This is a genomic window from Thioclava nitratireducens, assembly GCF_001940525.2.
In the GTDB taxonomy this organism is placed as follows: domain Bacteria; phylum Pseudomonadota; class Alphaproteobacteria; order Rhodobacterales; family Rhodobacteraceae; genus Thioclava; species Thioclava nitratireducens.
The window spans coordinates 3,446,425-3,501,224 of record NZ_CP019437.1 but is presented as its reverse complement, the minus strand read 5'-3'; the positions used below and the strand labels follow the sequence as shown (position 1 = coordinate 3,501,224).

56 protein-coding genes and 1 tRNA gene (2 of these 57 only partly in view) are annotated in these 54,800 nt (G+C 64.6%); 40 read left to right on the top strand and 17 right to left on the bottom strand.

The genetic code is table 11. The features are described from left to right. The 4 genes in view from BMG03_RS16705 to BMG03_RS16690 are tightly spaced (each overlapping or abutting the next) and all read left to right on the top strand, a layout consistent with a single transcriptional unit that may run on beyond the window. Window positions 1-900 carry the 3' portion of an aldo/keto reductase gene (locus BMG03_RS16705; protein WP_075774038.1) on the top strand. The gene continues 147 nt to the left of window position 1, outside the view, so 900 of the gene's 1,047 nt are visible here — the last part of the coding sequence; its start codon lies beyond the left edge, outside the window; its stop codon occupies window positions 898-900. Beyond that, a complete protein-coding gene (locus BMG03_RS16700) occupies window positions 900-1,250 on the top strand; it encodes a hypothetical protein (RefSeq protein ID WP_075774039.1) in 351 nt (116 codons plus the stop codon). Before BMG03_RS16705 ends, BMG03_RS16700 begins: the two co-directional genes overlap by 1 nt. Beyond that, window positions 1,238-1,753 (top strand): lipocalin family protein, encoded by a 516-nt coding sequence (locus tag BMG03_RS16695; protein ID WP_157771604.1) that lies wholly within the window; start codon window positions 1,238-1,240, stop codon window positions 1,751-1,753. Before BMG03_RS16700 ends, BMG03_RS16695 begins: the two co-directional genes overlap by 13 nt. Beyond that, a complete protein-coding gene (locus BMG03_RS16690; protein WP_244270963.1) occupies window positions 1,750-2,652 on the top strand; it encodes a DMT family transporter in 903 nt (300 codons plus the stop codon). Before BMG03_RS16695 ends, BMG03_RS16690 begins: the two co-directional genes overlap by 4 nt. Here BMG03_RS16690 and BMG03_RS16685 read toward each other — a convergent pair. After that, on the bottom strand, window positions 2,649-3,356 hold the full coding sequence (locus tag BMG03_RS16685) for an NUDIX hydrolase (RefSeq protein WP_075774040.1): 708 nt from the start codon (window positions 3,354-3,356) through the stop codon (window positions 2,649-2,651). The two genes, BMG03_RS16690 and BMG03_RS16685, sit on opposite strands and share 4 nt — an antisense overlap. Continuing rightward, entirely contained in the window at window positions 3,349-3,750 is a 402-nt protein-coding gene (locus BMG03_RS16680; protein ID WP_075774041.1) for a DUF983 domain-containing protein, read from the bottom strand. Before BMG03_RS16680 ends, BMG03_RS16685 begins: the two co-directional genes overlap by 8 nt. A 197-nt stretch (window positions 3,751-3,947) precedes the next feature. On the opposite strand from BMG03_RS16680, the gene BMG03_RS16675 reads away from it, so the two are divergent. The 4 genes from BMG03_RS16675 to BMG03_RS16660 all read left to right on the top strand — a co-directional run bounded on the left by BMG03_RS16675 (window position 3,948) and on the right by BMG03_RS16660 (window position 6,426). Then, window positions 3,948-4,826: an EF-hand domain-containing protein gene (locus tag BMG03_RS16675; RefSeq protein ID WP_167733400.1), complete on the top strand. Its 879-nt coding sequence runs from the start codon at window positions 3,948-3,950 to the stop codon at window positions 4,824-4,826. A 94-nt stretch (window positions 4,827-4,920) separates the two neighbouring features. Further along, window positions 4,921-5,505 (top strand): RNA polymerase sigma factor, encoded by a 585-nt coding sequence (locus BMG03_RS16670; RefSeq protein WP_075774043.1) that lies wholly within the window; start codon window positions 4,921-4,923, stop codon window positions 5,503-5,505. Further along, complete coding sequence (locus BMG03_RS16665; RefSeq protein ID WP_077701307.1) at window positions 5,498-5,920, top strand: hypothetical protein; 423 nt, start codon at window positions 5,498-5,500, stop codon at window positions 5,918-5,920. Before BMG03_RS16670 ends, BMG03_RS16665 begins: the two co-directional genes overlap by 8 nt. Beyond that, entirely contained in the window at window positions 5,920-6,426 is a 507-nt protein-coding gene (locus tag BMG03_RS16660) for a periplasmic heavy metal sensor (RefSeq protein ID WP_075774045.1), read from the top strand. Before BMG03_RS16665 ends, BMG03_RS16660 begins: the two co-directional genes overlap by 1 nt. 103 nt (window positions 6,427-6,529) lie before the next feature. Here the strand turns inward: BMG03_RS16660 and BMG03_RS16655 are convergent, their stop codons facing one another. Beyond that, window positions 6,530-7,924 carry a diguanylate cyclase gene (locus BMG03_RS16655; RefSeq protein ID WP_075774046.1) on the bottom strand — a complete coding sequence of 465 codons (1,395 nt, stop codon included), beginning with the start codon at window positions 7,922-7,924 and terminating at the stop codon, window positions 6,530-6,532. Between the two features lie 143 nt (window positions 7,925-8,067). Between BMG03_RS16655 and BMG03_RS16650 the strand changes: the two genes are divergently transcribed. From BMG03_RS16650 to dacB, 7 genes are read left to right on the top strand one after another with little or no spacing between them, the layout of a single operon-like run. Then, window positions 8,068-8,346 (top strand): DUF3572 domain-containing protein, encoded by a 279-nt coding sequence (locus tag BMG03_RS16650; RefSeq protein WP_075774047.1) that lies wholly within the window; start codon window positions 8,068-8,070, stop codon window positions 8,344-8,346. Between the two features lie 46 nt (window positions 8,347-8,392). Next, window positions 8,393-9,097 (top strand): HAD family hydrolase, encoded by a 705-nt coding sequence (locus BMG03_RS16645; RefSeq protein ID WP_075774048.1) that lies wholly within the window; start codon window positions 8,393-8,395, stop codon window positions 9,095-9,097. Window positions 9,098-9,150: 53 nt separating this feature from the next. Continuing rightward, window positions 9,151-10,884: a DUF4153 domain-containing protein gene (locus tag BMG03_RS16640; RefSeq protein ID WP_075774049.1), complete on the top strand. Its 1,734-nt coding sequence runs from the start codon at window positions 9,151-9,153 to the stop codon at window positions 10,882-10,884. 60 nt (window positions 10,885-10,944) lie between these two features. Continuing rightward, window positions 10,945-11,556 (top strand): heme NO-binding domain-containing protein, encoded by a 612-nt coding sequence (locus tag BMG03_RS16635; protein WP_075774050.1) that lies wholly within the window; start codon window positions 10,945-10,947, stop codon window positions 11,554-11,556. Then, the gene (locus tag BMG03_RS16630; RefSeq protein WP_075774051.1) at window positions 11,556-12,785 is read left to right on the top strand and encodes a GGDEF domain-containing protein; all 1,230 of its coding nucleotides are present in this window, start codon (window positions 11,556-11,558) and stop codon (window positions 12,783-12,785) included. Before BMG03_RS16635 ends, BMG03_RS16630 begins: the two co-directional genes overlap by 1 nt. A gap of 27 nt (window positions 12,786-12,812) precedes the next feature. Next, window positions 12,813-13,430 carry a nicotinate-nucleotide adenylyltransferase gene (locus tag BMG03_RS16625; RefSeq protein ID WP_075774052.1) on the top strand — a complete coding sequence of 206 codons (618 nt, stop codon included), beginning with the start codon at window positions 12,813-12,815 and terminating at the stop codon, window positions 13,428-13,430. A gap of 50 nt (window positions 13,431-13,480) precedes the next feature. After that, entirely contained in the window at window positions 13,481-14,908 is a 1,428-nt protein-coding gene (dacB, locus tag BMG03_RS16620) for a D-alanyl-D-alanine carboxypeptidase/D-alanyl-D-alanine endopeptidase (protein ID WP_075774053.1), read from the top strand. Between the two features lie 54 nt (window positions 14,909-14,962). Here the strand turns inward: dacB and BMG03_RS16615 are convergent, their stop codons facing one another. Continuing rightward, window positions 14,963-15,385 carry a tellurite resistance TerB family protein gene (locus tag BMG03_RS16615; RefSeq protein ID WP_075774054.1) on the bottom strand — a complete coding sequence of 141 codons (423 nt, stop codon included), beginning with the start codon at window positions 15,383-15,385 and terminating at the stop codon, window positions 14,963-14,965. 105 nt (window positions 15,386-15,490) lie between these two features. On the opposite strand from BMG03_RS16615, the gene BMG03_RS16610 reads away from it, so the two are divergent. Beyond that, a complete protein-coding gene (locus BMG03_RS16610; RefSeq protein WP_075774055.1) occupies window positions 15,491-17,137 on the top strand; it encodes a lysine--tRNA ligase in 1,647 nt (548 codons plus the stop codon). Here the strand turns inward: BMG03_RS16610 and BMG03_RS16605 are convergent. Next, window positions 17,134-17,988, bottom strand: a complete 855-nt coding sequence (locus tag BMG03_RS16605; RefSeq protein WP_075774056.1) for a CHAD domain-containing protein — start codon at window positions 17,986-17,988, stop codon at window positions 17,134-17,136. The two genes, BMG03_RS16610 and BMG03_RS16605, sit on opposite strands and share 4 nt — an antisense overlap. A gap of 230 nt (window positions 17,989-18,218) precedes the next feature. On the opposite strand from BMG03_RS16605, the gene BMG03_RS16600 reads away from it, so the two are divergent. Continuing rightward, window positions 18,219-20,510, top strand: a complete 2,292-nt coding sequence (locus tag BMG03_RS16600) for a glycosyl hydrolase family 28-related protein (protein WP_075774057.1) — start codon at window positions 18,219-18,221, stop codon at window positions 20,508-20,510. Between the two features lie 84 nt (window positions 20,511-20,594). Here the strand turns inward: BMG03_RS16600 and BMG03_RS16595 are convergent, their stop codons facing one another. Next, window positions 20,595-21,092, bottom strand: coding sequence for a HugZ family pyridoxamine 5'-phosphate oxidase (locus BMG03_RS16595; RefSeq protein ID WP_075774058.1), 498 nt, complete (start codon window positions 21,090-21,092; stop codon window positions 20,595-20,597). A 424-nt stretch (window positions 21,093-21,516) separates the two neighbouring features. On the opposite strand from BMG03_RS16595, the gene acs reads away from it, so the two are divergent. The 8 genes from acs to BMG03_RS16555 all read left to right on the top strand — a co-directional run bounded on the left by acs (window position 21,517) and on the right by BMG03_RS16555 (window position 31,218). After that, entirely contained in the window at window positions 21,517-23,484 is a 1,968-nt protein-coding gene (gene acs / locus BMG03_RS16590) for an acetate--CoA ligase (RefSeq protein ID WP_077701305.1), read from the top strand. Next, window positions 23,484-24,176, top strand: coding sequence for an adenylate kinase (locus tag BMG03_RS16585; protein ID WP_075774059.1), 693 nt, complete (start codon window positions 23,484-23,486; stop codon window positions 24,174-24,176). The genes acs and BMG03_RS16585 overlap by 1 nt, the downstream gene beginning before the upstream one ends. 63 nt (window positions 24,177-24,239) lie before the next feature. Further along, window positions 24,240-24,497 carry a DUF4212 domain-containing protein gene (locus BMG03_RS16580; protein WP_075774060.1) on the top strand — a complete coding sequence of 86 codons (258 nt, stop codon included), beginning with the start codon at window positions 24,240-24,242 and terminating at the stop codon, window positions 24,495-24,497. Between the two features lie 21 nt (window positions 24,498-24,518). Continuing rightward, the gene (locus BMG03_RS16575; RefSeq protein WP_075774061.1) at window positions 24,519-26,258 is read left to right on the top strand and encodes a sodium:solute symporter family protein; all 1,740 of its coding nucleotides are present in this window, start codon (window positions 24,519-24,521) and stop codon (window positions 26,256-26,258) included. Window positions 26,259-26,352: 94 nt separating this feature from the next. After that, entirely contained in the window at window positions 26,353-28,182 is a 1,830-nt protein-coding gene (locus BMG03_RS16570) for a DUF294 nucleotidyltransferase-like domain-containing protein (RefSeq protein WP_075774062.1), read from the top strand. 9 nt (window positions 28,183-28,191) lie between these two features. Further along, on the top strand, window positions 28,192-28,728 hold the full coding sequence (locus BMG03_RS16565; protein ID WP_075774063.1) for a hypothetical protein: 537 nt from the start codon (window positions 28,192-28,194) through the stop codon (window positions 28,726-28,728). Window positions 28,729-28,732: 4 nt separating this feature from the next. After that, window positions 28,733-29,122, top strand: a complete 390-nt coding sequence (locus BMG03_RS16560; protein ID WP_075774064.1) for a response regulator transcription factor — start codon at window positions 28,733-28,735, stop codon at window positions 29,120-29,122. Further along, complete coding sequence (locus BMG03_RS16555) at window positions 29,122-31,218, top strand: 3'-5' exonuclease (protein WP_075774065.1); 2,097 nt, start codon at window positions 29,122-29,124, stop codon at window positions 31,216-31,218. The genes BMG03_RS16560 and BMG03_RS16555 overlap by 1 nt, the downstream gene beginning before the upstream one ends. 76 nt (window positions 31,219-31,294) lie before the next feature. On the opposite strand, the gene arsC is transcribed toward BMG03_RS16555, so the two are convergent. The 3 genes from arsC to BMG03_RS16540 are packed head-to-tail and all read right to left on the bottom strand — an operon-like array spanning window position 31,295 to window position 33,011. Then, the gene (gene arsC, locus BMG03_RS16550) at window positions 31,295-31,624 is read right to left on the bottom strand and encodes an arsenate reductase (glutaredoxin) (protein ID WP_075774066.1); all 330 of its coding nucleotides are present in this window, start codon (window positions 31,622-31,624) and stop codon (window positions 31,295-31,297) included. Then, window positions 31,615-32,667, bottom strand: coding sequence for a quinone-dependent dihydroorotate dehydrogenase (locus BMG03_RS16545; protein WP_075774326.1), 1,053 nt, complete (start codon window positions 32,665-32,667; stop codon window positions 31,615-31,617). Before BMG03_RS16545 ends, arsC begins: the two co-directional genes overlap by 10 nt. A 5-nt stretch (window positions 32,668-32,672) precedes the next feature. Continuing rightward, window positions 32,673-33,011 carry a DUF952 domain-containing protein gene (locus tag BMG03_RS16540; RefSeq protein ID WP_075774067.1) on the bottom strand — a complete coding sequence of 113 codons (339 nt, stop codon included), beginning with the start codon at window positions 33,009-33,011 and terminating at the stop codon, window positions 32,673-32,675. A gap of 79 nt (window positions 33,012-33,090) precedes the next feature. Here BMG03_RS16540 and BMG03_RS16535 point away from each other — a divergent pair, with 79 nt between their 5' ends. Beyond that, on the top strand, window positions 33,091-33,759 hold the full coding sequence (locus BMG03_RS16535) for an SOS response-associated peptidase (RefSeq protein WP_075774068.1): 669 nt from the start codon (window positions 33,091-33,093) through the stop codon (window positions 33,757-33,759). A gap of 36 nt (window positions 33,760-33,795) precedes the next feature. Next, window positions 33,796-33,869 (top strand) — tRNA-Gly (locus BMG03_RS16530). 108 nt (window positions 33,870-33,977) lie between these two features. Here BMG03_RS16530 and hemP read toward each other — a convergent pair. From hemP to BMG03_RS16520, 3 genes are all read right to left on the bottom strand, one after another. Further along, entirely contained in the window at window positions 33,978-34,127 is a 150-nt protein-coding gene (gene hemP, locus BMG03_RS16525; protein WP_075774069.1) for a hemin uptake protein HemP, read from the bottom strand. Then, window positions 34,124-34,291 carry a hypothetical protein gene (locus BMG03_RS20805; protein WP_157771603.1) on the bottom strand — a complete coding sequence of 56 codons (168 nt, stop codon included), beginning with the start codon at window positions 34,289-34,291 and terminating at the stop codon, window positions 34,124-34,126. The genes hemP and BMG03_RS20805 overlap by 4 nt, the downstream gene beginning before the upstream one ends. Before the next feature lie 176 nt (window positions 34,292-34,467). Continuing rightward, window positions 34,468-35,352, bottom strand: a complete 885-nt coding sequence (locus BMG03_RS16520; protein WP_075774070.1) for a glycosyltransferase family 2 protein — start codon at window positions 35,350-35,352, stop codon at window positions 34,468-34,470. A gap of 151 nt (window positions 35,353-35,503) precedes the next feature. On the opposite strand from BMG03_RS16520, the gene miaB reads away from it, so the two are divergent. Beyond that, entirely contained in the window at window positions 35,504-36,826 is a 1,323-nt protein-coding gene (gene miaB / locus BMG03_RS16515) for a tRNA (N6-isopentenyl adenosine(37)-C2)-methylthiotransferase MiaB (protein WP_075774071.1), read from the top strand. Between the two features lie 75 nt (window positions 36,827-36,901). On the opposite strand, the gene BMG03_RS16510 is transcribed toward miaB, so the two are convergent. Continuing rightward, on the bottom strand, window positions 36,902-37,270 hold the full coding sequence (locus BMG03_RS16510; protein WP_075774072.1) for a hypothetical protein: 369 nt from the start codon (window positions 37,268-37,270) through the stop codon (window positions 36,902-36,904). 509 nt (window positions 37,271-37,779) lie between these two features. Here BMG03_RS16510 and BMG03_RS16505 point away from each other — a divergent pair. After that, window positions 37,780-38,790, top strand: coding sequence for a PhoH family protein (locus BMG03_RS16505; RefSeq protein ID WP_075774073.1), 1,011 nt, complete (start codon window positions 37,780-37,782; stop codon window positions 38,788-38,790). Between the two features lie 285 nt (window positions 38,791-39,075). Here the strand turns inward: BMG03_RS16505 and BMG03_RS16500 are convergent, their stop codons facing one another. Then, window positions 39,076-39,324: an accessory factor UbiK family protein gene (locus BMG03_RS16500; protein WP_075774074.1), complete on the bottom strand. Its 249-nt coding sequence runs from the start codon at window positions 39,322-39,324 to the stop codon at window positions 39,076-39,078. A 126-nt stretch (window positions 39,325-39,450) separates the two neighbouring features. Between BMG03_RS16500 and lgt the strand changes: the two genes are divergently transcribed. The 4 genes from lgt to BMG03_RS16480 all read left to right on the top strand — a co-directional run bounded on the left by lgt (window position 39,451) and on the right by BMG03_RS16480 (window position 43,664). After that, entirely contained in the window at window positions 39,451-40,353 is a 903-nt protein-coding gene (lgt, locus tag BMG03_RS16495; protein ID WP_425275170.1) for a prolipoprotein diacylglyceryl transferase, read from the top strand. After that, window positions 40,350-41,432, top strand: a complete 1,083-nt coding sequence (locus BMG03_RS16490) for a class I SAM-dependent methyltransferase (protein WP_075774076.1) — start codon at window positions 40,350-40,352, stop codon at window positions 41,430-41,432. Before lgt ends, BMG03_RS16490 begins: the two co-directional genes overlap by 4 nt. Window positions 41,433-41,457: 25 nt before the next feature. After that, entirely contained in the window at window positions 41,458-42,210 is a 753-nt protein-coding gene (gene pgeF / locus BMG03_RS16485) for a peptidoglycan editing factor PgeF (RefSeq protein ID WP_075774327.1), read from the top strand. 659 nt (window positions 42,211-42,869) lie between these two features. Continuing rightward, window positions 42,870-43,664, top strand: coding sequence for a Hint domain-containing protein (locus BMG03_RS16480; protein ID WP_077701304.1), 795 nt, complete (start codon window positions 42,870-42,872; stop codon window positions 43,662-43,664). A gap of 174 nt (window positions 43,665-43,838) precedes the next feature. Here BMG03_RS16480 and BMG03_RS16475 read toward each other — a convergent pair whose 3' ends face one another. After that, window positions 43,839-45,659 (bottom strand): M3 family oligoendopeptidase, encoded by a 1,821-nt coding sequence (locus BMG03_RS16475; protein WP_075774077.1) that lies wholly within the window; start codon window positions 45,657-45,659, stop codon window positions 43,839-43,841. A 233-nt stretch (window positions 45,660-45,892) separates the two neighbouring features. Between BMG03_RS16475 and BMG03_RS16470 the strand changes: the two genes are divergently transcribed. Genes BMG03_RS16470 through BMG03_RS16455 form a run of 4 tightly spaced genes read left to right on the top strand, consistent with a single transcriptional unit; the run spans window position 45,893 to window position 49,839 of the window. Next, a complete protein-coding gene (locus tag BMG03_RS16470; protein ID WP_075774078.1) occupies window positions 45,893-47,305 on the top strand; it encodes a circularly permuted type 2 ATP-grasp protein in 1,413 nt (470 codons plus the stop codon). Window positions 47,306-47,309: 4 nt separating this feature from the next. Further along, window positions 47,310-48,272: an alpha-E domain-containing protein gene (locus BMG03_RS16465; RefSeq protein WP_075774079.1), complete on the top strand. Its 963-nt coding sequence runs from the start codon at window positions 47,310-47,312 to the stop codon at window positions 48,270-48,272. Continuing rightward, on the top strand, window positions 48,269-49,081 hold the full coding sequence (locus BMG03_RS16460; protein WP_075774080.1) for a transglutaminase family protein: 813 nt from the start codon (window positions 48,269-48,271) through the stop codon (window positions 49,079-49,081). Before BMG03_RS16465 ends, BMG03_RS16460 begins: the two co-directional genes overlap by 4 nt. Window positions 49,082-49,113: 32 nt before the next feature. Continuing rightward, window positions 49,114-49,839: a proteasome-type protease gene (locus tag BMG03_RS16455; protein WP_075774081.1), complete on the top strand. Its 726-nt coding sequence runs from the start codon at window positions 49,114-49,116 to the stop codon at window positions 49,837-49,839. Here the strand turns inward: BMG03_RS16455 and BMG03_RS16450 are convergent. Together BMG03_RS16450 and BMG03_RS16445 are read right to left on the bottom strand one after the other, a co-directional pair. Then, window positions 49,820-50,803: an alpha/beta hydrolase gene (locus BMG03_RS16450; RefSeq protein ID WP_075774082.1), complete on the bottom strand. Its 984-nt coding sequence runs from the start codon at window positions 50,801-50,803 to the stop codon at window positions 49,820-49,822. The genes BMG03_RS16455 and BMG03_RS16450 overlap by 20 nt on opposite strands. After that, complete coding sequence (locus tag BMG03_RS16445) at window positions 50,803-51,090, bottom strand: SCP2 sterol-binding domain-containing protein (RefSeq protein ID WP_075774083.1); 288 nt, start codon at window positions 51,088-51,090, stop codon at window positions 50,803-50,805. Before BMG03_RS16445 ends, BMG03_RS16450 begins: the two co-directional genes overlap by 1 nt. Before the next feature lie 134 nt (window positions 51,091-51,224). Between BMG03_RS16445 and BMG03_RS16440 the strand changes: the two genes are divergently transcribed. The 3 genes in view from BMG03_RS16440 to BMG03_RS16430 are tightly spaced (at most 19 nt apart) and all read left to right on the top strand, a layout consistent with a single transcriptional unit that may run on beyond the window. Continuing rightward, window positions 51,225-51,728 carry a tetratricopeptide repeat protein gene (locus BMG03_RS16440; protein ID WP_233242988.1) on the top strand — a complete coding sequence of 168 codons (504 nt, stop codon included), beginning with the start codon at window positions 51,225-51,227 and terminating at the stop codon, window positions 51,726-51,728. A gap of 19 nt (window positions 51,729-51,747) precedes the next feature. Continuing rightward, window positions 51,748-54,588: a helicase-related protein gene (locus tag BMG03_RS16435; RefSeq protein ID WP_075774085.1), complete on the top strand. Its 2,841-nt coding sequence runs from the start codon at window positions 51,748-51,750 to the stop codon at window positions 54,586-54,588. Between the two features lie 9 nt (window positions 54,589-54,597). After that, on the top strand, window positions 54,598-54,800 hold the 5' portion of the coding sequence (locus BMG03_RS16430; RefSeq protein ID WP_075774086.1) for an RNA-binding S4 domain-containing protein. Its footprint extends 88 nt past the window's final position; 203 of the gene's 291 nt are visible here — the first part of the coding sequence; its start codon is at window positions 54,598-54,600; its stop codon lies off the right edge, out of view.

Genomic DNA, 54,800 nt, shown 5'->3' with positions numbered 1-54,800 from the left:
GCGGAAATGTATCCGGTGAACCCGGTCAAGGCCGAGACTTTGGGCCGGACCGAGCAGATCGTGGGCACTTATCTGGCCAAGCGCGGCAAGCGCGACGATCTCGTGGTGGCGACGAAGATCACCGGCGAAGGCTCGCACGCGATCGAGGGAGGCCCGGTAATCAGCCCGACCCGGATCCGGCAGGCTGTGACGGACTCGCTGACCCGGCTGCAGACGGATTACATCGACCTCTACCAGTTCCACTGGCCCAATCGCGGCTCCTATCACTTCCGCAAGACGTGGCGCTTCGATCCGTCGAAGCAGCCCTCGAAGCAGGAGGTGCTCGACGATATGAGCGCCTGTCTGGAGACGCTCGAGGCGCTGCGCCAGGAAGGCAAGATCCGCGAATTCGGTCTGTCGAACGAGAGCGCCTGGGGCACCGCGCAATGGCTGGCACTGGCTGCGGCGGGTAAGGGGCCGCGCGTCGAGTCGATCCAGAACGAGTATTCGCTGATGTGCCGCTATTATGATCTCGATCTCGGCGAGCTCGGCCAACAGGAGAAGGTGACGCTGCTGGCCTATTCGCCGCTCGCGGCCGGTATCCTGACGGGCAAATATTCCGGCGACGTGATCCCCGAGAATACCCGTCGGTCGCTGGTCAACAATCTCGGCGGGCGGGCCAATCCGCGCGCTTTCGAGATCGCGGACCGCTATGTGGCGCTCGCCAAGGAGTTCGACCTGCACCCGGTCACGATGGCGATCGCCTGGGTGATGAGCCGTCCCTTCCCGGTGATCCCGATCGTCGGCGCGACTTCGGTCGACCAGCTCAAACCTAACCTCGACGCGGAAGGGGTGGAACTGCCGAAGGAGCTGCTCGACAAGATCGCGGAGCTCCATAAGCACTACCCGATGCCCTATTGATGCGGGCGGCGTCGATCCTTCTGGGTGCCGCACTCGCCCTCGCGGCCTGCAAGCCTTTCGGCACCACGGACGGGGGCGATACGGCAGAGCAGCTGCCGCTGGTCGGGCAGGAAAAGATCGATGCCGGTAAATTCGAATGCGTCGCGCGCGGCGGCAACTGGGTCGCGCGCGACGGGGCGTTCATCTGCGTGAAGATGACCTCCGATAGCGGCAAGAGCTGCCAGGCGGGCAGCGAATGCGAGGGCGAATGCCTCGCGCGCTCCAAGACCTGCGCTCCGGTAACACCGCTTCTGGGCTGTAACGACGTGATGAGCGAGGCGGGCTACCCGATGCAACTATGCGTGCAATGAGCTGGGCGAAGATCGCCGCACTGGGCGGCATGCTCGCGCTGACCCTCGCGGGCTGTGGGCCTCAGCCGGAGACCGCCTCGCTCCGCAAGCGGGGGGCGCTGATCTCTTCGGCCTCGCTGTTCGATCCGGAGCGGTTCGGCGGCGAATGGCATGTGGTCGAAAGCGGGGTTCCGGGTTGCACTGGCACGCAGAACTGGGCTTGGGACGGCAAGAGTGCCTATCGCCTGCGCGGCACGAATTGCGCAATTACACCGGCTGCCGTCGACGAGACGGTCACGCTCACCGGACCGGGCGGGCGGCTTCTGGCGAAGGACGCGTTCGGCGGTGAGCCGATCTGGGTGCTCTGGGTCGATTTCGATTATCGGGTGGCTGTGCTCGGCACGCCGTCGGGCCGTTGGGGGATGATCCTGTCGCGGCAGACCCCGCCCCGGCCCGATCTGATCAAGGCGGCGCGCGACGTCATGGACTTCAACGGCTATGACATGACGCGGGTCGGCAAGTGACCGACGCGCCGGCGCATCTCTGGGTTTGGGTGACGCTGTTCGCGGCCGCCGTGCAGACCATCCGATTCATGCTGCAAAAGCTGTTGGCGGGAGCGCAACTCTCGGTCGGTGGCGCGACGTTTTCACGCTTCCTGTTCGGCTTCCCGCTCGCGGCGGTGACGGCGCTGGGCTTTCTGGCGGCGACCGCCACGCCATGGCCGCATCTAAGTGGCCCTTTCTGGGGTTTCGTCATAGCGGGCGGCGCGGCGCAGGTGGCGGCGACCTTCCTGACGGTCGCGCTGTTCGGCTTGCGCAACTTCGCGGTGGGCGTGGCCTTCACCAAGACCGAAACGGTGCAGGTCGCCCTGTTCTCCGCGATCATCCTTGGCGAGTTCGTCGGACCCATCGGCTGGATCGGAATTGCGATCGGGTTGGCGGGGGTGCTGTTCCTGACCAAGCCGCCCGAAGGCGGCTTCAACCCGCGTGCGGCGCTTTACGGCGTGGGGGCAGGGGCGCTGTTCGGCCTGTCCTCGATCTTCTATCGCGGCGCGACGCTGGAGCTTGAGCCGCTCGACTTCTTCGCTCGCGCCATCGTCGCGCTGGCCTGCGCGACCTTCGCGCAATCGCTCGGCATGGGGCTGTATCTGCGGTTGCGCGAGCCGGGCGAATTGACCCGCGTGTTCGGCGCGTGGCGGCGCACGGTGCTCGTGGGGATCACCGGCGTTCTGGGCTCGGCGGGCTGGTTCACTGCCTTCTCGCTGCAAAACGCGGCTTTCGTGCGCGCGCTGGGACAGGTGGAGATCGTCTTCACGCTGCTTGCCTCGGCGCTGGTCTTCCACGAGCGGCTGCACAAGCGCGAAGGGGTGGGCATCGCGCTCGTCGTGGTGTCGCTGATCGTGATTGTGCTGGCGGGGCGTTAGAGCCCGATCCGCCGGAACTCCGATCGCGATCCACGATTATCGAAGAACGGCACCGAATGCGGCGCGCCAAGCGCGTGATCGGTGGTGATCAGCGCCGCGATCTCGGCCAGCACGACTTCGGTGATGAACGGTAGGTTCAGCGCGCGCGCCTCCGGCAGGGGCACCCAATGCAGATGCGAGAGCTCGTCGCAGGCCCGCGAGAAATCGTCGAGATCGCCTTGGATTGCGTCCGCGTCGATGAGGAAAAACCGTGCATCGAAGCGGCGCGGACGGCCTGGCGGCGTGATCGCGCGGAACACGAAACGCAGATCGGCCGCCGAGGGCAGAAAGCCCAGATCGGCAAAGCCCTGCCAATCGGCGGGCACCGCGCCGGGCCAGGCGTTTTTCTCGCCCAGCACGAGCCCGGTCTCTTCCCACAACTCGCGGAGGGCGGCGGCGGCGAGGGCCGCACCGATCCCTTCGGGCGCATCGGCCTCGAGCCGCGCATGATCGGGCGCGGGCAGCGGAGACGCGAAGGGCACCTCCCAATCGGTAGCGTCGAGCGCACCGCCCGGAAAGACGTATTTCGAAGGCATGAACGCGGCCCCAGCGCCGCGCTGACCCATTAGCACACGAGGAGCTGTCGTCCCGTCACGGCGCAGGACGATCACGCTCGCCGCATCGCGCAGCGCAGTTTTGTCCTCCGAGGGCTTGGTGTCAGTCATGAACGATCTCGCCCTCGCCGAAACCATGCATCCGGCGCGACCATTGGATGCCTACCAGCATCCCTTTCATCAGCGGCAACAGGATCGCCGAGAGCACCATCGACCCGATGCCGAAAATCCAGATCATCTCCCACGGGCCGGGACGGAAAGCGATGAAATAGGCCGCCATCATCGGGATCGCGAGATGGCCCACGATCAGGATCGTCAGATAGGCCGGGCCGTCATCGGCGCGCTGGTGCGAGAGGTCCTCGCCGCAGGACGGGCAAGTGTCGCGCACCTTGAGATAGCTGTGCAAGATCCGCCCCTTGCCGCAGGCCGGACAGAGACAGCGCAGGCCTCGCCCGATCGAGCGGCCCAGCGGGCGGTCATCGTGATATTCGTCATGCGACTGCATTGCGCTCTCCCTTGTGGCGGTCTCTCTCCGCCCGTTTGCCGGGCAGTATGGCGGCAGCCGGAGCGGATGGAAAGTCCGGCGGGTCTATCACGGGTGTGTGAGATTCGCGACGGAATGCTGCGCGTGCCGCGTTGGGACAGACATCGACGGCGCGAGACGTGCCGTGGGAGCGAGAACAGGAGTTTCTTATGAAAGTCATGAACAGGCAGACCCTCGTCGCGGCGATCCTCGCAGGGAGCGCGATCACCCTCGCAATGCCGGTGGTGGCGCAGAACCAGACCGGCAACCAGATGCAGGGGCAACAGGCGATGCCGGGGAAGGGGCCAGCTAACGGACCGGGTAACGGTCCCGGCGCTGGCCAAGGTAATGGCCCGGTCAACGGTATGGGGCAGACCATGCAGCCCGGTGCGATGGACGGTCGGGGCGGACGCGGCTTCGGCTTCGACATCAGCCGTTTCGACAGCAATGGCGACGGTCAGGTGACGATGGACGAGATTCAAGCCAAGCGCACCGCCGACGCGCAGGCGCTCGACGCGAATGGCGACGGCATGGTCTCGCAAGAAGAACTCGTCAATTTCGAGATGGCGAAGGTCAAGACCCGCATCGAGGCCCGCGTGAAGGCGCGTTTCGCTGCGCAGGACAGCAATGGCGATGGCGAGTTGTCGGCCGCCGAACTGATGGCCCACCCGATGCCGACGCGCATGTTCGAGAGGATGGACCGTAACGGCGACGGGGCGGTCAGCGCCGACGAGATGCAGATGGCCAAGAGGTTCATGCAGCGGATGCACGACCGCTACGAGCATGGCCGGAAGGGCAAGGGCGATCACCATGGGTACGACCGCATGGGCAAAGGGGATCGCTACGGCCATGACCGCATGGGCTGGGACGACGACCGCGACGAATATGGCCCCGGCTATGGCCGGATGATGCTAGGGGATGGTCCGATGGGGCAGGGCCCGAACGGTCAAGGCCCTCAGGGCACGCCGCCGATGCAACCGGGCAGCGGTGCTGGCCAAGGGCAAGGTCAGGGGCCGGGCAACGGTCCGGCCGACGGCTCGGGCCGATCCGCGAACTGAGTTTCGAGCAGTACAAAGAGCCGGGGCGCAGCAGTGCGCCCCGGTCGCATGTCAAATTGCATGCGTAGGGAAAGCAGGCTAGGCCTTTGACGGAATGACGATGGCACTGGATGCGATGAACGAGGCTTCGGACGAGGCTCTGCTGGAGCTATACGCGCAGGGCGACCCGGCGGCAGCGCGGGCTTTGACGTTGCGCTTCGGGCCGTTGGCCTACCGGCTCGCTTATCGCTATCTTCGCGACGCGGCCGAGGCCGAGGATGTCGCGCAAGAGGGGCTTTTGCGGCTCTGGAAGATCGCGCCGGAATGGCGGGCCGGCGAGGCCAAGGTCTCGACATGGCTTTACCGGGTGGTTGCCAATCTCGCGACGGACCGGCTGCGCAAGCGCCGCGGCGTGGGGTTGGACGAGGCGCCCGAGGTGGCCGATGACCGGGCGAGCGCTCTGGACGAGTTGATCGCGCGCGACCGCGTGGCGGCGCTGGAAGCCGCGCTGGAGCAATTGCCGGAACGACAGCGGATCGCGGTGACACTGCGACATATCGACGGTTTGTCCAATCCCGAGATCGCTGCCGCGATGGAAACCGGCGTCGAAGCCGTAGAAAGTCTGACAGCGCGGGGAAAGCGCGCTTTGAGCAAGCTGCTTCGGGGGCAGCGAGAGAAATTGGGGTTTGGCGATGACTGACAAACGCATGGATCGCGAGCCGGACGCATTCGACGACGCGGCGCTGGAGCAGCTTTTCAGCGAAGCGCGCGCGGCAGGCGGGGCCGAGCCAGGCGAGGGCTTCCTTGCCCGGGTTTTGGCCGATGCCGAGGCGGAGCAAGCAGCCTTTGCGCGCCAGGCCCCGGCGGATGGGTCCGAAGCACCCGATGTCCTAGCCGGTATCTGGGACGCGCTTCGCGGCGCGTTCGGCGGCTGGGCCCCGATGGGCGGCCTCGTCACGGCGGCGCTGGCCGGGGTCTGGATCGGCTTTGTGGGCGCAGACGAGATCGGCGCGCTCAGCCCGTTTTACGCCAGCAGCACGACCGAAAGCCTCGGCACGGTCAACCTGCTACCCGAAGGCGATACCTTCGCCTTCGTCGATGAAGGAGGGTTCTGATGGCGATTGCCGAGACGCGAAACGGCCGGGGGTTGCGTTGGGCGCTGATAGCGTCCGCGGTGCTGAACCTGCTGCTGCTGGGATTTTTCATCGGCGGCTGGCTTGGCCATGAGCGGCATCCGCCGCGCCCGGTCGTGGGCGATGTCAGCCTTGGCGCCTTCACCGGAGCTCTGAGCCCCGAAGACCGCGACGCGCTGCGCAAGGCGGCGCAGGCGCGTGGCTCCGAATTCCGCGACATGCGGCGGCAGGCGCGCAGCGATATGGCGGCGCTGATCAGCGCGATCGACGCGGAGCCGTGGGATCGCGATCAGGTGGCCAAGCTGCTCGAGCGGCACAAGGCGCGGACCGTGCAGCGGGTCGATATCGGCGAGCGGCTGATCCTCGACAGGCTCGACGCAATGAGCCCGGCGGCCCGCCACAGCTTCGCCGAGCGTCTGCGCGAGGGCGCGGCGCGGTTCGACCGGCACAAGAAAGACCGCGACAGGGATCGTCAGGACAAGCCTTGAGGCCGGTGCGATGGCCGGCGCGTCGGAGTTGGCCGCTAGCTGAAATGGTGAAGAGTTTCGGCTCGTCTCATCATCATGCGTGGCGTGATGCTGTTTGCAGGCGTCACGCTGCGTTCGTGTGAGGGGCGAGCGAGACCTGGTTCCGGCCGCTTCCCTTGGCGCAGAGAAGGGCTGCATCGGCCTCGTCGATAAGATGCTGTGGGTCGTCGCGACGGGTGCCGCCGAATGCGAGGCCGATCGAGATCGTGGCCTGCATTTTGCTTCCGTCCGGAAGCGTGATTGTCGTCTCCTCGATATCACGTCGGAGCCGTTCCGCGATCCGATAGCTCTCATCGAGCGAGCTGTCCGGCAGCGCCACGAGAAACTCCTCGCCGCCGATGCGCCCGATCAGGGCGACGTCGCGGAGGCTGCGGCGCAGATGGCGGGCGATATTGGTCAGCACCTCGTCCCCCGCGCCGTGGCCATAGGTGTCGTTCACCGATTTGAAGCGATCGAGATCGAGCAGCATCACCGCGTAGCCGCGGCCGGTGCTGCGCGCGCGTTCGGACATGCGAGCCAGATGCGCATTGACGTAGCGGCGATTGTGGAGCCCGGTCAGCGGATCGACCAGCGCGAGACGCAAGCCTTCATCGACCGAGAGGCGAAGTTGATCGGAGAGCTGCTTGCGGCGCAGCTGCGCGCCGATCCGGAGTGCCGTTTCCTGTGCTGCGAGTGGCGTGGAGATATCCGAGGGCAGAAGGTCGTCCGCCCCTAGATCGAGCGCGCTCGCTTGCGTCTCCGAGGCTTCGGGCATGCACGCGATCAGGATCGCTGCGTGGCGCGTTTCTGGATGCGAGCGCAATTCCGACATCAGCCGCAGCCCGTCCCCGCGATGCACGAGATCCGCGCCGATCACGAAGAGATCGGGGGGGCGGCGCGCGGGGTCGCCGCCGCAGGGCTGTTCGTAACTGGTCAACAGGATCCGACTGGCCTCGAGCCGCGGTGCGAGCGCGGCTTTCCAGCGCATCCCCTCGGTCGGGTCGGGGGCGATCATCGCGATCCGGGCGGGAGGTGCGAATTCATTCGCGGCCTCGGCGAAACCGAGTGCCCGGCAGGTTTGTTCGCGCAGGGCCGAATCCTCGTCGCCGGCATGGGCGCGGATCAGGCTGCGCAGACGTGCGAGCAGCACGAGTTCGTCGAAAGGTTTGACGAGGACATCGTTCGCCCCGGCCGCCAGCAGCGCCACGCGCAGCTCCGGAATGTCGCGCTGCGTCATCGCGATGATCGGGATGCGCCGTGTCTGTGGATCGTTCCGCAGCCGTTTGATGACAGCCTCCCCTGTCATGTCGGGCAGGGTGATGTCGAGCAGGATCAGGCGAGGCCGTTCCGTTGTGGCGAGGGCGAGCGCCTCTGCTGCGCTCGCAGCTTGCAGCGTGTTGTAGCGCGCACCGGTCAGCTTCGCCTTCAGCACGATGCGATTGGTCGCCACGTCATCAACGATGAGGATAGTTCCCGGCATTCCAGGCTACTCCTTACAACCTCTTGCGTCCTCCGGTTTGCGGCAGGGCGATCGCGAATGCGCGAGCTTCTGGACGCGCCTTTTCTTGACCTTAGCGATCTATAGGTTAACAAAGCGTTTCCCCTGACAGAGAAGGATCCGCCATGCGGCAAGAAAACGCTCACACGCTCGCATTGCAGACCCTCGGTTGGCTCGTCAGCCGTGAAGAGTTGATCGGTGCATTCCTCGCCAATTCCGGGGCGAGCGCGGATGATTTGCGTGCGCAGGCGAGCGATCCGGACTTCCTCGCAGGGGTTCTCGACCATGTCCTGCAGGACGATCAGGTGGTTCTGGATTGCGCGCAGGACCTCGGGGTGCAGCCCGAGGCGCTGATGCAGGCCCGCGCGGTTCTCGGGCGCGGCGATCTGCGCCACTGGACCTGACGCCCCGCTTTGGGCAATCTGCCCGCAAAGGGAGGGCGGATCGCAGATGGCAGGCGGCAAGATACGGGCGGTGCTGTTCGACAAGGATGGCACGCTTTTCGATTTCGACGCGACATGGGGCGCTTGGGCGAAGCTGCAGATCGAGGCGTTGGCCGAAGACACCAGTCAGGCCGCGCGGCTTGCCGAGGCGATCGGGTTCGACCTCGAGCGGGTGGAGTTCGAGCCGCACTCGCCGGTGATCGCGGGCACGGTCCGGGAGGCGGCAGAATTGTTGCTGCCGCATCTGCCGGGGCGCACGCTCGACGACCTGGTAATCGAGCTGGAGCGCGCAGCGCATGATGTGCCGCTGGTGGAGCCGGTGCCGCTGAGCAAGCTTCTGTCTGATCTGCGCGCGCGCGGGTTGCATTTGGGTATTTGCACGAACGACGCCGAGTCCTCGGCGCGCGCGCATGCGGCGCAGGCGGGCATCACCGATCTTTTCGACCTGATCATCGGCTATGACAGCGGGCATGGCGCGAAACCCACGCCGAGCCCGCTTCTGGCCTTTGCGGACTCGCTCGGTCTGGACCCGGCGGAGGTGGTGATGGTCGGAGACAGCCAGCATGATCTGCACGCGGCGCGCGCGGCGGGGATGATCGCGATCGGCGTATTGAGCGGGCCAGCGATGCGGGACGATCTTGCTCCGCTGGCCGATGCCGTGCTCGATCATATCGGGGGGCTTCCCGACTGGCTCGCTCAGCGCGCGGGCTGACGAGACGCGTCGGATGCGCGCGAGAGCCTCGCGCAAGGACAGGAGAGGGACGCATGCAACTACGTTTGCAACATATTCTGCTCGGGCTACTGGCGGGCGTGTTCTTCTGGGCTCTCGATAGCGAGTTGCAGACGGCGCTGCCGCTCGACGCCCACGGGCAATTCGGCGTCTCGGTTCTGGGAACGGTGTTCTTCGCGACCGCGCTGGCGATGCTGGGCGAGATCGGCTGGCGCAAGGCCTTCGGTGCGGCGGCGCTGATTGCGATTCCGGTCGCGCTGCTCGGCTGGTGGGCATCGCTCGGCTATTCTCCGACCGAGTCGCTGGCGGGATTCATGCCGTTCGAGATGCTCGCGCTCGCGGTTCTGGCGACGCTGCCGATGCCCTTCGCGATGGCCGTGGCGCGGGGTGGCGGTCTCGCGTGGAACGACTATCCAGCGCTGTTTCTTCATGCATGGAATATCGTCGTGCGCTATGCCGCCGCGTGTATTTTCCTCGGGATGGTCTGGCTCGTCCTCTATCTCTCGGCGCGCCTGCTCGAAAGCGTAGACCTCGATTTCCTGCGTCAGCTTCTGCGCCAGAAACTATTCGCCTTCTCCGTGTCGGGCGGCATTCTCGGGCTCGGGCTGGCGGTGGTGACCGAGTTGGAGGAGATGATCTCTCCTACCCTCATACTGCGGCTTCTCAGGCTGTTGTTGCCGCCCGTCCTGCTGGTCGCCGTGATCTTCGTGGCCGGGTTCATTGCGCGCCGCGGGCAGGTCTCGCTGATCGGGTTCTCGCAAATCGAGACGCTGCTGGCGATGGCCGTGGCCGCTGTGACGCTGATCTCGATCGGCGTGGAGCGCGACGATCACAGCGCAGTGCGGGCCCGGGTTTTGCGGCTGTCGGCTCAGGGGCTGGCGCTGGCGCTGCCCGTGCTGGTCGGCGCAGCGGCCTGGACCGGCTGGCAAAGCGTCACGGCGCAGGGCTGGACGCCAGGGCGCGTGGCGCAGGCAGTGCTGATCGTGCTGCTCGCGGGATATGCACTGGGATATGCCGGCTCTGTCCTGCTGGGGCGCGGCTGGATGGCGCGCCTGCGGCGGATCAATATCGCGATGGCGGGCGTGCTGTTTCTCGCGGCTCTGGCGTGGCTGACGCCAGTGCTGGATGCGAATGCCATCGCCGCGCGCTCGCAACTGGCGCTCTATCGCGACGGGCGGATCACTGCGGGGGCCCTGCCGCTCTACGCCTTGAAAAACCAATGGGGGCTTGCCGGGCAGTCGGCCTACTCGGAGCTGGAGGCCCAAGCCGGTGATGATCGAGCGCTCGCGACCGCCTTGGCGCGTCTGCGCCCGTCGGCGGATGGGGGCGAAGGGGATAGTGCTGCGCGCGCCCAGTTGCGCCGGGATCTCGTGCTGCCGCCCGGAGCAACGCCGCCCGAGGATGCGTTGCTCGATGCGATCCGCGCGCGGGCTCCGGAAGTCGCGTCGGGGCTTTGCGCCTCTGGCGAGGGCGCGGCGGCGAACTGCGCTCTGATCGAGGCCGATTTCCTGAAAGATGTACCCGGCGACGAGGCGATGGTCCTGCTGCATCTGCCCGATCGCGATGCGATCTACGTTCTGCGCCAGTCGGATGGCGCTTGGGATTCGATCGGGTGGGGTAGCGTGGTCGACGCGCAGGGCGAACCGCGCTTCCGCGTCGATCTGGCACCTGTCATCGCCGCCATCAAGCGCGGCGAGATGAAAGTCGTCCCAAGCGGGATCATGTCGCTCGAGGCCGGTGGGCTGCGCCTGTTGCCGCTCTCGCGCTGAGCCGAGCGATTTTGGAGCTTTGTTAACTTCTCGTCGCTAGCGTGGCGGGAAGGAGGGCACATGCTCGGCTTGATCAACCGCTCTATCGAAAACTTCCTGACCGACACCCACGGGGCGGCGCTCTGCGCGCGTGTTAGGCGGTGCGCGGAGCTGCCGAGTGAAGGCTATGAACCGCTGCTGCAATATGCCGATGCGCAAACCTTGCGGCTGATTGATACCGCTTGCGACGCGTTGGGGCGTGAACGGTCCGAGTTGCTCGAGGACCTTGGTGCGCATCTGTGCACGCGCGAAGCCGTGCGGCGCCTGTTGCGCTATGGCGGGTGCGATTACCGCGGGTTCCTGAATTCGCTGAACGAGTTGCACGACCGCGCGCGAATGGCGTTGCCCGATCTCGAGCTGCCGCATCTTCATCTTGTTGCCACCGAGTCGGGCCAGTTTCGTCTTCGCGTCATCGGGGACGTGCCGGGCTGGGGGGCGGTGCTGGCGGGTATTCTGCGTGCGATGGCAGATGACTATGGCAGCCTCGCGCTTATTGAAATGCCGCAACGCAGGGCAGGCCGCGACCCGCGGATATTCGAGCCGGCGGAAGAGGTGGTGAGAATCCAACTGCTCGACGCCGCCCATGCCGAGGCGCGTCAATTCGCCCTAGCGCACATGACTGGAGAGGTGTGATGGGCGCACCGGCCAAAACCACTGTTGCCCCGAGGGCTGCACCGACTGTGCCGCCGCCTGACCGGGGCGGCCAGGCCTATTGGCTGCCCCTCCTGACCGGGCTTTTGCCGATGTTTCTCTGGATAGATGAGCGGGCGCGCATCCTTGGCGTCGGCCGCACGTTGCGCAAAGTGCTCGGTGTGCCCGAGGCGCAGATCCTCGGCGCGCCGTTCACACGATTTTTCGCGGTCGCGCGACGAGGGGCGACAGGTCGTCTTTGCACGGACACCTTGTGCAGGAATTGCGAGACAAGCGATTGCGATGGTCAGGCCGGTCGCTGCGGGCGTTCGCTTGGTGCGCTGATGGCGGAGGAGGTACTGCATGTCACCCTGCGCATGCATCCTAAGGTGAGCCTGCGTGGCGCGCTCGTCAGCCATGTGGGGCTATCTGCGCAGACATCTGCAGGCGCGACTGCGGGCGATATGCTCCTCAATTTCAGCTTCGGTATTCACCTGCGTGAACTCGTGGCGGAGTTCGACCTGACAGAACGCGACTTCTCCGCCGCGGATCTCGCGATGGAAATGCTTTACCTGGAAGAAGCCAAATCGCTCGTGATGGAAGAATTGCGAGCCTTGACCGGGCGGCTCGATCAGGCCCGCAAAGCGGCAGAGAAACAGGCGCTGACCGATCCGCTGACGAAACTCGCCAACCGCCGCGCAATGGCGCAGGCGCTTGCGCAGGCAGTCGATCACGCGACGAATGACGCGGCGCATTTCGCTTTGCTGCAGATCGACCTCGACCACTTCAAGGCGATCAACGACAGTCGGGGCCACGCGGCAGGGGATTACGTGTTGCAACTTGTGGCCCGCAACCTGTGCGGAAGCGTTCGCGAGGACGATCTTGTTGCGCGCATGGGCGGCGACGAATTTCTCGTGCTGCTGCGGGGCGCTCCGAGTTACGCGGAGGTCAGAGCTCTTGCGGCGCGGATTATCGAACAGATCGAGACACCGAAATGGTATCAGGGCCAGGAGTGCCTGGTGTCCGGATCGGTCGGCGCGGTTTCGTCACGCGACTACGAGAAGCTTGTGATCGGGGCGCTGCAGAGCGATGTCGACCGGGCAACCTATGCGGCGAAGGCAGCAGGGCGCGGATGCCTTCGTTTCGGGTCGAGATCGTCCGAAAAGGTTGATCGCAGGCGCCCGCGACCGCCTAACTCGGCGTCTGATACGCATAAAACGCTCTTTTCCTGACCGGTCGCCTTCGGGTAAGGGCAGCGCATGAGACAAGGTTTCCCATTTGCCCGCGCCGGACAGCGCATCGGTCTTCTGGGCGGGTCGTTCGATCCTGCGCATGAAGGTCACGTGCTGATCACGCGCGAGGCGCTGCGCCGTTTCAACCTCGACCGGGTCTGGTGGGTCGTGAGCCCCGGCAACCCGCTCAAGGCGCATGGGCCTGCACCGCTCGATCAGCGGATCGCGAGTGCACGGGCCATCCTCGGGGGAAACCCTCGGGTCGTGGTGACAGATATCGAAGCGCGGCTCGGTACCCGCTACACCGCCGACACGATCACCGCGCTGCGTGCGCTCTATCCCGGTGTGAATTTCGCATGGCTGATGGGAGCGGATAACCTCGTACAGCTCGATCGCTGGGACCATTGGCGGACGATCATAGAAAGCGTGTCGATCGGCGTTCTGGCGCGTCCGGGCTGGCGGATGCCGGGCCGTTGGGCGCGCGCGGCGCGCATCTATGCGCAGGCCGAATTGCCCGCGGTTGCCTCGCAGCGCCTGCTCGACGGGCCAGCGCCACGCTGGTGTTTCGTAAACATCCCGATGTCGTCGATTTCCTCCACGGAAATTCGCGAGAAAGGCGGCTGGGGGGCATCGACGCCTGCTTGAAGACGGCGCAGGGCGCGCTACGCTCGGGCTAACGCCGAGGGGGAATCGCCATGCCGCTAACGATATCGCGTCGCTTTGCATTGCTGGGTGGCGCCGCGCTTTTCGTCACTCCGAAAACGGTTTTGGGTCAGGCGCCCGCAGCCGCCGAACTGGTTCGGATGGCGGGGCTGAGCGGCGATGTCGGCTATGTCGTGGCAGATCTGAAAACGGGCCAGATCCTTGAACAGCGCAATCCCGGCCAAGCGATGCCGCCCGCCTCCGCGCTCAAATCGATCACTTCGATTTACGCGATGGAGCAACTGGGCGGGGATTTCCGCTTCGGTACGCAGTTGATCGCGACGGGGCCAATCTCTGGCGGGCGGATTCAGGGTGATCTGATCCTCGCGGGCGGTGGCGATCCCACGCTGACGACCGACGATCTCAATGCGATGGCGAAGTCGCTCGCAGCCAAGGGGGTGCAGGGCGTCACGGGGCGGTTCCTGACCTGGGCCGGCGCGCTTCCGTACAAGAGCGAGATCGCAAATGATCAGCCGATTTTCGCAGGCTACAACCCGTCGATCTCCGGGCTGATGCTGAATTTCAATCGCGTGCATTTCCAATGGCGTCGCTCCGGGGGCGGCTGGGCGCTGAGCATGGACGCGCGTGGGCGCGACGTGCAGCCTCAGGCCTATACAGCGAAAGCCTCGATCGCGAAGCGGTCCTCACCCACGTTCACCTATTCGGATCGCGGCGGGGTAGAGCATTGGACGGTCGCCTCGGCGGCTTTGGGGCGTGGCGGAAGCCGTTGGTTGCCGGTGCGCCATCCCGCGGCCTATGCGGGCGACGTGTTCCAGACGCTGGCCCGCGCACAGGGCACGCCGCTGCCCGCGCCGGAAGAGGCCCGCAACCCGCCCGGCGGCACGGTTCTGGTAAGCCATGACAGCGATCCGCTTGTGCCAGTGCTGCGCGCGATGATGAAATACTCGACCAATATCACCGCCGAGGCGGTGGGCATGACGGTCAGCAAACGGCTGGGCGCGGGTAGTTCCCTGATGCAATCGGGGCAGGCCATGACCCAATGGCTGCAGCAGCGCACGGGCGCACGCTCGGCCCGGTTCACCGACCATTCCGGGTTGCGCGCCGATGCCGAGATTTCGCCGCAGGACATGGTCGCGGCGCTGCGCAATCTTGGCGCACCGATGGGGCTGCGCAGCTTGATGAAACCTTTCAAGCTGCGCGATGCGACGGGTAGGGCCTCGAAATCGCAGCCGTTCAGCGTCGATGCCAAGACCGGGACGCTCAATTTCGTCTCGACCTTGGCGGGCTACATGACCGCGCCGGATGGCACCGAGCTTGTGTTTGCGATCTTCACCGCCGATCTCGACCGTCGCCGGCGCGCGGGCTCCGCACCGCGCCCGCCGGGGCAGGTGCAATGGGTGCGTGCGTCGAAAATCCTGCAGAGCCAGCTACTGGAACGTTGGGCCGGGATTTACGGGTGAGGCGCGATCCGGGCGGTGAACATGCCGCGTTCCCGCCCGAAGTGCCGCCGAGGATCAGAGCGTGACGTGACGCACTTTCGCGCCCCATTCGATGGCGACGGCGTGCAGCCGGTCGATCGCCAGCTCGCCGCGGATCTCCTCCAGCAGACGCAACTCGGCCTGTCGGATCGTGCCATCGGCCGCAGCTACGTCGCAGGCCAGCGCATAGGCGGTCTCGAAGATATGCTCGGGCAGCGCATCGCGGACCAGGCCGAACAGCGCTTCGAGCCCGTCTTCCTCTTCGAACAGTGTGAACACAGAGCGCGAGACCCGGGAGACGCGGTCGAAATCGTAGCCCGCGAAGATCGGCATGTGGTTCACGATCCGCTCGATGGCGACGAGTTCCGAGGTCGGCACGTCCTCATCGGCGGCGGACACAGCGACCATCACGGCGACGAGCGCGTCTTGGGGCGAAAGCGAGGAGAGAACGTCTGGCAAGTCGGAGCTCCTTGATGGTGTTCGAGTGCTAATTATTGACTGTCCCCCTTCGCTTCAATAGGTCAGGCGCGACCGGGCGCACGGGGCGCCTTCATGAGGTATGCAATGACGAGCTTGCGTGACGCTGCGATGAAATCCAAGGCCTGGCCCTTCGAGGAAGCCCGCCGGGTGCTGAAGCGTTACGAGAAACGCGATCCGGAGAAGGGCTACGTCCTGTTCGAAACGGGCTACGGGCCGTCGGGGCTGCCGCATATCGGCACGTTCGGGGAGGTTGCGCGCACGACGATGATCCGTCGCGCTTTCGAGGTGATCTCGGATATCCCGACGAAGCTTCTGTGCTTCTCGGACGATATGGACGGGATGCGCAAGGTGCCGAGCAACGTGCCTAATCAGGACATGCTGCGCCAGCACGAGCAGAAGCCGCTGACCTCGGTGCCCGATCCGTTCGGCGATTTCGACAGCTTCGGCAACCACAACAACGCGATGCTGCGCCGTTTCCTCGATACGTTCGGCTTCGAGTACGAATTCGCGAGCGCGACCGACTACTACAAGTCGGGCCGGTTCGACGAGATGCTGATGAAATCGGCCCAGGAATATGATCAGATCATGGAAATCATGCTGAAGTCGCTGCGCGAAGAGCGTCAGCAGACCTATTCGTGCTTCCTGCCGATCCATCCCGAGACGGGCCGCGTGCTGTATGTTCCGATGAAGGAGGTCAACGCGCGCGACGGCACCGTGACCTTCGACGACGAGGAAGGGCGCGAATGGACGCTGCCGGTCACCGGTGGCAACGTGAAGCTGCAGTGGAAACCCGATTTCGGGATGCGTTGGGCCGCGCTCGGCGTCGATTTCGAGATGTATGGCAAGGATCACTCGACCAACACGCCGATCTATGATGGTATCTGCCGCGTCCTCGGCGGGAGTGCGCCGGAACACTTCACCTACGAGCTGTTCCTCGACGCGAATGGCGAGAAAATCTCGAAGTCGAAGGGCAACGGCCTTTCGATCGACGAGTGGCTGACCTATGCCGCGACGGAGTCCTTGAGCTACTTCATGTATCTCAAGCCGAAGACCGCGAAGCGGATGCATTTCGACGTGATCCCGAAGGCGGTGGACGAATATCACCAGCAGCTGCGGGCCTATCCCGATCAGCCGATCGAGCAGCAGGTGAACAACCCGGTCTGGCACATCCATGGCGGCAATCCGCCCGAGAGCCGGATGGTGGTGCCTTTCGCGATGTTGCTCAATCTCGCAAGCGTCGCAGGCGCGACCGAGAAGGAAGGGCTGTGGGGTTTCATCAAGCGCTATGCGCCCGAGGCGAGCCCGGAAGGCAATCCGGACCTCGATCAGGCGGCAGGCTTCGCGCTGAAGTATTTCGAGGACTTCGTGAAGCCCACGCTGGTCTTCCGCGCGCCCTCCGAGCAAGAGCGGGCGGCGCTGGAAGATCTGGCCAAGGCGCTGAAATCGGAAGAGGCGGCGCTCGATCAGATCGCGCGCAAGAACGCGGCGGCAGGCAACGACGAGCCGCTGCCGGAGGCCGATTTCCACAGTGACGAGTTCCTGCAATCGGTCGTCTTCGCGGTCGGCAAGAACCACGAATTCGCCAACCTGCGCGATTGGTTCAAGGCGCTCTACGAGGTACTCCTGGGTCAGAGCCAAGGTCCCCGCTTCGGCGGGTTCATCGCGCTTTACGGTGTCGATGAGACCGTCGCGCTGATCGAGCGGGCGCTGGCGGGCGAACTGGTCGCCTAGGCTTTCCAGAGTTCGAACCAAGCCCCCCAGCGGTCGCAGAGCGGCTCGGGGGGCTCGGCGAATATCTTGGCGCCGAGAGTGAAGGCTTCGGCCTCGAGCCGGGCAGATTCGGTGCGGATCAATGCAAGCAACGCCTCGGCCCTTTCGGGATCGAGATGCTCGGGCACCCGCATCTCGAGCACATGCAGGTCGTGATGATCTCCGATCAACTCGCCCAGAGTGTCGAGCGCGTCTTCGCGTGGGTGCAGCATCTCGGGCCAGATTGGGGCGAGCAGGCGGGTGTGATACCAGTGCTGCTTCACCCGCGTCCGCCAATGGTGGAGGTCTGCGCCAGCGTGTGATTTCTGGGCGGTTTTCAGACGCTTGCGGCAATCTTTCAGGGTCTCGTGCAATCCGGTCTCATAGGCGGGCCAGCCCTTTGCGCTGACCTCCCAATCCTTTGCGCGTTTGCGGATTTCCGTGACGCGTTTGACGAATGTCGAAATATCGCCTTCCTTCGGGGGCGGGGTTGCGGGGAGTGCTTCGAGCATGGTGCGGGCCGCCGAGGCGCCATCAAGATCGGGCCCTTCGCGCCCCAGCCGGATCAACGAGGCGCGCATCACCTCGTCGTCTCGCAGGCCGGATATGCCGCGGGCAGCCTCGGACAAGGTCTCGTTTTCATTGTGAAAATCCGCGAATTGCGGCGCGAAGAGACGGATCAGGCCGCGGGTCTTCTTGATCGCCTTGCGCAGGGCGTGAACCGAAGGATCGGGTTTCCCAGCCAGTTTGATGGCCGTTCCAAGCTCGCTGCGCGCGATGCGGCGAAGGGCTTTCGTTGGGGTCTTGTCGTCGGGGGATATGGCGTAGACCATCTGCGCTCCTCTCGGCTGCACTCCCGATGTGGCGCGAGGATATGACAGGCGCATGACGCTGTCATCTGCGAAGCGGGAGAGGCGGCGCGGCGCGCGGAGGTATCAGGTCTTCTTTAATCTTTCCTTCTAGCTCTTTTCGGGCCGAAGCGCGGGCGCTTTCGGCGGGTTCCAAGGCGCATGGAGCGATGCGCGGGGCGCGCGCGGGTGGAAAATGGACGAGAGGATTGCAGATGAACGTCGCGATTACCGAAGGGCTGGTGCTGACCCCGCCCGCATTCGCCGAAGGGCTGGATCAATGGTCGAGTGAAGATGGCACGCCGGGCTCCACGACCTATGAGAGCTCGGGCAATGCCGTGCTGGTTCCGGCGGATGCGGATTTCGGCGGTTGTCTGGAAATGCTCAAGATGCAGACGGTGCAGAAACTGCGCTACATGGGCGACACGCCGATCCTGCCGGGCGCCTATCTGCGCATCCGGGCGCGGGTGAAGGCGGTGAGCGGCAACCTGCCTGAGGTGAGGATTGCAGGCTATGCGGTGACGGGATCGGGTAGCCACGTGAGCGGCGTGGTCGAGGTGGGGCCGACGGTGGCGCTGCAAAGCTATGGTGAGGTGGTCGAGGTTTCTGCGATCGTGGGCACCGGCTCGCGCGACGGTGTCGATATGTCGTGGGGGCTGGATGCGATTTACGGGCATTTCGGGCTGGACCTGACGGGCGCGACTGGCGGGGTCGTGCGCATCGACGATATCGAGATCGAGGATGTGACCGAGGCCTTCCTGCGCGAGCTGATGGGCTGGGTCGATGTGAAGGATTACGGCGCGGTCGGGGATGGCGTCACGGACAACGTCGCGGCCTTCAATGCGGCCGATCAGGCGGCGAACGGGCGCAAGGTCCTCGTCTCGGAGGGGAATTATTATCTGGGCAGCTCGATCTCGATCTCGTCGCCGGTAGAGTTCGTGGGCACGCTGGTAATGCCGGTGGCGGCGAAGCTGGCGCTGATGTCGTCTTTCGACTTCCCGACCTATGCGGCGGCGTTCGGCGATGAGCTGGCTGGGTTCAAGAAGGCGCTGCAGGCGCTGTTCGGATATACCGATCATAACGTGCTGGATCTGAAAGGGCGTCGCGTCGAGGTGACCGAACCGATCCGCATCGAGGAGATCGCGCCGGACCTGTCGAGCTTTTCGAACCGCCGGGTTCTGCAGAATGGGCAGATCAACGTGATCGCGGGATCTGGTTGGGACGATGATGTGGTGACGTCGCAGGCGACCTATTCGGTGAGCCAGTCGATGCAGCTGACCTCGGTCGCCAATATCGCCAATATTCCCGTTGGCGCGCGGATCACCGGCACCGGCGTCGGGCGCGAAGTCTATGTGAGGTCGAAGAATAACGGCGCGCAGACGCTGTATCTCTCGCAGCCGCTTTATGGCGGATCTGGGACGCGGACCTATACCTTCACACGTCACCAATATGTGCTGGATTTCTCCGGGATGGAGAAGCTGGACCGGTTCAACATCGCCAATGTGGAATTCCTCTGCAATGGCGCGGCGAGCTGCATCATGCTGGCGCCCGACGGGCAGATGTTCCAGATCCGCGACAGCTATGTGGTGCGGCCCAAGGATCGCGCGATCACCTCAATCGGGCGCGGGTGCCAGGACCTGCTGATCGATGGCTGTCAGTTCCTGTCGGACGAGATGCTGGTGCCCGCGCAGGATCGCAAGTCGATGGTGCTGAACGTCAACGCCAATGACAGCAAGATCCGCGACTCACGCTTCGTGCGCTTCGGAACGGCCTTCGTGCTGAATGGCTCTGGGCATCTGATCGTCGGTAATCACTGGTTTCAGGGCGACGAGGAAACCAGCGGCGTGCGCGTTGCGGGGCTCGTTTTCACGCAGACCAATGTGCAATCGGCGGTGACCGGAAATTACATCGATAACTCGGTCATCGAATGGACGAATGAACACGATGCCGAGCCGGATTTCGCGAGCGAGTACAGCTTTGGCGGGCTGACCGTGACGGGCAATACCTGCGTGTGCATCAACGTCGCGCCTTGGTTCACGTGGCTCTCGATAAAGCCCTATGGGCCGGGGCATTTCATCCAAGGGCTGAGCGTGACGAACAACGTGTTCAAGTCGCTCAACGGCAGTGTCGACCGGATCGAGAAAATCGATACGAGCTTTGCCGATATCGACCGCTCGCGGGTGCGTAATGTGGTGTTCGAAGGGAATATGTTCAACGGGATCAAAGAGATATCGCAGAACCCGGTGATGGTCGAGGTGAACCAGTCGGCTGCGCAAACGGTCTGGACGGCGGATGCGAGCGAGTACCTGCCCTTCGCGGGCTGGGCGCGCAATGTTCAAGGCCTGATCGCCGAGGGGATGGTGCGAGATAGCTCGGGCGCGCGGATCGACGCAATGCCCTATGTCGCGGTGGAGCAGGGCGCGGCCAAGAACCAGATCACGGTGAACTGGCCGGAGGCGGCGAAGGGGCGGCTGCAAGTCACGCTGCGGATGGATAACCCGATCTGACGGGGTGCTTGGGCTGTGCCGATCCGGGCCGGGGCGGACGGATTGGCGATGCGGCGCGTGGGATGAAAGTCTTGCGCGCCGTTTTCATGTCAGGTCCGCAGGCATCAGGCGAAAAGCGCGGCCGAAGCCGCCATTGAGGCTGGCCGAGGTCGGGCGGAGATCGAAGAAAAAGAAATCGGGCAGGTCGATATAAAGCTTCGATTTCGGATGATCGGCGAGCCAGCGGTCGCGCATCGTCGGGAAGGCGGGGTTGTCGCGTTCGACGGCATGGGCTTCGACCTGCAGCGAGAGGCGCGGATGGGTGAGCGGATCGCCTTTCGGGCCGGGCTCTCCCAACAGCAGACCCGCGCGGCGATCCCGCAGAAGGGCTGTCGTATGCGCCGCGAGGCTGGATACGAAGATTAACAGTTCCCCCTGAGGGCCGGGCCCGAGGGCGACGCGGGTCACGACCGGCGCGCCCGTATCCGGGTCGAGCGTGCCGAGCGCCCCGAACCGGGCCTCGCGGATCAGGCGTTGCGCCAAGGCGCGGGCCTCGTCATCCGTCGGGCGAATTGGGTCGGTCGTTGGAGTTGGTTGCGGCATGGGCGACTCCTCGCGGACGTCCTAATGCTAGGACTCAGCCGCGCCGTCCGCAATCGACGTCGTCGGCCTTAGGGTGACGTGACGACAGATTGCGTACCGAATCACCCCGTGGGTGCCATGTTCCCTCTTCTTGGTTGCCGCCCGCTTTTAACCATGAGGTCGATTTTCAGATGCGGGCTCCGCGCGCATGAAACGCTACAGGCAAGCGCTTGATTAAGCGTGACTATTTTCTGCCTCATTTCCGTGCATTTACAGCGTTAGCGCAATCGGTGTCAAAAAGTTTACAAAAAAATTCAGCGTATAAAGGGGGTTACATGAATCTTAACCTTTGAGTTACAGTGGCGCGGGGTAGAGGGCCTGCACCATGACGCGGGCGACATGCGGACACGCCGTGCCGCAAGGCGAAATTGCTGGGAGGAAACTCATGACTGCGCAAGACAAGGTGACTCAGGTTCCAGAGGTCAAAGAGGTCCCGCCGGGCTTCGAGAACGCCCATGCCGACGCTGCGAAATATCGCGAGATGTACAAGGAATCGATCACCGACCCGGAGAAGTTCTGGGGCCGCGAGGGCAAGCGCCTCGACTGGATCACGCCGTATACCAAGGTGAAGAACACCGATTTCACCTTCGGCCATGTCGATATCAAGTGGTTCGAGGACGGCGTGTTGAACGCCAGCGTGAACTGCATCGACCGCCACCTTGCGACGCGCGGCGACCAGACCGCGATCATCTTCGAGCCTGACGATCCGGAAACCCCGGCGCAGCACATCACCTACAAGGAGCTTTCCGAGAAGGTGAACCGCTTCGCCAATGTGCTTTCGAGCCAGGGCGTGATGCGCGGCGACCGCGTCGTGATCTACCTGCCGATGATCCCCGAAGCGGCTTACGCGATGCTCGCCTGCGCGCGCATCGGCGCGATCCACTCGATCGTCTTCGCGGGCTTCTCGCCCGACGCGCTGGCGAACCGCATCAATGACTCGGGCGCGAAAGTCGTGATCACCGCCGACACCGCGCCGCGCGGTGGTCGCCGCACGCCGCTCAAGGCCAATGCCGACGCCGCGCTGCTGCACTGCTCGGACAAGGTGCGCTGCCTCGTGGTGAAGCATACCGGCGACCAGACCACCTGGATCGACGGGCGCGATGTCGACGTGAAGGCGATGATGGAGAACGTCTCGCCCGATTGTCCGGCGCGTCCGATGAACGCGGAAGATCCGCTTTTCATCCTCTACACCTCGGGCTCGACCGGCAAGCCGAAGGGCGTCGTGCACACGACCGGCGGCTACATGGTCTATGCCGCGATGACGCATCAATACACGTTCGACTATCACGACGGCGACGTGTTCTGGTGCACCGCGGATGTCGGCTGGGTCACCGGTCACAGCTACATTGTCTACGGGCCGCTCGCGAATGGTGCGACGACCGTCATGTTCGAAGGCGTGCCGACCTATCCGGACGCGGGCCGTTTCTGGGCCGTGTGCGAGAAACACAAGGTCAACCAGTTCTACACCGCGCCCACCGCGATCCGCTCGCTGATGGGGCAGGGGCCGGAATGGGTCGAGAAATACGATCTGTCCGCTCTCAAGGTGCTGGGCTCGGTCGGCGAGCCGATCAACCCCGAGGCCTGGGCCTGGTACGACAAGTATGTCGGAAAGGGCAAATGCCCGATCGTCGACACGTTCTGGCAGACCGAGACCGGCGGTCACATGCTGACCCCGCTTCCGGGCGCGACGCCCACCAAGCCCGGCTCGGCGACCCGTCCGTTCTTCGGCGTGAAGCCGGTCGTGCTCGACCCGCAGACTGCGGTGAAGCAGGACGAAACCGAGACCGAAGGCGTGCTCTGCATCTCGGACAGCTGGCCGGGCCAGATGCGCACCATCTGGGGCGATCACGAGCGCTTCCAGGAAACCTATTTCAGCCAGTACAAAGGCTATTACTTCACCGGTGACGGTTGCCGCCGCGACAGCGACGGTTACTACTGGATCACCGGCCGCGTCGACGACGTGATCAACGTCTCGGGCCACCGCATGGGCACGGCGGAAGTCGAGTCCGCGCTGGTCGCGCACCAGGCCGTGGCCGAGGCTGCCGTGGTGGGCTACCCGCACGAGCTGAAAGGGCAGGGCATCTACGCCTATGTCACGCTGATGAACGATGTCGAACCTTCCGACGAGCTGCGCAAGGAGCTCGAGAAGTGGGTCCGCACCGAGATCGGTCCGATCGCGAAACCGGACATCATCCAATGGGCGCCGGGCCTCCCGAAGACCCGTTCGGGCAAGATCATGCGCCGCATCCTGCGCAAGATCGCCGAGAACGATTTCGGCAGCCTGGGTGACACCTCGACGCTGGCCGACCCGTCGGTCGTCGATGAGTTGATCGAAAATCGCGGGAACAAGTGATGGCCGACAGCACGACCATGACGCGGACCAAGCCTGCGGTTCTGATCCTTCTCGGCCCGCCGGGCGCGGGCAAGGGCACGCAGGCGCGGATGCTCGAAGAGAGGTTCGGCCTCGTGCAGCTCTCGACGGGCGATCTTCTGCGGGCCGCGGTGTCGCAGGGCACCGAGGCGGGCCTCGCCGCGAAAGCGGTGATGGAGGAGGGCGGTCTCGTCTCGGACGAGATCGTTCTGGCGATCCTGCAAGATCGCATGGCGGAACCGGACGTTGCTAAAGGGGTGATCCTCGACGGGTTCCCGCGCACCGCCGGGCAGGCTGCGGCGCTCGACAGGCTTCTGGAGGAGAACGGCCAGTCGGTGACCGCGGCGATCAGCCTGGAGGTCGACGACGAGGCGATGATCGCCCGCGTCGCCGGCCGCTACACCTGCGCCAAATGCGGCGAGGGGTATCACGACGAGTTCAAACAGCCCGCGGTCGCGGGCGTTTGCGACAAATGCGGCGGCACGGAATTCAAGCGCCGGGCCGACGACAATGCCGAGACGGCGCGCGCCAGGTTGGAGGCCTATCACGCGCAAACGGCACCGCTGATCGCCCATTACAAGGCGCTCGGTGTTCTCGAGGAAATCGACGCGATGGGCTCCATCGACGAGATCGCCTCGGGCCTTGGGTCGATCGTAGAGCGCGTCTCGGCCTGATTTTTGGGGAGGGGCGGGCCCATGAGGGGCCCGTCTGGAGAGAAACTAAAGGGAGTTAGTCTCATGGCGGACAAATCCTCGTCCAACGCCTATTGGAAGGCGAATATCCGGACCATCCAGATCTCTCTGGTGATCTGGTTCATCGTGTCCTTCGGCTTCGGCATCCTGCTGCGCCCGATGCTGGCAGGCATCAAGATTGGCGGCACTGATCTCGGCTTCTGGTTCGCCCAGCAAGGCTCGATCCTCGTGTTCCTGGTGCTCATCTTCACCTATGCGTGGCGGATGAACAAACTGGACCGCGAGCACGGCGTCGAAGAGTAATCTCAGGGAGGAGAGAGGGATATGGATCAGTTTACCCTCAACCTGCTGGTGGTTGGCGCGACGTTCGTGCTCTACATCGGCATCGCGATCTGGGCCCGTGCGGGTTCCACGTCGGAATTCTACGCCGCCGGTCGCGGCGTTCACCCGGTCGTCAACGGCATGGCTACGGGCGCTGACTGGATGTCGGCCGCGTCGTTCATCTCGATGGCGGGCATCATCGCCTTTGGCGGCTACGACACCTCGGCCTACCTGATGGGCTGGACTGGCGGCTACGTGCTGCTGGCCATGCTGCTTGCGCCTTACCTGCGCAAGTTCGGCAAGTTCACAGTGCCGGAATTCATCGGCGACCGTTTCTACTCGCAAACCGCGCGCACCGTGGCCGTGGTCTGCCTTATCGTGGCGTCGATCACCTACGTTATCGGTCAGATGACCGGCGTGGGCGTCGCGTTCTCGCGCTTCCTCGAAGTCGACAACACCACCGGCCTCTTCATCGGCGCGGCGATCGTGTTCCTCTACGCGGTTCTGGGCGGCATGAAGGGCATCACCTACACGCAGGTGGCTCAGTACGTCGTGCTGATCATCGCCTACACGATCCCGGCGATCTTCATCTCGCTGCAGCTGACCGGCAACCCGATCCCGGGCCTGGGCCTGTTCTCGAACGACGTGAACACCGGCGAGCCGATCCTGTCGACGCTGAACGGTCTGGTCTCCGATCTGGGCTTCGCGTCCTATACCGGCCAGCATGACACGATGCTCAACATGTTCCTGTTCACCATGACGCTGATGGTCGGCACCGCCGGTCTGCCCCACGTCATCGTGCGCTTCTTCACCGTTCCGAAGGTCGCCGACGCGCGCTCCTCGGCGGGTTGGGCGCTGGTGTTCATCGCGCTGCTCTATCTCACCGCTCCGGCTGTGGGTGCGATGGCGCGTCTGAACCTGATCTCGACCTTCTACCCCAATGGCGTGAACGAGCCGGCGGTGGAGATGACCGCGATCGAGAACGATCAGAACCTGTCGTGGGTGCGCAACTGGGCCGCGACCGGTCTTCTGTCCTTCGACGACAAGAACGGCGACGGTCGCATCGAGTACAATGCGGGCGACACCAACGAACTGACCGTGAACCGCGACATCATCACCCTCGCCAACCCCGAGATCGCCAACCTGCCGGGTTGGGTGATCGCGCTGGTGGCGGCCGGTGGTCTGGCTGCGGCTCTGTCGACCGCTGCGGGCCTTCTGATGGCGATCTCGTCGGCGGTCTCGCATGACCTGATCAAGTCGCAGATCAACCCGGGCATCTCGGAAAAAGGCGAGCTTCTGGCCGCCCGTATCTCGATGGCCGTTGCGATCGCGATCGCGACCTATCTGGGTCTGAACCCGCCCGGCTTCGCTGCGCAGACGGTGGCTCTGGCCTTCGGCCTGGCGGCGTCGTCGATCTTCCCGGCACTGATGATGGGCATCTTCACGAAGCGCATCAACAACACCGGTGCCGTCGCGGGCATGCTGACCGGCCTGATTACCACGCTGGTCTACATCTTCCTGCACAAGGGCTGGTTCTTCATCCCGGACACCAACATGTTCTCGGATGCGAACCCGATGATCCTCTCGATCAAGTCGACGTCCTTCGGCGTGATCGGTGCGGTCCTGAACTTCATCGTCGCCTACTTCGTCTCGAACGCGACGAAAGAGACCCCGGAAGATATCCAGGAGCTCGTCGAGTCGATCCGTGTGCCGAAAGGCGCCGGTGCGGCAGTCGACCACTGAGACAGCGGCGCGGGACGGGGGAGCCCTCGTCCCGCCCCTCGAAAATCCGGCAGGCGCCCCGGGGGGGCGCCGCCACTTCCCGAAGGAAAAGATCATGGCCGCCGATCTGACCCCGATCCTCGCATTTCTCGAAGGCGTCCACCCTTACGACAATCTGCCGCGCAACGAGCTGGAGCGTGTCGCCAGTTCCTTCCGTCGCAGGGAGTTGCCCGCCGGGCAGACCGTCTATTCCTATCGCGAGCCGCTCAAGGGCATCTATCTGATCAAGCGCGGATCGGTCGAAGTGACCGACCAGAACGGGGCACTGGTCTCGATCCTCGGTGCGCGCAACACATTCGGTGAGCGCGGACTGATGCGCGACGGGCTCGCCGCGACCACCGCGCGCACGACCGCCGAGACCGTGCTGCTGGAACTGCCAGTCGACGAATTCCGGGAGCTGTCGCAGAACACCCCCGCCTTCGCGCGGTTCTTCAACCGGGTGCGCGGCGGCGAGAGCCGCACCAACTCCATCGCGACGATGAAGATCGCTGATCTGCTGGCGCAGGAGCCGATGGGCTGCGCGCCCGAGACCACCGTGACCGAGGCCGCGCGGCAGATGCGCGACGCACATATCTCCTCTCTGGGCGTGACCGATGCGAATGGCTCGCTGCTTGGGATCGTCACCGTGCGCGACCTGTCGAACAAGGTTCTGGCCGAGGGCCGCGCACCCGACACGCCGGTAGGCGAGGTGATGACGCCCGATCCGGTGACGCTGACGCCCGACGGGCTGGGGACGGACCTTCTGCATGTCATGCTGGAAAAGCGCGTCGGGCACCTGCCGATCACCGATCGCGGGCGCTTCGTGGGCATGATCACCCAGACCGATCTGACCCGCTTTCAGGCCGTAAGTTCGGCCGTGCTGATCCGCGATGTGGCGGGCGCCGAGACCGTCCCGGAAATGGCCGCCGTCACTGCGCGCATTCCGCAGCTTCTGGTGCAGCTCGTGGGCGGGCATCACGCCCATGAGGTCATCACGCGGCTGATCACCGATATCGCCGATGCAGTCACGCGCCGGCTGCTGAAGATGGCCGAAGAGACGCTGGGGCCGCCGCCTGTGCCCTATCTCTGGATGGCCTGCGGCTCGCAGGGCCGACAGGAGCAGACAGGCGTCTCCGATCAGGACAACTGCCTGATCCTCGACGATGCGGTGACCCAGGCTGATATGGAGTATTTCCGCCAGTTCGCGAAGATCGTCTCGGATGGTCTGGACGCCTGCGGTTACGTCTATTGCCCGGGCGACATGATGGCGACGAACCCGCGCTGGTGTCAGCCGGTCCGGGTCTGGCGGGACTATTTCAACGGCTGGATCGCCAAGCCGAACCCCGAGGCGCAGATGCTGGCCTCGGTGATGTTCGACCTGCGCGCGATCGGCGGCAACGGGGCGGGGCTGTTCCAGCAGTTGCAGGAAGAAACCTTGGCGAAGGCGGCGAAGAACTCGATCTTCGTGGCGCATATGATCGCCAACAGCCTCAAGCATCACCCGCCGCTGGGCCTGATCCGGGGTTTCGCCACGATCCGCTCGGGCGAGCATCGCAATCATATCGACATGAAGCATAACGGCGTGGTGCCAGTGACCGATCTGGCGCGCATCTACGCGCTGCAGGGCCGCCTGCCGGAGGTGAACACCCGCGCGCGCCTGATCGAGGCGGAACATGCAGGCGTGCTGAGCCATTCCGGTGCGCGCGATCTGGTCGAGGCCTATGACCTGATCGCATCGATGCGACTGGAGAACCAGGCGCATCTCGCGCGCTCGGGGCGCAAGCCCGACAATTATCTTGCGCCGTCGGACCTGTCCGATTTCGAACGCTCGCATCTGCGCGATGCCTTCGTGGTGGTGCGCACCATGCAATCGGCCGCCGGTCACGGCAAAGGCGCGATGAGCTGAGGAGAGCTTATGACGAACGATTTCATCTCGACCATCGCCGCGGGCCTGCTGGCCGCCCTCGTGGTCTTTCTGCTGTCGCATCTGAGCAAGCGGATCCGCGGCGAGAAGCTGCCGAAATGGGTGATGCCGGCAGCAATTGGCGCGGCGCTGATCGGCTATACGATCTGGAGCGAATATTCGTGGTTTCCCGAAATGCGCTCCGAGATGCCCGACACGGTCGTCGTGCTGCAGAAGATCGACGAAAGCGTGCCGTGGCGGCCCTGGACCTACCTTGTGCCGATGGTCACGCGTTTCATGGCGGTTGATGGCGGCAAGGTGGAACATCCTGTCGTGGGCAAGCCGGAACTGGTCGAGACCGATCTGCTGCTGATCGGACGCTGGCAGAATTTGCAGACCGTGCCGACGGTCTATGACTGCAAGACCGACAGCCGCGCCGATCTGGTGAACGGAGCCACGCTGTCGAAAGACGGAGAGCTTTCGGGCGGCGGTTGGCTGAAGCTCACGCCCGACGACCCGGGGCTGAAAGCGGTATGCGCAGGAGGATGAAACCATGCCGGGGGGGAGGAAACATCGCGTCCTGATCGTGGAGGACGAGGACAATATCGCGATCGCGCTCGACTACCTGATGAGTCGCGAGGGCTACGAGCATGACCGGATCGACACCGGGCGCGGCGCGCTGGAGAAGATCCGCGAGACCCGCCCCGATCTGGTCCTTCTCGACGTGATGCTGCCCGAAGTGTCGGGCTACGAGATCTGTGAAGGCGTGCGCGCCGACAAGGGCCTCGGCGATGTGAAAATCCTGATGATGACCGCGCGCGGCTCCGCGATGGAGCGCCGCAAGGGGCTCGCGCTCGGAGCTGACGGGTTCATCGCCAAACCCTTCGAACTGCGCGAATTGCGCGAGGAGGTCCACCGCATTCTCGACGGGGAGACGGCCTGATGGATCTCACCCGGCTCTCCCTGCGCACCCGGGTGTTCCTGTTCTTCGCCGCGCTCGCGCTCGGCAATCTCGCGGCGCTGGTGGCGGGGTTGTGGTTCGGCTTCACCCGGCTTGGCGATCCCGATTTGCTGAACGCTATGGTGATCGGCGGCACGGTCGCGGGCTTCGCGATCCTTGGGCTGATCGCCTGGATCTGGTTTCTGTTCGACGAGAACGTGGCCAAACCGATCGAGCGGCTCTCGGGGATGCTGCGCGCCCGCACCACCGCCGAGATCGAGGGCGAGATGGATGTCGATATCGCGCGCCATCTGGGCGATCTGGCTCCCGCCGCGGCCTCCGTCACGCGTCACCTGTCGGAGACCCGCAACGCCCTGACCGAAGCCGTTCAGCGCGAGACGACGCGGCTCGCGCAGGAGAAGGAGCGGCTCGAGGCGCTCCTGTCGGATGTGCCGGTGGGCGTTTTGCTCTGCACCGCCGATCATCAGCTGGCCTTCTATAACGGGCAGGCGGTGGAGCTCTTGGGCTCGGCCCATGCGCCGGGGCTCGATCGGCGCGTTTTCGATTACCTCAACCAGCCGCCCATCGCCCATGCCTATGAGCGTCTTCTTGCGACGGAAGACCCCGATGCGGCCTCGGATCTGCTGTGTTCGACCAAGGCGGAGGGGCGCGTGCTCGCCGCCCGGATGCGGCTGCTGTCGGAGGGTGAGGATCACTACGTCTCGAAGCGCCCGGGCTACGTGCTGACGCTGCGCGACGTCTCGGGCGACATGGCCGCTCATGCGCAGCGCGAGCAGTTGATGGATGAGCTGTTCGACCGCATCCGCCGCCCGGCCGCCGCGCTGCAATCGCTGATCGGGGTCCTGACCGCCGACGACGGGCCCGCTCCGGGTTCGGAGCGGGACCGGGTTCGCGAGGCCGCCAATTCCGAGGCGCATCACCTCTCCGCCGCGATCCACGAATTTTTCGAGCGCCACGAGGCGAACCGCGCCGATTGGTGGCCGCTCGCGATGATCCGCGCCTCCGATCTGGGGCAGGCGGTGGCCGCGCGGGTAGCCGCCGAAGGGGGAGCGATCCTCCCGGTCACGGCCGCACTGATGCTGCGCTGCGAGGGGTTCGAGATGGTCGCGCTTCTGGCGGGTCTGGTGCGTCGCCTGACCGACCGGCGCGACTTCCGGCTGGAGATTACAGAGGACGGTCCCGGCGCGCTGATCGCGCTGGAATGGGAAGGCGCTCCGCTTCCGATCGGAGAGCTGGAGCGCTGGCTTGCCGAACCGCTCGACACCGGGCTGGAAGATGTGACCGGGCACCGGGTGCTCACCACCCATGCCGCCGAAATCTGGCCCGAGAAGCTGGGCGACACGCGTGCGCGCCTGTGTATCCCGCTCCGCGAGGCGCGCCATGTCACCAAACGCCCGAAGCCGGTGCCGCGCGCGGTGGTCTACGATTTCGACCTGCTTGCGCGCGAGCGCGTCGCCGAGATCGCCGACACGCCACTGACCGATCTGACATATGTCGTGTTCGACACCGAGACGACCGGCCTGCTGCCCACCGAGGGCGATGAGATCGTCCAGATCGCCGCTGTGCGCATCGTCAACGGGCGGCGGATCGATACCGAGGTCTTCGACACGCTCGTCGATCCCAAACGCCCGATTCCGCCCGGCTCGACCGAGGTGCATGGCATCTCGAATGCGATGGTCGAAGGCGCGCCCGACATTGCCAAGGTGGGGCGCGACTTCCATCGTTTCGCCGAGGGCGCGGTGCTGATCGCGCATAACGCGCCCTTCGACATGGAATTCCTGCATCGCAAGGAAGGCGCGATCGGAGAGCGGTTCGATCATCCGATCCTCGACACGGTGCTGCTGTCGGCGGTGGTGTTCGGGCAGTCGGAGAGCCACACGCTCGACGCGCTGACCCACAGGCTTGGCATCACCATCCCCGAGGAGGCACGCCACACCGCGATCGGCGATACGGTCGCGACGGCGGATGCTTTCCTGAAGATGCTGCCGGCGCTGCAGGCGCGGGGGTTGCGGACGTTCGGCGAATTGGTGGCGGAGCTGCGCAAGCACGGGCGGCTGCTCAAGGATCTGAACGGGTAGGGGGCTCTGCCCCCATCTCCTCCGGAGATCCCCCGGGATATTTGGGCCAAGGCGAAGTGCGGCCGCGCCCCTGATGTCAGAGAATCTCGAGAACGGTTTCCGGCGGGCGGCCGATGCGGGCCGCAGTCTCGGTCAGCACCAAGGGGCGCTCGATCAGCTTCGGGTTGGCGGTGAGCGCCGAGAGGATTTCGTTTTCGCCGGCCTCCTTGGAGAGGTCGGTATCCTTCCAGCGGATCAGGGCGGAGGCGGGCTGGCCGAGTTTCATCAGCGCGTCCTGCAGTTCGACCATGGTCGGCGGCTCTTTCTGGTAGTCGCGCACCTCAGGCGCGATCCCGCGCGCTTCGAGAAGTTTCAGCGTCTCGCGCGATTTCGAGCAGCGCGGATTGTGCCAGATCGTTACAGCCATTTGTCTCTCCCGGTGCCGATCGCCTCGGAAACGCTGGCGAAGCCGTCGCGTTCCAGAAGGGCGTCGAGGCCGCGTGCGATATCTGCAGCGAGCGAGAGGCCGGAGAACACCATCGCGGTGTAGAGCTGCACCGCCGAGGCGCCCGCGCGGATTTTCTCGTAGGCCTGCTCGGCAGAGCCCACGCCGCCAACACCGATCAGCGGCAGGGCGCCCGCAGTATGCCGCGAGAGCTGGGCCAGAACGCGGGTCGATTTCTCAAACAACGGTGCGCCGGACATGCCGCCCTGATCGGAGGGGTTGGGCGAGGTCAGCCCCTCGCGCGAAAGCGTCGTATTGGTCGCGATGATCCCGTCGATCCCGCTTTCCAGCGCGACCTCGGCGATCTCGGCCAGTTCCTCGGCGCTCAGATCGGGGGCGATTTTCAGGAATACCGGGATACGCCGCGCGAGGCCGTCGCGGGTCTCGATCACGCCTGCCAGCAGAGCCGCCAGCGCGGCTTTGCCCTGCAGGTCGCGCAGCTTCTCGGTGTTGGGCGAGGAGACGTTGACCGTTGCGAAATCGATATGCGGGCCGGCATGGGCCAGAACGGTCGCAAAATCTTTCGCGCGGTCGGCGGCGTCCTTGTTGGCGCCGAGATTGAGGCCTACCGGAATGCCCTGCGGGCGCTTTGCCAGCCGCTCTGTGATCGGCTCCATGCCCTGATTGTTGAAGCCGAAGCGATTGATCGCGGCGCGGTCGGCGGGCAGCCGCCAGAGGCGCGGAGGCAGGTTGCCTTCCTGCGCGCGCGGCGTCGCGGCGCCGACTTCGATGAAGCCGAAGCCCGCGCGCATCAGCTGCGGCACGGCCTCGGCGTTCTTGTCGAAGCCGGCCGCAAGGCCCACCGGGTTCAGAAGCGACATCCCCGCCAGATCGGTCTTCAGCCGGGGCGAAGTGATTGGGCCGGGCAGGGGTGCGAGTCCCATTCGCAGCGCGCGCAGCGACAGCCAATGCGCCTTTTCCGGGTCGATCTTGTGAAAAACCGCGAGGCCCGCACGCTCGATCAGGGTGGTCACGACATTTCCTTCGGGAAGATATGGCCCGCAGCGCCCAGGGGCAGGGCGTGGTCCCAGACGACTTCGCTGAGATTCAGCGGGCGGTAAAGATGCGGGAAGAGCTGATCGCGGCGCGAAGGTTCCCACTTCAGATCGGCGCCCATCGCGGTGGAGTCGAAGGCGACCAGCACCAGATCGGATTCGCCCGCGAAATGTTTCGCAGCCGTTTCGACGACCTGATCGGCGGTGGAGAAATGGATATAGCCGTCCGCGAGGTCGATCGGAGCGCCGAGCGTGTGCCCGGCTTCGCGAAATGCATCCCATTCGGGGCGACGGAGGATTTTGTAAATCAACATGGCTTTCCCTTGCCCGAAAACGCGCCGTCCGGTCAAGCGTGGGGCTTGTGCCGCGCGCGTGGCGGCATAGCTTTGTGCCATGTGCGGACGTATGGCCAACACTCTTCCTGTCGATGCGATGGCGCGTCTGTTCAAGGCGGTGCCCGGCAATGACGTGCCCGATGGCGAGCGGTTCAACATCTGCCCGACCCAGAGCCTGCCGGTCTGCGTCTCCGGTGAGGAGCAGCGGCAGTTGCGGGCGATGCGCTGGGGCTTCATCCCGCATTGGTACAAGACGCCGACCGACGGGCCATTGCTGATCAATGCGCGCTCGGAGACGGTGGCGGAGAAGCCCGCCTTCCGGGCGGCGATCCGGTCGCGGCGCTGCCTGATCCCGGCGGATGGCTTCTATGAATGGCATCGCGAGGGGGAGGCGAAGCTGCCTTTCTACGTTTCGCGCAGGGACGGGGCGCCGATGGTGTTCGGCGGGCTCTGGCAGGACTGGGAGAAGGGCGGCGAGTTGCTGACGACCTGCGCCATCGTGACGGTGCCGGCAGGCCCGACGCTCGCCCCGATCCATCACCGCGAGCCGCTGGTCCTCGAAGAAGCCGACTGGGCGAAATGGCTGGGCGAGGAGGGCCATGGCGCGGCGACACTGATGCAGCCCAGGCCCGAGGGCATCCTGCAGGCGTGGCGCGTGGGCCAAGAGGTGAACTCGAACCGCGCCTCCGGGGCGGGTTTACGCGAACCGTTTGCCAATCCCGCTTGAATGGCGCGGCGTGGACCGCTAAGGAGAGGCCAGAGTGCGGGTGTAGCTCAATGGTAGAGCCGCAGCCTTCCAAGCTGAAGACGTGGGTTCGATTCCCATCACCCGCTCCATTTTCCCCAAGATCACTGTGATACGCGTCTTCGAGACGAAAAAAACCGCCCGACGGACGATCGGGCGGCTTCAGACGTTCGGGATGTGCGGGGCGCGCAGTGTTGCGCTCATTTGGTCAGGATCAGCTTGCCCGCCTTGGTGATGCGCAGCGTATAGACCTGACCGTCCAGCACGATATGGGCGAGGTTGCCCTTGCCGGTCAGCACCTCCGCGTCATGGACGGGCAGGGCGTTGGCGAAGCTTTCATTGATGCTCATCTCTGGCCTCCCTCGATCCGGTCGAGCGTCGCTTCGAGCGCGCTTTGGCCCGGGGGGAAACCGCTGCACAGCGCCTCGACGATGTCGCGCAGGCTCAGCGGCGGGTCGGTATCAACATGCGTGTCGGCCCGGTATCGGGGGCCGGGGGAAGAGGGGCGTTTCATCTCCGGTCTCCATCTCGCGATATGCGGCTCGTCGGGGATCGACTGGCTGATGGAAATAACCTGAGTGAAATTATCAGAATTGTAAAGATGATTCTTTTACTAGGGAATTGCGCAGGGTGCTCTGCGCCCGCGCAGAGATAACGGGGGAACCGTTCGGAATCAGTTTGAGGGGCGGATCAGAACCACTGGCCTGGTTCGATCAGACCCAGATCCATGAGTTGCTGACTCGACCAGTTGAAGCGCTCGGAATTGACCCAAGTGAAGCTGTGCACGTCATAGGTCGAGCCGGGATTGAACTTCAGCGCCTTCGCCACCCGGAACGAGGCGGTCGCACAGGTCAGGTTATGGTGCCATGGGCAGGAATAGGTGTTGTATTCCTCGTCGTTGAACGTGTGATCGGGGCGCAGCTTCAGGCCGGGTTTGGCGCGGAACAGGGCGATCCGGTCGATCTTGCGGCGCTCGGCGGGGACGTGCTCCTCAAAACGCCAGCGCAGCCCCCCGAAGAAATCGAGCTGCCGCTCCTTCGGGTGGTCGTGGTTTTCGGGATCGAGCCGGGCGAGCGCGTAATAGCCCGCCTTGTCGAACATCGCGTTCTCGGTATCGACGCCGTTCGGATGCGCCTCCAGATCGCCGGTATAGAGGTCGATCACATAGCTCAGCATCGAGGCGCGGCGTTCTTCGGTGTGGAAGCTCAGCACCTCGCCGATCGTGCGGCTCTCGCAGAAGGGGAAGAACAGGTATTCCGCGTTGAAGCAGTAATAGAGCCAGGTGCCCCCGGGTACTGCAGCGATGATCGGGTTGATCGCGAGAGGGGCTGCGTCGCGGCGGTTCAACTCGAAATCGATGCGGTGGATTTTCGTCGGGCTGTCGGCGGCCAGATCGTCCGGCAGATCCATCGCGGCATGGCCCAGAACCAGCAACACCGGGAAGCCGAGGTCGATATGGTGGCGGATCGTGCTCTCCAACTCGACCCCGTCCTCGGCTAGGATCACGCCGACCGGACCTTTGGATAGCGCTGCGCTCTGACGGGTGAGGAAATCGATCAGCGAGGAATATTTCATGCCCGATTTAGCCCTTTCGCGGGGTCTTCGGGCGCAGGATCGGGGAAGGCCCGCATGAAATCAAGCCTTTACGTCCCGCGCCATGCGCGACCTTGCGGGAAAGGGCGGTTTGGCTGTATCAGGCCCGCTGGAAAGACGCGCGAGGATTGGCATGAGCGACGCTCCGAAAAAGCTGCATATCAAAACCTATGGCTGTCAGATGAACGTCTATGACAGCGAGCGAATGGCCGAGGCGATGGGCGCCAAGGGCTATGAGCTGACCGACGATGTGGGCGCAGCGGATATGGTGCTGCTCAACACCTGCCATATCCGCGAGAAAGCGGCCGAGAAGGTCTATTCCGATCTGGGGCGCCTGCGTCCGTTCAAGGAGGCCAAGCCCGACCTGAAGATCGGTGTCGCGGGCTGCGTCGCGCAGGCCGAGGGCGACGAGATTTTGCGGCGCTCGGATCTGGTGGATCTGGTCGTGGGCTCGCAAAGCTATCACAAGCTGCCCGAACTGGTCGCCCGCACCGACAATGGCGCGCGCCCCGTCGAGACCGAGTTTCCGCTGGAAGACAAGTTCGACCATCTGCCCGCGCGCCCCGTGCAGGCGCGCCCGACTGCGTTTCTGACCGTGCAGGAAGGTTGCGACAAATTCTGCGCCTTCTGCGTGGTGCCCTATACGCGGGGGGCCGAAGTTTCGCGCCCTGCAGAGAAAATCCTGCGGGAAGCGCAGGCGCTGGTCGAGAAAGGCGTGCGCGAGATCACGCTCTTGGGTCAGAACGTCAATGCCTATCACGGCGAGGGAGAGGGCGGTGACTGGTCGCTCGCGCGGCTCGCCCGGTCGCTCGCCAAGATCGACGGGCTGGAGCGTATCCGCTACACCACTTCGCACCCGAATGACATGGAAGACGATCTCATCGCGGCCCATGGCGACGAGCCGAAGCTGATGCCCTATCTTCATCTGCCGGTGCAATCTGGATCGGACAAGATCCTCAAGGCGATGAACCGCAAGCATACGGCGGAGAGCTATATCCGCCTGATCGAGCGTATCCGCGCCGCGCGCCCCGACATCGTGATCTCGGGCGATTTCATCGTGGGCTTCCCCGGCGAGACCGATCAGGATTTCGAGGACACGATGTCGCTGATCCGGGAGGTCAATTACGGCATGGCCTATTCGTTCAAATACTCGCCGCGCCCGGGCACGCCCGCGGCTGGCGCGAAAGGCGCGGTGCCTGCCGAGGTCGCGGACGCGCGGCTGCAAGAGCTTCAGGCGCTTCTGACCTCGCAACAGCGGGCCTGTCAGGAGAGCATGATCGGGCGCGAAGTGAACGTGCTCTTCGAGAAGCCCGGTCGTCTGGACGGCCAGTGGGTCGGCAAATCCGATTACCTGCAGGCGGTCCATGTCTCGGGCGAGGGGCTCGGTCCCGGCGTCCTGGCGAAGGTGCGGATCACCGGTACGGCGCCAAATTCGCTGGCGGGCGAGTTGATCTGAGCGCGCAACGCGTCACTGCATCAATTGAAAAGGCCGCGTCATCCGCGGCCCTTTCTTTTTGGAAGCCTTCGCCGATCAGTTCGGGCCGGGCGGATCGTTCGCGATCGCTTTCAGAAGCTCTTTGCGCAGACCTTCCGGGTTGCCCACGAGGCTCTCGTTTCTGCAGATTTGCGTCGCGAGGCCGTTCGCATCGCCGTAATCGTAGCCGAACGCCACAAGGTCATCGACGAAGCTGCCCTGCGGGTGATCCCAGATCGTCTCGCGCCAAGGGCCACGGAAGCAATCGATATGAATCTGTTGCTTGCGGGTCGGGCCGCAGACGGTCTTGTTGTTGACGTGATCGCGCCCCACCGGGCCGGTGTAGCAGCTCGTACCGGCCTGGGCGGCGCCAGCGAATGCCATACCGGTGAGCAGCGCGGCGGCGGTGATTGCAATGGTCTTCATCTTCAGAGACTCTCCTGATCGGGCAGCGGAATAACATAGGTGCTCGTGATCCTTCCGACCCGAGCACCATCTGCCCGCAGTTTGCCCAGATTGAACCCAAATTGGCGAGAGTTTGTCGATATTTGCCGGGCATGTGAAAACAATGGCAGGAAAAACATGGAGGATGTTTAGCCTTCCGCGACAGTTTTCCCGCTAAGGTTGTGTAAAGCTTGCCTTTTCCCCACGCGATTCTGCGTCTTTGACGGGCCCTCGGCGGCTTGGCGATTCGGGGTTGTCGCGCGGGGCAACCGTGCCACGGATGCTCGACCCGCTCAGCGACTTGCACACCAGATCGACCCGTCTTTGCCTAAAAAACAGGCGAAGTGACCAGACGGAACCGCGCTTGGGTTTTTTCGTTTCAGTTTGATGAAATTCGATACCTCGCCTAGGAGGGCGGGAAACCAGTGCTTGCGTGAATCCCCCAAGGCAGGCACCATATCTTTACCAAACCAGCTAGGGAGACTCTGTATTTGGGCTTCAGCGCGATCACACCCCCGCCTCGCTCTCAGGATGCTCACGAGACGCTTCTTGAGTTCCCCAACAACCGGCTGCTGATCGATCTTTGCGGTGAATTCGACCGCAATCTGGCCCAGATAGAGCACAAGCTGCAGGTTCACATCCTCCGGCGCGGCAATCAGCTGGCCGTGGTGGGCGAGCCGGAGGCGCAATCGCAGGCCGCCGCCGTGCTGCATCAGCTGTATCAGCGCTTGGAACAGAACAAGCAGATCGACGCCGAAGAGGTGGATGCCGCGCTGCGCATGGCCGATCTGGGTGGCACCGGGACCACGGTGGACGAGCAGCTCGAGATGTTCGAGGCGGGCAAGTTCGAGATTCGCACCCGCAAGAAGCAGGTCGAGCCGCGCACCGAGGCGCAGAAGGCCTATGTGAAGCACCTCTTCGAGCACGAGCTGGCCTTCGGGATCGGGCCGGCGGGCACCGGCAAGACCTATCTCGCCGTGGCTGTGGGCGTGACCATGCTGATCGGCGGGCATGTCGACAAGATCATCTTGTCGCGTCCGGCCGTCGAGGCGGGCGAGCGTCTGGGCTTCCTGCCCGGCGACATGAAGGACAAGGTCGATCCCTACATGCAGCCGCTCTACGACGCGCTGAACGACTTCCTGCCCGCCAAGCAGCTCGCGAAGCTGCTGGAAGAGAAGCGGATCGAGATCGCGCCGCTCGCCTTCATGCGCGGGCGCACGCTGTCAAACGCCTTCGTGGTGCTCGACGAGGCGCAGAACGCCTCGACCATGCAGATGAAGATGTTTCTGACCCGCCTGGGCCAAGGGTCGCGGATGGTGATTACAGGCGACCGATCGCAGGTGGACCTGCCGCGCGGGATGCCTTCGGGACTGCAGGATGCCGAGCGTATCCTCGGCCATGTCGAGGGGATAAGCTTCAACTACTTCACAGCGAAAGACGTGGTGCGTCACCCGATGGTCGCGAAGATCATCGACGCCTACGATCAGGCGGAAGGTACCTGAAGCCGGGAGGCTTTAGCGAAGAATTAGTGATTTGCCCGCGCCTCGGCGCGGGCATTTCGCTGTGTGGTGACGTGTCTGGAAATCTGACAAAGGGCCGCGCCTGCCCCTCGAGAGGGCGCTTTGTCGCGGGGGGCGTGGCGCTTTGTCTTGCAATGCCGCATGATATCCGAACGCGCGATGATATCGCCAATGCGCCGTCCCCGGGGGCCGGTCGTCCCCGCACGGGGCCAACGAAAAACGCCCGGCCATTCGGACCGGGCGTTTTCAAATTCCATCGCGAAGACCTCAGCCTTCCTTCTTGCCTTCCAGCGCCTCGATGCGGGCCTTCAGCGCGGCGTTCTCTTCGCGGGCTTTCTGCGCCATCGTGCGGACCGCGTCGAACTCCTCGCGGGTCACGAGGTCGCGGTCGGCGAGCCACCGGTCCATCCAGCTTTTCATCGCCGTCTCGGCCTCGTCCTTCGCGCCTTGGGCCACGCCCATCGCGTTGGTCATAAGCTTGGACATCTCGTCGAACATCTTGTTGGGCGGCTGCATTGGCATCCCCTTGCGGTCAATTTCTGCTTCCCTGACTATATGGGCCGCGTCGGTGCCGCTGGCAAGGTTGACTTCCCGGCCCGCGCAGGGCTTTCTCGCGGCGATTTCTGACAGGAGACCGCCTTGCTGCCTCTGGCCATTCCCTTCCCGCAATTCGATCCGGTCGCCCTTACGATCCCCGGTCTGGGCCTGCCGATCCGCTGGTATGCGCTGGCCTATATCGCGGGGCTGATCGCGGGATGGCGGATCATCGTGGCGCTGATGAAGCGCGATACGCTCTGGCCGACGAACAGCGCGCCGATGGCGCCGGGCAAGGTCGAGGACCTGCTGACGGCGGTGATCGTGGGTGTGGTGCTGGGCGGGCGGCTCGGTTTCATCCTGTTCTACGAGCCTGCATGGTATCTGGCGCATCCGCTCGACATCGTGAAAGTCTGGCAGGGCGGCATGTCTTTCCATGGCGGTTTCCTGGGCACCCTGGTCGCAGGCTGGTGGTTCGCGCGCCGTCACCACGTGCCGAAGCTGCAACTCGCCGACGCGATGGCGTTGGTGGCGCCGATCGGGCTGTTTCTCGGACGGATCGCCAACTTCATCAAGCCGGAGCTTTGGGGGCGTCCGACGGACGTGCCGTGGGGCGTGATCTTCCCCGGTGAACTGGCGCAGACCTGCCTCGGGATCGCGGGGCAGGTGGACGGGTCTTGCGCGCGCCATCCCTCGCAGCTCTACGAGGCGGGGCTCGAAGGGCTGCTGCTGGGACTGATCCTCTGGGGGCTGGTGAAGTTCGGTCGTTCGCTGAAGCGTCCCGGGCTGAGCCTCGGCGTCTTCCTGATGGGCTACGGAGCCGCGCGCGCCTTCGTGGAGCTGTTCCGGCAGGGCGATCCGCAGTTCGTGACCCTCGGCAATCCCTATGGCCACGTGATCCGCTTCACGGACGGTTGGGGGCTGACGATGGGGCAGGTGCTGTCGCTGCCGATGATCGCGGTGGGGTTGTATTTCGTGATCCGCGCGCTGCGCGCGCCGAAAGCATCGTGACCCCGCTGGGCGACATCCTTGCCGCGCAGATCGCGGCGGAGGGGCCTATGCGGCTCGACCGCTATATGAGCGTCTGCCTGCTGCATCCCGAACATGGCTATTACGCGACCCGCGATCCGTTCGGGCGCGCGGGCGATTTCATCACCGCGCCGGAGATTTCCCAGATGTTCGGCGAGATGCTGGGCCTGTGTCTGGCGCAAGCATGGCTCGATCAAGGGCGGCCTGCGCCGTTCATCTTGGCCGAGGCTGGGCCGGGGCGCGGCACGCTGATGGCCGATATGCTGCGCGCGATGAAGGCGGTGCGCGGGATGGTGGACGCGGCAGAGGTGCATCTGATCGAAGCCTCACCGACCCTGCGCGAGATTCAGAAGCAGAAGCTCGCGCCGCATCGGGTGGTGTGGCATGAGACCATCGACGCCCTGCCAGACTCCCCCCTGTTCCTCGTAGCGAACGAGTTTCTCGACGCGCTGCCGATCCGGCAGTTCCAACGGGTCGAGCAGGGCTGGGCCGAGCGGCAGATCGGATTGTCCGACGAGGGCGCGCTGACCCCCGGCCTCGCCCCGCCCACGCGTTTCGAGGCTCTGGAGCCGCGCATGGCTGACACCGTGCCGGGCAATGTGGTCGAGACCTGTGCCGCTGCGGTGAGTTTCACTGAAAGGCTCGCAGCGCGGATCGCGCGCCACGGCGGCGCGGCGTTGCTGATCGACTATGGCAACTGGCATTCCAAGGGCGACACGTTTCAGGCCCTCAAGGCGCATGAACCCGTCGATCCCTTCGCGACACCGGGTGAGGCGGACCTGACCGCCCATGTCGATTTCGAACCTCTGGCGCAGGCGGCGCAAAGGGTCGGGGCCAAGGTGTCGGCGATGACCGCGCAGGGCCTTCTGCTGGAGCGGCTGGGCATCACGGCGCGGGCGCAGCGCCTCGCGCAGGCGTTATCCGGGGCCGCGCGCGAGACCCATATCGCCGCGCATCGCCGCTTGACCCATCCCGAGGAAATGGGTCACCTGTTCCAAGCTCTCGCACTGGTGGCGCCGAATGCGCCGCTGCCGCCGGGCTTCGACCCAAACACCGACTGAGCCATTGGGGGGCACGATGTCGACGATGCTCGAAATTCTGACCTCACCCGCCTTGGGGGCGGTGAAGCACGGCTTCTTCACCCGCAAGGGCGGGGCGTCCTCGGGCATTTTCGCCGGGCTCAACTGCGGCCCCGGTTCGTCGGACCAAAGCGAGGCGGTGCGCACCAATCGGGCCCGTGCCGCAGACGCGTTGGGGGTTGAGCTGAACGCGCTGCAGGGCGTCAATCAGGTGCATTCGCCCGATGTCGCAGTGATCGAAGAAATCACCGATCCGCCGCCGCGCGCCGATGCGGCGGTGACCAAGGTGCCGGGCATCGCAATCTCGATCCTGACCGCCGACTGCCAGCCGGTGCTGTTCTCGGACCCGAAAGCGGGCGTTATCGGCGCGGCCCATGCAGGCTGGCGCGGCGCGATGGAGGGGGTGCTGGAGAACACGCTCGACGCGATGGAGCGTCTGGGCGCGCATCGCGAGGACATCACCGCGGTGATCGGGCCGTGCATCTCGGTTCATTCCTACGAGGTCGGCGAGGACTTCATGGAGCAGTTCCTGATGGAAGACATGGATTACAGCCGGTTCTTCTCGCCCGGACCCTCGGGCAAGCCGCATTTCGACCTGCCGAGCTTCTCGCTGCACCGGCTGCGCGAGGCGGGCGTCGGTGAGGCGGAATGGATGCGTCGCTGCACCTACCGGGAGCCCGAGCGCTTCTATTCCTACCGCCGCGCGACCCATGCGGGGGAGGCCGATTACGGGCGCCTGCTCTCGGCGATCCGCCTCTGATCGATCTGGGGGCGCGGGCGGCGCGCCGCCCGCACATGAGATAGCTCTGAAACAATCGGCCTTGCCGCATTCGTTCGTTTCCTTGCGCGAAAAATTCCCACTCTCGCCCCATGCTGGCCCCATTGCGCGGTCACAACAGTCCTGAACCGGATCGAAGACGATCCTGAGACGAGGGGACAACAACGTGAACAAGCAACAACCGACCCGCCGCTGGATGAAAACCGCGCTGGACTCCGCACGTAAATGCGACACGCCGATGCCGTGGGCGCGCAATGCGCGCAGCGCACAGACGCGTCGCACGGCGGCGGCCGCGCCGCGGAGGGTCGGCGCCGCACAATGATCTCCCTTCTCGCAACGCGATCGCAATTGGTCATGCGGATCGCAATGCGAAACTTGGCCGGGCGCTGCCACGCCCGGCCATTTTCATCACCCGCTTCCAGTGCCTCTGGAGGCGGGTGATTCGCTTTGAATGTGGTGAGACTGTGGCGGTTTGTGCGCGCCCGGGAAACCTGCCGTTAGGGCAGGTCTCGACTGCTCGGGGATCGTGAGACAATCGCATCAAAAATTTGACGGGGTCACCGGTTTTAGCCATGTTGTGAGCGTCTCTCTGCAACCGGTGGGGGCCGATGCAGCCGTGAGAAGACCGAAAGGCCTATCGCATGAATCTACCCCACCGGACGGCAGCGGCCGCGCTCCGTCCCGACAGTTCCGAACCGCCTCTGCCGCGCCCTTTGCGTGCGAGCCCGAATGCGCCGAAACGCGCCCTGCGCGCCTCCGCGATGACGCGCCGTTATGCCGCGTGGTGGCTGGAGGCAGATGGGTTTATCGAGGAAACCTCCCGCGTCGCCCCGGCGATTCCGTTGTTCGAGGAGGCGTTCTCTGCCTTGGCGCGCGGCGCTGTGATCGCGACCGAGGAGGGCCCCGTCTCGATTGAGGATGTGGTGCCCGGGATGCGCGTCCTGACCGCCGACGAGCGGGTTGAGACCGTCACCTGGAAAGGGTCGATGACGATGTTCCCCGCCGCGAAGGACAAGGCCGCGGGGATGATCCGCGTCACCGCCGAGGCATTCGGGCATGGTCGTCCGTCGCAGGATCTGGTGTTGGGCCCCCATGCGCGGATTTGCCTGCGCGACGCGCGGCTGCGCGCGCGTCTGGGGATCGAGGCGGCCTATGCGCCGATTGCGGCTTTCGTCGACGGGGTGAGCGTGATCGAGGTCGCGCCGATCTCGCCGGTCTCCGCCTATCATCTGGTGCTGGAGCATCACGGCTCGCTCAAGGTTGGCGGCATGGAGGTCGAGAGCTTCCACCCAGGCGAAGGCTTCGAGCGGACGATCGATCCTCGGATGGCGGAACTGTTCCTCGCGCTGTTTCCGCAGATGGACAGGCTGCGCGAGTTCGGCCCGCTCGCCGCACCGCGGCTGACCCGGTTCGAGGTGGAAGACATGCTGATCTGAGCGAGAGCCTGCAAGGGGTAAAGGCTCCGGTCGGAGTTGACGGCGCTCGTGGGGAGCCGGTCACGGAAAACGCCGCGCGTTGAGAACCTCGCGCGGCGTTTTTTGTTGCGGGCCGGGGAGGGGGCTCTGCCCCCGCGCTTGCGCGCCCCCGGGATATTTCAATCAAGGAGAAGTTCAGGCCTTCTCCATCGCCTCCAGCTCGTCGATGAAGCTTTCGATCATCGACAGGCCCTTGTCCCAGAAGGCCGGGTCGGAGGCGTCGAGGCCGAAGGGCGCGAGCAGTTCTTTGTGGTGCATCGAGCCGCCCGCTTCCAGCATCGCGAAATACTTGTCCTGGAAGCCCTCGGGCGCGGCCTCGTAGGCGGCGTAGAGCGCGTTCACCAGCCCGTCGCCGAACGCATAGGCGTAGACGTAGAAGGGCGAGTGGACGAAGTGCGGGATGTAGGACCAGAAGGTCTCGTAGCCGTCCATGAATTCGAATGCCGGGCCGAGGCTTTCGCCCTGCACAGACATCCATAGCGCGTTGATGTCCTCAGGCGTCAACTCCCCTTCGGCGCGCGCCGCATGCAGCTTGCACTCGAAATCATAGAAGGCGATCTGGCGGACGACCGTGTTGATCATGTCCTCGACCTTGCCGGCCAGAAGCGTCTTGCGCTCTTCGCGGGTCTTCGCCGCAGCGAGGAGTTTGCGGAAGGTCAGCATCTCGCCGAAGACGGAGGCCGTCTCGGCCAGCGTCAGCGGCGTGTTGGCCAGCATCTCGCCCTGTTTCGCGGCCAGCACCTGGTGAACGCCGTGGCCCAACTCATGCGCCAGCGTCATCACGTCGCGCGGTTTGCCGAGGTAGTTGAGCATAACGTAAGGGTGGACGGTCGTCACGGTCGGATGCGCGAAGGCGCCCGGTGCCTTGCCCGGCTTCACGCCCGCATCGATCCAGCCTTTCTCGAAGAAGGGCTGCGCGATATCGGCCATGCGCGGATCGAAGCCGGAATAGGCGTCGAGCACGGTGTCCTTCGCCTCGTCCCACATGATGTCGCGCGGGGCTTCGGTCGGCAGCGGCGCGTTGCGGTCCCAGATCTGCAGCTTCTCGAGGCCGAGCCATTTCGCCTTCAGCTTGTAGTAGCGATGCGACAGACGCGGGTAGGCCGCGACCACGGCGTCGCGCAGCGCCTGCACCACTTCCGGCTCCACGTCGTTCGACAGGTGGCGACCGGTCTGCGGCGTCGGCATCTTGCGCCAGCGGTCCTCGATTTCCTTTTCCTTGGCCAGCGTGTTGTGGATGCGCGAGAAGGTGCGGATGTTCTCGCCGAACACGTGCGCCAGCTCCTTCGCCGCCGCTTCGCGTTTTTCGCGATTGTGGTCGGAGAGGAGCGTCGTGGTGGCCTCGAGCGACAGTTTCTCGCCCTGCACCTCGAATTCCAGCGCCGCGGTGGTCTCGTCGAAGAGGCGGTTCCACGCGGCAGCGCCGACGACCGATTGGTCGTGGAGGAATTTCTCCAGCTCGTCGGAGAGCTGGTAGGGTTTCATCGCGCGCATGCGGTCAAACACCGGCTTGTAGCGGGCGACGCGCTCATCGGCGAAGACGGCCTCGTAGGTCGCGTCCGGGATGCGGTTGAACTCAAGGCTGAAGAAGACGAGCGGCGTGGTGTAGGAGGTGATCTTGTCCTGCGCATCGGACAGCAGCTTCACCCGTGCCGGGTCGGTCGTGTTCTGGTAATAGCGCAGGCCGACATAGGACATCACGCGGCCCGCTTTCTCGTCGATTTCCTCGTAGCGCTTGATGCAGTCTGCCATGCCCGCCGCGTCGAGATCGGCCAGCCTGCCTTCGTAATCGGCGGCGAACTCGGCGCAGGCTTTTTCCAGCCACGCCATGTCCTTGCTCAGTTCCGGCGCGTCGGGGGCGGGGTAGAGATCGCTGAGATCCCATTCGGGCAGATCGCCGAACGCCCCTGCATTGGCATTCGCGTCGAAGACGGGGCGGCGGTGTGTCAGCGTCATGGGCATCCTCATGTATGTCTGGCTCATGTATGTTTGGTTGTTTTCCAGATAGGGGCAGGGGCGCCGTCGTGACAAGGGCGCGGGCTCGCTGGGTGTTGCACAATTTTTCGGCAGATGCCGCGAAATGAGCGATCCCCGGGCGCGCCGCGTTGCTTAACTTTGGGCATCGCCTTTTACTCCTGAGGCACACGGCCTAGACTTAAATAAAAGACTAGGGGGGCATATCCGGCGCGATGACAGAGTATTTCAACGAGATGTTCGACGGCGGCAAAGTGCGTCAGCCCTATAGCGGGCTCGATGGCTGGATGCGCGAAATGCCCTCCGAGCTGCGCGCAATGAAACAGGCCGAGGCGGAGGCGCTGTTTCGCCGGATCGGGATCACCTTCGCGGTCTACGGCGAGGGCGGCGACCCGGACCGCCTGATTCCCTTCGACATGTTTCCACGCGTCTTCACGCAGGCTGAATGGCGTAAGTTGGAGCGCGGGATCAAGCAGCGCACCCGGGCGCTGAACGCCTTCCTGCTCGATGTCTACGGGCGTGGCGAGATCGTGCGGGCGGGGCGTATCCCGGCGCGGCTGGTCTATCAGAACGATGCGTTCGAGCGCGCGGTTTCGGGCTTCATCCCGCCGCGCGGCATCTACAGCCATATCGTCGGCGTCGATCTGGTGCGCACGGGGCCGGATCAGTTCTACGTGCTCGAGGACAACTGCCGCACGCCCTCGGGCGTCTCATATATGCTGGAGAACCGCGAGATCATGATGCGGATGTTCCCGCAGCTGTTCCGCGAGAACCGGATCGAACCGGTGGATGGATATTCGGACGCGCTGCGCCGCACCTTGGCCTCGGTCGCACCGGCGAAATGCGAGGGCGAGCCGACGGTCGCGATCCTGACGCCGGGCCATTTCAACTCGGCCTATTACGAGCATTCCTTCCTCGCCGACCTGATGGGCGTCGAGCTGGTGGAGGGGCCGGACCTGTTCTGCGAGGGCGGCTTTTGCTGGATGCGCACGACCGAAGGTCCGAAGAAGCTCGACGTGATCTATCGCCGGATCGACGACGCTTTCCTCGATCCGCTCTGCTTCCGCCCGGATTCGATGCTGGGCATTCCCGGCCTGATGGATGTCTACCGCTCTGGCGGTGTGACGATCTGCTCGGCACCGGGCGCGGGCGTCGCCGACGACAAGGCGATCTACACCTTCGTGCCGGAAATGGTGCGCTTCTATCTTGGCGAAGAACCACTTCTGGAAAACGTGCCGACGTGGCAATGCGCCAAGGCCGACGATTGCAAATACGTGCTCGAACATCTCGACGAGCTGGTGGTGAAAGAGGTTCACGGTTCCGGCGGTTACGGCATGCTCGTCGGGCCGAAATCGACGAAGGAGCAGATCGAGAATTTCCGCCACAAGATCGAGGACAATCCCGAGAACTACATCGCCCAGCCGACGCTCGCGCTGTCGACCACGCCGACTTTCGTGGAAGAGGGCGTGGCTCCGCGCCATGTCGATCTGCGGCCCTATTGTCTCGTCGGCGAGAAGATCGAGCTTGTCCCCGGCGGGCTGACCCGCGTCGCGCTGACTGAAGGGTCGCTCGTCGTGAACTCGTCGCAGGGCGGGGGCGTGAAAGACACCTGGGTTTTGGCGGAGTGATCGAATGCTGAGTAGAACCGCTGAAAACCTGTTCTGGGTCGCGCGCTACATGGAGCGCGCAGAGACGATGGCACGGCTTCTGGAGGTCGGCGCGCGGATCGCGCTGACGCCGTCGACCGGTCATGGCTACCGTTCCGAATGGGAGAGCCTGCTGCAAGCCTCGGGCACTGCCGATGGCTTCTCCGAGAAATACGGCGACCCGGTGCAGCGCAACATCGAGAGCTACCTGTTCTTTGATCGCGACAACCCGTCCTCGGTGATATCCTGCGTCGAGCGTGCACGGGAGAACGCGCGCATCGTGCGTACGGCGATCACCGGTCAGGTCTGGGATACGCTCAACACCGCGTTCCAGGAGATCCGCCAGATCGAGCGTCAGCCGCGCTCTGAATGGGAGATTACAGAGCTGTGCGAATGGGTGGCCCGGCAATCGGCGCTGCTGCGTGGAGCGATGGACGGCACGATGCTGCGCAATGACGGGTTCTTCTTCATGAACCTCGGTTATGCGCTGGAGCGGGCCGACAACACCGCGCGTCTGATCGACGTGAAATATTTCGTGCTGCTGCCCTCGGTGGAGATGGTGGGCTCTGGCCTCGACAATTACCAGTGGCAGGTGCTGCTGCGCGCGCTGCAATCCTATCGCGCCTTCCACTGGGCCTATGGCGGCGAGCTGACGGCGTCGAAGATCATGCATTTCCTGATCCTCAACCCGGCCAGCCCGCGCTCGCTGATATCGGCGACGCGCAAGGCGATGCACCACCTCGACAATCTCGAAAGCTTCTACGAGGTCGAGCCGGGCACCGGCCTGCCGCAGATGCGGGCCAAGGCGCTGATGACCGAGCTGAACCAGACCCAAGTCGCCGAAATTATCGAGGAAGGCCTGCACGAGTTCCTCACCCGTTTCATCGGCGAGATCGGGCAGCTTACCGCGCTCGTTCAGCAAACCTACCTGTCGGGAGATGCGCGATGATCCTCACCGTCAACCATGTCACCACCTATGATTACGACGCGCCGATGGGGGCCGCGGTGCAGTCGCTGCGCATGTTCCCCTCGCGCTTCGAGGGCCAGCGTGTCATCGAATGGGACGTCTCGGTCGAAGGCGGTCTCCGGGGCGGGTCGTTCCGCGACGGCGCCGGTGACCGTATCGAGGGCTGGTCCATCCGCCCACCGGTCGACGAGGTCGCGATCACCGTGACGGGGCAGGTCGAAACTTTCGATACCTCGGGCGTGCTGCGCGGTCACCGCGAGCTGGTGCATCCGATGGCGTACCTGCGCGAGACCGTCGCGACATGGATCGACGACAGTCTGGCGGCGCTGGCCGAAGAGGCCGTTGCAGGGGCCACGGAAAATCTCGATCGGGCGCATCGCCTCAGTGCCGCGATCTCCGAAGCGATCGCCTACAAGCCGGGCGCCACCCATTCGCACACCACAGCCGCCGAGGCGCTGGCGCAGGGCGAGGGGGTCTGTCAGGACCATGCCCATGCGCTGGTCGCGGTAGCCCGCTGTGCCGATCTGCCTGCGCGCTATGTTTCGGGCTACCTGTTCGCGGCCGATGATGGCACCCCGCACGAGGCCGCCCATGCCTGGGCCGAAATATGGATCGCGGGCATCGGCTGGATCGGCTTCGACCCGGCGAACAAATGCTGCCCGGACGAGCGCTATATCCGCCTCGGCTCCGGGCTCGATGCGCGCGAAGCCGCGCCGATCCGTGGCATCACCCAAGGCTCGGGCGAGGAGCGACTGCACGTCACAGTTGCCTTGGACCAAGTCCAGCAATAGATTGCGCGCTTGTCAGGGATCAGGGAACGAACATGACCTATTGCGTAGGCCTCTTGCTGAACGAGGGGATGGTGCTGCTGTCGGACACGCGGACCAATGGCGGGCTCGACAACATCGCGACCTATCGCAAGATGTTCACCTTCGAAGAGCCGGGCGAGCGTGTGATCGCGATCATGACCGCGGGCTCGCTCTCGGTCACGCAAACGACGCTGGCGCGGTTGCGCGAGGCAGCGGATGCGAGCGACGCGACGGGCGACAGCTCGATCATGGAAGCGCCGACGATGCTGAAAGTGGCCGAGATCATCGGCAACACGATGGCGGGCGTGCGCAAGGACATCACCAGCCGGATGGATGCCGAGCGGGTTTCGACCTCGGCCTCGATGATCGTCGCGGGGCAGCGCGCGGGCGGTGAGATGCGGATGTTCCTGATCTACCCGGAGGGCAACTTCATCGAAGCCACCGAGGACACGCCCTTCCTGCAGATCGGCGAGCATAAATACGGCAAGCCGATCCTCGATCGCGTGGTCCGTCCGGACACAAACCTGATCGATGCGCAGAAGGCGGTACTCCTTTCGATGGATTCGACGCTGCGCTCGAACCTCTCGGTGGGGATGCCGCTCGATCTGGCGGTGATCAAGAAGGACGAGTGCCGGATCTCCAGCCAGCGCCGCATCGAGGCGGGCGACAATGATTTCGCGGAAATGTCGGAAGCCTGGTCGAATGCGCTGCGCGACAGCTTCACGCAGATTCAGCTTTGACCGGGTCGCGGGCGTCCAGCCCGCCCGCCGCGTCGAACAGCGCGGTGCAGCCGTCGTAGAAGCGTTTCCGCGTTGCGGGGATTTCCATCATCAATTCGTGCTCGGCGTCGGGGATCACGTCCAGCGTGCCTTTTGGCCAACGCCCCATCCGGTCATGGACCGAGGGCGTGTGAACGATCTTCTCCGCCCCGCCCAGGCCGCAATAGCAGGGCAGGTCGGGGGAGGGCAGGGCTGCCAGCGCCTCGCATTCCAGCAGGCTCTCGGCGACCCAGTGGATCGTCGGGCCGGCCAACGTCAGTTCGGGGCGCTTCGCGGCCTGCTCGAGCAGCCAGGCCCACATCCCGGGATCGCGGGTCAGGCGGTTCGCCTCGAAACTGTCGCGGTAGACATAGGTGGTGCCGTTCATGCCGGGCGGATAGTTGTTCGCGAGGAAGCCGTCGCCCAGAAGGTTTGCCAGCACGATGCGGAACGGGTGCAGCAGCGGCGAGGTGGCGATCCCCCACATCGGCGCGGAGAAAGCCACCGCGCTGAAGCGATGGTGTTCATGCATCACCGCGCGCAGCGCGATTGCGCCGCCCATCGAATGGCCCACTATGTAATAGGGTTGCGGCAGACCGAGCTCGTCCGCAGCGTCGATCACCGCATGCAGATCCCACTGGTAATCCTGCAAGCCGCCGACATGGCCCTTCTCGGGTGCGTCGGGCAAAAGCCGGTCGGCCAAGCCTTGCCCGCGCCAGTCGATGGCGAGCATGGCATAGCCCCGGGCCGCGAATTCCGCGGCCGCAGGGCCGTATTTTTCGACATATTCGGTGCGCCCGCATCCCAGAAAGACCGTGCCGCGTGGTTGGGGCGGTGCTGGCCAATGTGCGAAGCGTATCCGCACCCCATCTTCCGCCGTCAGCCAATAGGCAGCGCCGCCCTCGGGGGCGCGCGCGATCTCTTCGAAAATCGGGGCGCGTTCCATCAGGCCAGAGCCGCACCCAGCTGCATGGCGAGGCCCATCGAGCCGTCGACCGAAAGTTTGCCGGACATGAAGGCCGCGGTCGGGTTCACGTCGCCGTTGAGCATGCCTTCGAAGGTCTCGCGATCGGCGGTCAGAACGACTTCCGCGTCGTCGTCGCCTTCACGCACGCCGTTCTCGTCGGCAATGATCGAGCCTTCGCCTTCGATCACGAATTTTGCAGTCGAAGAAAACCCATCGGGCAGTTTCGCCCGCAGCGCCTCAACGGCCTTGTCGATAACCTCGCTCATCGCGTCCTCCAATTTTGATGGCCGGGCTCTCGCATTCTCCGGCAATTGCATTACAGTCATGATTTATGTGGCAGCGATTTGACAGATACAAATGTGTCGTCACGGCATTTTGCTTTTCGGCGATGCTGGGAACAATGGCGGCATTCCCCGCTAGCGCCGAAACCGCAGGTCTGGACCCGTATTTCAAAGAGTTGGCCGATCCCAACGATCCGGGCTGGTCGCGCGCCGAGGCGGACATCCGCAGGGCGTGGTCGCGGTCTGGATCCGCAGCGATGGACCTGCTCCTGAAGCGCGGCGAAGAGGCGCTGGACGCCGGCGATACCGAGGCCGCGATCGAGCATTTCACGGCGCTCACCGATCACGCGCCCGATTTCGCCGCTGGCTGGAACGGGCGGGCGACCGCCTATTTCATGGCCGGGCTCTATGGCCCGTCGGCGGCGGATATTGCGCGTACCCTGAAGCTGGAGCCGCGACATTGGGGCGCGCTTGCAGGTCTGGGGGCGATCCTCGAGGAGATGGGCGACGACAAGCGCGCGCTTGAGGCCTATAAGAAGTCTTTTGCCTTGAATCCGCATCAACAGGATGTGAAAGACGCCATTGCGCGCCTCGACGAGGCGCATCAGGGCACGGCTCTCTGAGAGCTGGAACGGAGCTGCGATGCAAGGCGGGCGGATCACGGCCGTTCTGGGGCCGACCAATACCGGCAAAACCCATTACGCAATCGAGAGGATGCTGGCGCATCGGACCGGCGTCATCGGACTGCCGCTGCGGCTCTTGGCGCGCGAGGTCTATGACCGGATCGTCGCGCAGCGCGGCCCCTCGGTCGTGGCGCTGGTCACCGGCGAAGAACGTATCGTGCCCGAGCGGACGCAATATTGGGTCTGCACGGTCGAGGCGATGCCGACGGGGATCGGCGCTGATTTCCTTGCCATCGACGAAATCCAGCTATGTGGCGATCCCGAGCGGGGCCATGTCTTCACCGATCGGCTGCTGCATGCGCGCGGGCTGCACGAGACGCTGTTCCTCGGCTCCGAGACGATGCGCGGGGCGATCGCGGCGCTGGTGCCAAAGGTGCAGTTCACCAAGCGCGAGCGGTTTTCCGAGCTGACCTATTCCGGTTCGAAGAAAATCTCCCGGATGAAGCCGCGCTCGGCCATCGTGGGGTTTTCGGTCGAGAACACCTATGCGATCGCGGAGCTGATACGCCGCCAGAAGGGCGGCTGCGCGGTGGTGATGGGGGCGCTCTCGCCCCGCACCCGCAACGCGCAGGTCGCGATGTATCAAAATGGCGACGTCGACTATCTGGTCGCCACCGATGCGATCGGGATGGGGCTCAACCTCGATATCGACCATGTCGCGTTTTCGGCCACGTCGAAATTCGACGGGCGGCGGATGCGTCCGCTTTTCCCGCATGAACTTGCGCAGATCGCAGGTCGCGCCGGGCGCCACACCACCGATGGCACGTTCGGGGTGACCGGCGAGGCGCGGCCGCTGCAGCCCGAGGTGATCGAGGCGGTCGAGAACCACCGTTTCGCGCCGCTGCAGAGGCTGCAATGGCGCAACGCGCGGCTCGAATTCGGTACCGTGGACCGGCTGATCCAATCGCTCGACGCGCGGCCCGCCGAACGCGATGGCGGCGAATGGCTGACCAAGGGACGCGAGGCCGACGATGCGCGCGCGCTCAAGGTGCTGGCCGAGGATCCGGCGATCCGCGACCGCGTCACCAGTCCAAAGGACGTGCAGCTTCTCTGGGATGTCTGTCGAATCCCCGATTTTCGTTCGATTTCCGAGGCCGGACATGCAACGCTTCTGGCGCGCATCTTCGAGTTCCTGCAATCGGGCAAGGGCGTGCCCTCGGACTGGCTCGCGCGCCAGATCGAGCGTATCGACAGGACGGGCGGCGATATCGACACGCTCTCGCGTCGTCTCGCCTTCATCCGCACATGGACCTATGTTGCGCAACGCAAAGGGTGGGTCGATGATGAAAGCCATTGGCGCGAGGCGACCCGCGCTGTAGAAGACCGCCTGTCGGACGCGCTTCATGGCGCGCTGACGCAAAGATTTGTGGACCGGCGCACCTCTGTGTTGATGCGCCGGCTCAAGCAGAAGGAGACCCTCGTGGCCGAGGTGAACGACAAGGGCGAAGTGACGGTGGAAGGCGAATTCGCGGGCCGTCTGGAAGGATTCCGGTTCAAACAGGACGAGACCGGCTCGCCAGACGAGGCGAAGATGCTTGCCCGCGCGGCGTATGAGGCGCTCGCGCCCGAGTTCAATCTGCGCGCGGACCGCTTCTACAATGCGCCCGATACGGAGATGGATTTTACCGAGCAGGGCGGCCTGATGTGGGGCGACACCGCTGTCGGCAAGCTGGTGAAGGGGCCCGATGTCCTGAAGCCGACCGTGCAGGCTTTCGTCGACGACGAGGCAGGCGCGGATGTGGCCGAGAAGGTTACGCGCCGTCTACAGCATTTCATCGACCGCAAGGTTGCCGCCCTGTTCGAGCCGCTTCTGGCGATGAGCCGCGACGAAGAGCTGACGGGTCTCGCCCGTGGCTTCGCGTTCCGCATGGTGGAATCGCTGGGTATCATCCCGCGCGAGCAGGTCGCCGCCGAGGTGAAGGATCTCGATCAGGACGCGCGCGGTTCTCTGCGTAAGCACGGTGTGCGCTTCGGCCAATACACGATCTTCATGCCCGCGCTTCTCAAGCCCGCGCCGACGCGTCTGCGCCTCGTGCTGGCCTCGCTCTGGTCGGGCGCGGATGAATTCCCCGAAAGCCCGCCTCCGGGCCTCGTGACGATCCCGAATATCGATGCGTTCGATGCCGAGACCTATCGCCTGTCGGGCTACCGCCCCTCGGGCGCGCGGGCGATCCGCATCGACATGCTCGAACGTCTCGCCGATCTGCTGCGCACGCAGGATAGCCGCGGCGGGTTCGAAGCCAATCCGGACATGCTCTCGATTACCGGCATGACGCTGGATCAGTTCGCCGATCTGATGGGCGGTCTGGGCTACAAGGCCGAGAAAGGCGAGCGCGCGAAGGTGAAAGCCGCCGATCTTGAGAAGGCCGAAGAGCAAGCCGGTGCCGAGGCCCTCAAGACCGAGCAGGCCGACGAGGCGAAAGCCGAGGCCGGCGGCGGCGAGCAGCCTGCCGAGACCCATCCCGAGGCGGAGGCTGCGGCCGAGGCCGGCGGCGACATGGTGGCAGCCGATGACGTGACCAGCGACGAGGTCGAGGTCTTCTACACCTTCACCTGGGCACCGCGTCCGCGCGGCAACCGTCCGCCGCGTCGCGATCAGGGGCAGGGTGGCAAGCCCGGTGGCGAACGTGGCGAACGCAAGGGCGGCGGCAAGCCGCATGGCAAGCGCGACGGCAAAGGCAAGAAGGGTGGCAAACCGCAAGGCGCGCGCAACTTCGAGGCTCGTCCGCCGAAGAAGGACAAGCCGGTTGATCCGGACAACCCCTTCGCGGTTCTGGCAGCCCTCAAGGACAAGAAGTAACGTCCCGCCATGGCTGACGCGCCCGAGCGCATCCGCATCGACAAATGGCTCTGGCAGGCGCGGTTCTGCAAGTCCCGCGGGCTCGCGCAGGAGCTGGTGCAGGGTGGCAAGGCGCGCGTCAACGGTCAGCGCATCGACAAGCCCGGTCGGGCGATCGGCCCGGGCGATGTGCTGACCTTGCGGCTCGGCAAGGGCGAAGACGCACGAATCTG

What these genes read in the sequence shown, in the direction of transcription:
- BMG03_RS16700 (WP_075774039.1), top strand. Translation starts at nt 900, where the DNA reads ATGCGGGCGGCGTCGATCCTTCTGGGTGCCGCACTCGCCCTCGCGGCC.
- BMG03_RS16695 (WP_157771604.1), top strand. Translation starts at nt 1,238, where the DNA reads ATGCGTGCAATGAGCTGGGCGAAGATCGCCGCACTGGGCGGCATGCTC.
- BMG03_RS16685 (WP_075774040.1), bottom strand. Translation starts at nt 3,356, where the DNA reads ATGACTGACACCAAGCCCTCGGAGGACAAAACTGCGCTGCGCGATGCG.
- BMG03_RS16680 (WP_075774041.1), bottom strand. Translation starts at nt 3,750, where the DNA reads ATGCAGTCGCATGACGAATATCACGATGACCGCCCGCTGGGCCGCTCG.
- BMG03_RS16675 (WP_167733400.1), top strand. Translation starts at nt 3,948, where the DNA reads ATGAACAGGCAGACCCTCGTCGCGGCGATCCTCGCAGGGAGCGCGATC.
- BMG03_RS16670 (WP_075774043.1), top strand. Translation starts at nt 4,921, where the DNA reads ATGACGATGGCACTGGATGCGATGAACGAGGCTTCGGACGAGGCTCTG.
- BMG03_RS16665 (WP_077701307.1), top strand. Translation starts at nt 5,498, where the DNA reads ATGACTGACAAACGCATGGATCGCGAGCCGGACGCATTCGACGACGCG.
- BMG03_RS16660 (WP_075774045.1), top strand. Translation starts at nt 5,920, where the DNA reads ATGGCGATTGCCGAGACGCGAAACGGCCGGGGGTTGCGTTGGGCGCTG.
- BMG03_RS16655 (WP_075774046.1), bottom strand. Translation starts at nt 7,924, where the DNA reads ATGCCGGGAACTATCCTCATCGTTGATGACGTGGCGACCAATCGCATC.
- BMG03_RS16650 (WP_075774047.1), top strand. Translation starts at nt 8,068, where the DNA reads ATGCGGCAAGAAAACGCTCACACGCTCGCATTGCAGACCCTCGGTTGG.
- BMG03_RS16645 (WP_075774048.1), top strand. Translation starts at nt 8,393, where the DNA reads ATGGCAGGCGGCAAGATACGGGCGGTGCTGTTCGACAAGGATGGCACG.
- BMG03_RS16640 (WP_075774049.1), top strand. Translation starts at nt 9,151, where the DNA reads ATGCAACTACGTTTGCAACATATTCTGCTCGGGCTACTGGCGGGCGTG.
- BMG03_RS16635 (WP_075774050.1), top strand. Translation starts at nt 10,945, where the DNA reads ATGCTCGGCTTGATCAACCGCTCTATCGAAAACTTCCTGACCGACACC.
- BMG03_RS16630 (WP_075774051.1), top strand. Translation starts at nt 11,556, where the DNA reads ATGGGCGCACCGGCCAAAACCACTGTTGCCCCGAGGGCTGCACCGACT.
- BMG03_RS16625 (WP_075774052.1), top strand. Translation starts at nt 12,813, where the DNA reads ATGAGACAAGGTTTCCCATTTGCCCGCGCCGGACAGCGCATCGGTCTT.
- dacB (WP_075774053.1), top strand. Translation starts at nt 13,481, where the DNA reads ATGCCGCTAACGATATCGCGTCGCTTTGCATTGCTGGGTGGCGCCGCG.
- BMG03_RS16610 (WP_075774055.1), top strand. Translation starts at nt 15,491, where the DNA reads ATGACGAGCTTGCGTGACGCTGCGATGAAATCCAAGGCCTGGCCCTTC.
- BMG03_RS16605 (WP_075774056.1), bottom strand. Translation starts at nt 17,988, where the DNA reads ATGGTCTACGCCATATCCCCCGACGACAAGACCCCAACGAAAGCCCTT.
- BMG03_RS16600 (WP_075774057.1), top strand. Translation starts at nt 18,219, where the DNA reads ATGAACGTCGCGATTACCGAAGGGCTGGTGCTGACCCCGCCCGCATTC.
- BMG03_RS16595 (WP_075774058.1), bottom strand. Translation starts at nt 21,092, where the DNA reads ATGCCGCAACCAACTCCAACGACCGACCCAATTCGCCCGACGGATGAC.
- acs (WP_077701305.1), top strand. Translation starts at nt 21,517, where the DNA reads ATGACTGCGCAAGACAAGGTGACTCAGGTTCCAGAGGTCAAAGAGGTC.
- BMG03_RS16585 (WP_075774059.1), top strand. Translation starts at nt 23,484, where the DNA reads ATGGCCGACAGCACGACCATGACGCGGACCAAGCCTGCGGTTCTGATC.
- BMG03_RS16580 (WP_075774060.1), top strand. Translation starts at nt 24,240, where the DNA reads ATGGCGGACAAATCCTCGTCCAACGCCTATTGGAAGGCGAATATCCGG.
- BMG03_RS16575 (WP_075774061.1), top strand. Translation starts at nt 24,519, where the DNA reads ATGGATCAGTTTACCCTCAACCTGCTGGTGGTTGGCGCGACGTTCGTG.
- BMG03_RS16570 (WP_075774062.1), top strand. Translation starts at nt 26,353, where the DNA reads ATGGCCGCCGATCTGACCCCGATCCTCGCATTTCTCGAAGGCGTCCAC.
- BMG03_RS16565 (WP_075774063.1), top strand. Translation starts at nt 28,192, where the DNA reads ATGACGAACGATTTCATCTCGACCATCGCCGCGGGCCTGCTGGCCGCC.
- BMG03_RS16560 (WP_075774064.1), top strand. Translation starts at nt 28,733, where the DNA reads ATGCCGGGGGGGAGGAAACATCGCGTCCTGATCGTGGAGGACGAGGAC.
- BMG03_RS16555 (WP_075774065.1), top strand. Translation starts at nt 29,122, where the DNA reads ATGGATCTCACCCGGCTCTCCCTGCGCACCCGGGTGTTCCTGTTCTTC.
- arsC (WP_075774066.1), bottom strand. Translation starts at nt 31,624, where the DNA reads ATGGCTGTAACGATCTGGCACAATCCGCGCTGCTCGAAATCGCGCGAG.
- BMG03_RS16540 (WP_075774067.1), bottom strand. Translation starts at nt 33,011, where the DNA reads ATGTTGATTTACAAAATCCTCCGTCGCCCCGAATGGGATGCATTTCGC.
- BMG03_RS16535 (WP_075774068.1), top strand. Translation starts at nt 33,091, where the DNA reads ATGTGCGGACGTATGGCCAACACTCTTCCTGTCGATGCGATGGCGCGT.
- hemP (WP_075774069.1), bottom strand. Translation starts at nt 34,127, where the DNA reads ATGAGCATCAATGAAAGCTTCGCCAACGCCCTGCCCGTCCATGACGCG.
- BMG03_RS20805 (WP_157771603.1), bottom strand. Translation starts at nt 34,291, where the DNA reads ATGAAACGCCCCTCTTCCCCCGGCCCCCGATACCGGGCCGACACGCAT.
- BMG03_RS16520 (WP_075774070.1), bottom strand. Translation starts at nt 35,352, where the DNA reads ATGAAATATTCCTCGCTGATCGATTTCCTCACCCGTCAGAGCGCAGCG.
- miaB (WP_075774071.1), top strand. Translation starts at nt 35,504, where the DNA reads ATGAGCGACGCTCCGAAAAAGCTGCATATCAAAACCTATGGCTGTCAG.
- BMG03_RS16510 (WP_075774072.1), bottom strand. Translation starts at nt 37,270, where the DNA reads ATGAAGACCATTGCAATCACCGCCGCCGCGCTGCTCACCGGTATGGCA.
- BMG03_RS16500 (WP_075774074.1), bottom strand. Translation starts at nt 39,324, where the DNA reads ATGCAGCCGCCCAACAAGATGTTCGACGAGATGTCCAAGCTTATGACC.
- pgeF (WP_075774327.1), top strand. Translation starts at nt 41,458, where the DNA reads ATGCTCGAAATTCTGACCTCACCCGCCTTGGGGGCGGTGAAGCACGGC.
- BMG03_RS16480 (WP_077701304.1), top strand. Translation starts at nt 42,870, where the DNA reads ATGAATCTACCCCACCGGACGGCAGCGGCCGCGCTCCGTCCCGACAGT.
- BMG03_RS16475 (WP_075774077.1), bottom strand. Translation starts at nt 45,659, where the DNA reads ATGACGCTGACACACCGCCGCCCCGTCTTCGACGCGAATGCCAATGCA.
- BMG03_RS16470 (WP_075774078.1), top strand. Translation starts at nt 45,893, where the DNA reads ATGACAGAGTATTTCAACGAGATGTTCGACGGCGGCAAAGTGCGTCAG.
- BMG03_RS16465 (WP_075774079.1), top strand. Translation starts at nt 47,310, where the DNA reads ATGCTGAGTAGAACCGCTGAAAACCTGTTCTGGGTCGCGCGCTACATG.
- BMG03_RS16460 (WP_075774080.1), top strand. Translation starts at nt 48,269, where the DNA reads ATGATCCTCACCGTCAACCATGTCACCACCTATGATTACGACGCGCCG.
- BMG03_RS16455 (WP_075774081.1), top strand. Translation starts at nt 49,114, where the DNA reads ATGACCTATTGCGTAGGCCTCTTGCTGAACGAGGGGATGGTGCTGCTG.
- BMG03_RS16450 (WP_075774082.1), bottom strand. Translation starts at nt 50,803, where the DNA reads ATGGAACGCGCCCCGATTTTCGAAGAGATCGCGCGCGCCCCCGAGGGC.
- BMG03_RS16445 (WP_075774083.1), bottom strand. Translation starts at nt 51,090, where the DNA reads ATGAGCGAGGTTATCGACAAGGCCGTTGAGGCGCTGCGGGCGAAACTG.
- BMG03_RS16440 (WP_233242988.1), top strand. Translation starts at nt 51,225, where the DNA reads ATGGCGGCATTCCCCGCTAGCGCCGAAACCGCAGGTCTGGACCCGTAT.
- BMG03_RS16435 (WP_075774085.1), top strand. Translation starts at nt 51,748, where the DNA reads ATGCAAGGCGGGCGGATCACGGCCGTTCTGGGGCCGACCAATACCGGC.